The organism is Streptomyces sp. NPDC087422 (assembly GCF_044744145.1).
Taxonomy (GTDB): domain Bacteria; phylum Actinomycetota; class Actinomycetes; order Streptomycetales; family Streptomycetaceae; genus Actinacidiphila.
Genome location: NZ_JBIUXT010000014.1, coordinates 1 through 55,971, shown reverse-complemented (window position 1 = coordinate 55,971; position 55,971 = coordinate 1). Strand labels below are relative to the sequence as shown.

Sequence of the window (55,971 nt, the reverse complement as noted above, 5' to 3'; positions counted from 1 at the left end):
GGGTTACCGGCGGTTCGCGGATACGGGTTCACGCCGGGCCGATCAGGGAAGGTCCGTACCGACCGGTAGGGATCACAGCACGGGGGAGTACGACATGCGCGCCATCGTTTTCGAGCAGTACGGAGGTCCCGAGGTGCTGCGCCTCGCGGACGTGCCGCGGCCCTCGCCGGGCCCCGGCGAGGTCACCGTGGACGTCGCCTGGGCGGGCGTCAACTTCGCCGACGTCAAGGCCAGGGCCGAGGGCTACCGGGTGGAGGCGCTGCCCTTCCGGCCGGGCCTCGAGGTCTCGGGGCTGATCCGCGAGGTCGGCCCGGACGTCACCGACTTCACGCCCGGCCAGGAGGTCGCCGCCTTCCTCGACGGCGGCGGCTACGCCGAGACCGCCCTCGCGCCCGCCGCCACCGTCTTCGCCCTGCCCGCGGGACTCGACCTGCGCACCGGCGCCACCCTCCCCAGCGTGCTGCCCACCGCGTACGCGCTGCTGCACGAGGTCGGGCGGCTGCGCGAGGGCGACACCGTGCTCGTCCAGGGCGCGGCGGGCGGCGTCGGCACGGTCGCGGGACAGCTCGCCCGGCTGGGCGGCGCGGCGGCCGTCTACGGCGTCGTCTCCAGCCTCGACAAGGCCGACCACGCGCTCAAGTCCGGTTACGACGAGGTCTTCACGGCCGCGACCTTCGACACCGACGTCCGGGCGGCGACCGGCGGGCGGGGCGTCGACATCGCCCTCGACCCGGTCGGCGGGGAGACCTTCCGCCGCACCCTCGGCACGCTCGGCCGCTTCGGCCGCCTCGTCTCCTTCGGCAACGCCGGTTCGGAGGAGCCCTGGCGGATCGGGCCCGCCGACACGTATCCGCTGGGGCTGTCCGTCTCGGGCTTCTCCGTCCTCGGCATGGCCGCGCAGGAGCCGCAGCGGCTGCGGCGGATCGCCGACGCCGCCTTCCGTACCGTCACCGACGGCGATGTGGAGCTGCCGGTGAGCGCCGAGTTCCCGCTGGAGCGGGCGGCGGAGGCGCACCGGCTGCTGGAGTCGCGCAGGAGCACGGGGAAGCTGCTGCTGCGGGTGGGCGGCTGAGCGGACGGCCTCGGTCCTACGGCCGGGGGAGGCGGCGCGCGAAGGCCGCCGCCGCCTCCCTGACGTCCTGCTCGGTCCATTCGAGCGCCGGGGCCGCGACCGTCACCTCCGTCATGGACAGGCCGGGCACGCCCGGCTCCGCGAAGACGGCGCGGCCGAAGAGGGAGATCCTGGTCTCCTCCGCCTGACGCAGTGACGCCTCACCCAGGACGTCGGCCGGATACGGCAGCCAGAGCTGGAACTGGTGGGTCTGCGGCTCTTCCGGGTGCACCCGCAGCCACGGCACACCGCCCTCCGTCAGGCCCTCGCGCAGGGCCCGCGCGACCGGCTTGGCGTGCGCCACGAACGACGGGAGTCGCGGCAGTACGGTGTCGAGACCGGCCAGCGCCGCCAGCGCGGCGGGGAACTGCTGGAACAGCATGCCGCCGTACCGGTGCCGCCACGCCTTCGCCTCCGCGACGACGTCCGCGGAGGCGGCCAGGGCCGCGCCCGAGATGCCGTCCAGCGACTTGTAGAAGCTCACGTACACGCTGTCCGCGAGGGCCGCGATCTCCGGCAGCGGGCGGCCGAAGTGGGGTGTGCACTCCCACAGGCGGGCGCCGTCGAAGTGCACGACCGCGTCCCGGTCGCGGGCGGCGGCCACCGTCGCCGTCAGCTCGTCCCACGACGGCAGCACGAAACCGGCGTCCCGCAGCGGCAGTTCGAGCATCAGGGTGCCGAACGGCTCCTCGAAGTCGCGGATCTCTTCCGCGGTCGGCAGGCGGGGTTCCGTCGTCGGGTGGACGGTGCGCAGGCCGCTCACCGCGTGCAGCGCGCCGCGTTCGTGCACCTCCGGGTGCGCCATCGGGTGCAGCGCCACCGTCGCGTTGCCCGTGCGGCCCGCCCATGCCCGCAGGGCCACTTGCTGGGCCATCGTGCCCGTCGGGAAGAAGGCCGCGTCCTGCGTGCCGAGGATTTCCGCTACGCGGCGCTCCAGGGCGGCCACGACGCCGTCGCCGTAGATGTCCACCGGCTCCGTCACGTCGTACGCCGTCGCCGCCTCTTCGGCGAGCCGCGCCAGCCGTTCCCCAAGGGTCGCCTTGGGGCCGGACATCAGGACCCTTCCGTCGCACTTCGCGACTGCCGCCGCGACCTTCTCCCGCATCTCGCCGTCATCGCCCATCCCCCGATACTCCCTTCCAGGGCGGTCCCCCGCCACGCCTTATCGCCCCCCGTGCGGGTGCCCGCCCTCCCTCCTTTCCTCGCCCACCCGCCCACCCGTGCGGGTGCTTACTTCGTCTGCGGGTGCCGCTTGTGCCTGGGTCGGTGCCGGTCCGGGGCACCTCCTCGGGCGACGAACGTGCCCGCACTTCGATGACGTCCAGCCCCTTTCCGTTCGTCCCCCTGCGGGGGCACCCCGGCCCGTCCCCTCCCGGTACGTCGGCGTCCGCCCGCCGATGGGGGTGGCCGGGGAAGGGGGGTCCTCCCGGCGAACCGCCCTGCGCCGGTGCGCCCTTCCGACAGACCTTTCGCCCCCCGGCTGGACGTCGGGTGGCGCGGGACGGTTCGCCGAAGGGACCCCCGCCCTCCGCCACCACAGCGGACCGTCGGACGCCGACGAGCGAGGAGGGGACGGGCCGGGGTGCCCCCGCAGAAATGCGGTGACAAGAAGGGTGCCGGATACGCGGGGCCAGGTAGCCGCATTTCGAGGAGGTGCCCCGGCCCGGCACCGACCCACGAACAGGCGGCACCCGCAGACGAAGAAAGCACCCGCACGGGTGGGCGGGCGGGAAAGAAACAAGACAAAGAGACGCAGCGGTGTGCTGAAGCTCTCGCAGGGGGCACCCCGCACGGGCTGACCGCCCCGGAGGGGATTCGCGTAGGATTGACGAGAAGGCGTCCGGTACCCCGGTGAGGACTGGAACGGAAGGCTCGGAGCGCGCGTGGACGAGATGGGCAAGGCGGAGGGGCGGCCGGCGCGACTGGCCGTCGGGGTCGTGGGAGCAGGCAGAGTGGGCCCCGCACTGGCGGCGGCGCTGCGCATGGCGGGGCACCGCCCCGTGGCGGCGTCCGGCGTGTCCGAGGCGTCCAAGCGCCGCGCCGCGGCGCTGCTCCCCGGCGTCCCCCTGGTGGAACCGGCCGCGGTGTTCGAACGCGCCGACCTCGTACTGCTGACCGTCCCCGACGACGCCCTGCCCGACCTGGTCAAGGGCCTCGCGGAGACCGGCGCGGTGCGGCCGGGCCAGCTGCTGGTGCACACCTCGGGCCGGTACGGCACGTCCGTGCTCGACCCGGCGCTGCGCGCGGGCGCGCTGCCGCTCGCGCTGCACCCGGTGATGACCTTCTCCGGCACCCCGGTGGACGTGCAGCGCCTGGCGGGCTGCTCCTTCGGCGTGACCGCCCCCGGCGAGCTGCGGCTGGCCGCCGAGGCGCTCGTCATCGAGATGGGCGGCGAGCCCGAGTGGATCGAGGAGGCCGCCCGCCCGCTCTACCACGCGGCACTGGCCATCGGCGCGAACCACCTCGTCACCCTGGTGGCCCAGTCGATGGACCTGCTCAAGGCGTCGGGCGTCGCCGAGCCCGGCCGCATGCTCGGCCCGCTGCTGGGCGCCGCGCTCGACAACGCCCTGCGCTCCGGTGACGCCGCCCTGACCGGGCCGGTCGCCCGCGGCGACGCCGGCACCGTCACCGCGCACCTGGACGAACTGCGCGCGCACGCCCCCGAGACGGTGGCCTCGTACGTGGGAATGGCCCGCGCCACCGCGGACCGCGCTCTGGCCAACGGAATGCTGAAACCGGAGTTCGCGGAGGCGCTGCTCGGCGCCCTCGCCAATGGAGGGACCCCGTGACCGAGCTGGTGCACACCGCGGCGGAACTGCCCCCGGCCGCGGCCGTCGTCATGACGATGGGCGCGCTGCACGAGGGCCACGCCGCCCTGATCCGCGCGGCCCGCGCCTACGCGGGCGACGGCCTCGTCACCGTCACCGTCTTCGTCAACCCCCTCCAGTTCGGGCCGAACGAGGACCTCGACCGCTACCCCCGCACCCTCGAAGCCGACGTCGTGCTGGCGCAGAAGGCCGGCGCCGACCACGTCTTCGCGCCCGCCACCGACGAGGTCTACCCCGGCGGCCGACCGCAGGTCCGTATCACCGCGGGACCCATGGGCGAGCGGTACGAGGGCGCGTCCCGGCCCGGCCACTTCGACGGCATGCTGACCGTCGTCGCCAAGCTGCTGCACCTCACGCGGCCCGCCGCGGCCTTCTTCGGGCAGAAGGACGCCCAGCAGCTCGCCCTGATCCGCCGCATGGTCACCGACCTGAACTTCCCCGTCGAGATCGTCGCCGTACCGACCGTGCGCGAGCCGGACGGCCTGGCGCTGTCCAGCCGCAACCGCTACCTGTCGGAGCGGGACCGCGAGCACGCCCTGGCCCTGTCCCGCGCCCTGTTCGCGGGCCGGGACGCGGCCGGGGGCGGCCCGGACGCCGTACGACGGGCGGCAGGCCACGTCCTGGCCACGGCCGACGGCCTCGCCGTCGACTACCTGGCCCTCATCGACCCCGCCGACTTCACCGAAGCCGCGCCGGACCACGCGGGCCCCGCCGTCCTCGCCGTCGCCGCCAAGGCCGGCACCACCCGCCTGATCGACAACCTCCCGCTGGAGTTCGGAGCCGCCGAATGAACGGAACCAGAGCCACAAGCGCGAGTACCGGCATCCGCCTGTACGCCGCCGAGCCCGGCTGGACGCTGACCTCCGACGTGGTCGTGGTCGGCTCGGGCGTCGCGGGCCTCACCGTCGCCCTGCGCTGCGCCGCCGCGGGAGCGAAGGTCACCGTCGTGACCAAGGCGCACCTGGACGACGGCTCGACCCGCTGGGCGCAGGGCGGCATAGCCGCGGCCCTCGGCGAGGGCGACACCCCCGAGCAGCACCTGGCCGACACCCTCGTCGCGGGCGCGGGCGTCTGCGACGAGACGGCCGTCGCCACCCTGGTCACCGAGGGCCCCGCCGCGGTGCGCCGCCTCATCGCGACCGGCGCGCACTTCGACACCGACAAGACCAGCGGCGAGATCCTGCTGACCCGCGAGGGCGGCCACCACCGCCGCCGGATCGTCCACGCGGGCGGCGACGCGACCGGCGCCGAGGTCTCCCGCGCGCTGATCGAGGCGGTCCGCGAAGCCAATATCGACTTCGTCGAGAACGCGCTGGTCCTCGACCTGCTCACCGACGCCGAGGGCCGCACCGCGGGCGTCACCCTGCACGTGATGGGCGCCGGGCAGCGCGACGGCGTCGGAGCCGTACGCGCCCGCGCCGTCGTCCTGGCCACCGGCGGCATGGGCCAGGTGTTCTCGGCGACCACCAACCCGGCGGTGTCGACGGGCGACGGCGTGGCGCTGGCGCTGCGCGCGGGCGCCGAGGTCAGCGACCTGGAATTCGTCCAGTTCCACCCGACCGTGCTGTGGCTGGGCCCGGACGCCGAGGGCCAGCAGCCGCTGGTCTCGGAGGCGGTACGCGGCGAGGGCGCGCACCTGGTGGACGCCGACGGGGTCCGCTTCATGGTCGGCCAGCACGAACTGGCCGAACTGGCCCCGCGCGACATCGTCGCCAAGGGCATCACGCGGCGGATGCAGGAGACCGGCGCCGAGCACATGTACCTCGACGCCCGGCACTTCGGCGCCACCATGTGGGAGGAGCGTTTCCCCACCATCCTGGCCGCCTGCCGCGCCCACGGCATCGACCCCGTCACCGAGCCGATCCCGGTCGCGCCCGCCGCGCACCACGCGTCCGGCGGCGTCCGTACCGACCTCCTCGGCCGTACGACCGTCCCCGGCCTGTACGCGTGCGGCGAGGTCGCCTGTACGGGCGTGCACGGCGCGAACCGGCTCGCGTCGAACTCGCTCCTCGAAGGGCTGGTCTTCGCCGAGCGGATCGCCGCCGACATCGTCGCCGACCCGACCGTGCCGGGCGAGCCCGTCATCCCGGAGCCCGCGCACACCCCGCTGCTGGCCTCCGAGGCGCGCTACGAGGTGCAGCGGATCATGTCGGCGGGCGCGGGCGTCCTGCGCAGCGCCGACAGCCTGGCCACCGCGGCGGGCGCGCTGGAACGGCTGCACACCGCGGCCGTCGAGGAGTACGACAGGGACGGCAAGACCGCCGAGCCGTGCGTCGAGACCTGGGAGGCGACCAATCTGGGCCTGGTCGCCCGGGTGCTGGTCGCCGCCGCCCGCCGCCGCGAGGAGACCCGCGGCTGCCACTGGCGCGAGGACCGTCCCGACCGCGACGACCGGGCGTGGCGCCGGCATCTCGTCGTACGCCTCACCCCGCACCGCACGCTCGCGGTGCACACCACCGAAGGCACGGACTTCCCGCCGACCGGCGGCGGCACGGGGGACACCCGGGGCGGCGCCCCCGGGACCGCTCCGATCGTGGATGATGGGGCCGCCCCCAACGGCACCGCGCCGGACGCCGCGCCCAGTACCGCGAACCGTCCGCCGCACGCCGCTCGGAATCCGAAGGAGCCCTCGTGACCACCCCCGACCGTCCCCGGCCCGTCGCCCTCCCGCTGCCGCAGATCGGCCCGCCGAGCGAGGTGACCGGCGGCGGCTGCGGTGACGGCTGCGGCTGCGGCGCGGGCGAGGCGTACGACGACGCGTACGGCCTCGACCCGCTGGAGTGCGGCCTCGACCCCGACCTGGCGCAGCTCCTGATGGACGCGGGCCTTGACCCGGTGCAGGTCGAGGACATCGCGCACATGGCGATCGAGGAGGATCTGGACCAGGGCGTGGACGTCACGACCGTGGCGACCGTCCCCGAGGACGCCTTCTCCACCGGCGACTTCACCGCCCGCGAGGCGGGCACCGTGGCGGGCCTGCGGGTCACCGAGGCGGTGCTGTCGGTGGTGTGCACCGACGAGTTCGAGGTCGAGCGGCACGTGGAGGACGGCGACCGGGTCGCGGCCGGGCAGAAGGTGCTCACCGTGCGCACCCGCACCCGCGACCTGCTGACCGCCGAGCGCAGCGCGCTCAATCTGCTGTGCAGGCTCTCCGGGATCGCCACCGCCACCCGCGAGTGGGCCGACGTGCTGGAGGGCACCTCCGCGAAGGTCCGCGACACCCGCAAGACGACACCGGGCCTGCGGGCGCTGGAGAAGTACGCGGTCCGCTGCGGCGGCGGCGTCAACCACCGGATGTCGCTGTCGGACGCGGCGCTGGTCAAGGACAACCACGTGGTGGCGGCGGGCGGCGTGGCGCAGGCGTTCAAGCTGGTCCGCGAGGAGTTCCCCGATCTGGCGGTCGAGGTCGAGGTCGACACGATGCACCAGGTGCGCGAGGTGCTGGACGCGGGCGCCGACCTGATCCTGCTGGACAACTTCACCCCGGCCGAGACCGCGGAGGCCGTCGCGCTGGTCGCGGGCCGCGCGGTGCTGGAGTCCTCGGGCCGCCTCACCCTGGACACCGCCCGCGCCTACGCCGAGACCGGCGTGGACTACCTGGCGGTCGGCGGCCTCACCCACTCCTCCCCGATCCTGGACATCGGCCTCGACCTGCGCGCGGACGCCGCGGGCCGGCGAGCGGAAGCGTAGGGGCGCATGCTGCTCACCATCGACGTCGGCAACACCCACACCGTCCTCGGGCTGTTCGACGGGGAGGAGATCGTCGAGCACTGGCGGATCTCCACCGACCCGCGCCGTACCGCCGACGAACTGGCCGTACTGCTCCAGGGCCTGATGGGGATGCACCCGCTGCTCGGCGACCTCGGCGACGGCATCGACGGCATCGCGATCTGCTCGACGGTGCCGTCGGTGCTGCACGAGCTGCGCGAGGTGACCCGCCGCTACTACGGCGACGTCCCGTCGATCCTGGTCGAGCCGGGCGTCAAGACCGGTGTGCCGATCCTGGTCGACCACCCCAAGGAGGTCGGCTCCGACCGGATCATCAACTCGCTGGCCGCCGTGCACCTCTACGGCGGCCCGTGCATCGTCGTGGACTTCGGCACGGCGACCACCTTCGACGCGGTGTCGGCGCGCGGGGAGTACGTGGGCGGCGCCATCGCGCCCGGCATCGAGATCTCGGTGGACGCGCTCGGCATGCGCGGCGCGCAGCTGCGCAAGATCGAGCTGGCCAGGCCGCGCAGCGTCATCGGCAAGAACACGATCGAGGCCATGCAGTCCGGCATCCTCTACGGTTTCGCCGGGCAGGCCGACGGCATCGCCGAGCGGATGGCGCGCGAGCTGGCCGACGACCCGGACGACGTGACCGTGATCGCGACGGGCGGCCTGGCGCCGCTGGTCCTGGGCGAGGCGTCGATCATCGACGAGCACGAGCCCTGGCTGACGCTGATCGGACTACGGCTGGTGTACGAGCGGAACGTCCAGACGTCGTAGCGCCCGGGGTGTACGCCGTGTCGCCCGGCGTGTCTCGCCGTGTCGCCCGGCGGTACGGGGCGGCTCCGGGCCGTACGGGGGGCTTGCGGCGGTACGGGGCGGGCGACGCACCCGAGTGCGCGAGGATGCGTGTGATTTGTCCGGTTAAAGACTAATCTTTCGCTATGCCCACGCCACACGGAAACCGAGGCGGGATGGCGTTCAGCGCGGACGAACTGCGCGTGCTGCGCCGAGCCCTGGCGGAAGTCCTGTCCCCTTACGCGGGCCGGACCGACACCGCCGCCGCCGACGCCGTGCTCGCGCCGCGCCCGGCCGAGCACGTACGCCCGGCGGAACAGCTCCGCGGACCCGTACGCCCCGCCGCACAGGCGCGCGTACCGGCGCGGCCCGCCGAGCACGTACAGGAATACCTCCGGCTCGTGCACGCCGTGGACGACGCGGTGGCCGAGGCGGGACGGCTGCGGTCGTTCCTGCTGGACGAGCTGAGCCGGTACCGGCAGGCGCTGCCCGGAAGCGCGGGCGGGTATCTGGAACGGCTCACCGCCGCGCTCGCCGGCGGCTACGTACCCGGCGCGGACGACCTCGCCGCACTGCGCCGCCTGCGGGCCGCACCGAGCGGAACCCCGGAGTACCGGCGGCGCACCGCACTGCTGCGCCGCTGCGAAACCCTCGCAGAGAACGACGTACGACTCCGTCTGGAGGCCCATATGACCACGTCGCGCCGCCTGCTCGCCCTTCCGGGCGCCCGTTCCGCCACCGCCGCGGACCCGGCGGAGAAGAAGCCGTCCCCGGCTCCTTCGCCCCGCCCGAAGTCCCCGGCGCCGTCCCCCTCGCCGGGACCCGGCGAGGGCGCGCCCAAGCGCCCGCCGACGCCCGCCGAGATCTGGCCGCCCGGCCGCAAGCCCGCCGCGCCCAAGCGGGACGACGAGGCCCGCTCAGCCTGACGGGCCCCGCCGCACCCACCCGCCGTCGGCGGCGCGGGAGGCGTGGCTACGCTGGTCGGTATGGACTACGTATCCGCGATCGTGCCGCCGCTGGTGATGGCGATCCTCTTCATCGCCGTCATCGTGACGATCATCAAGAATCAGGGCGGGGCCAACAAGGCCAAGGAGGACGCGGCGGTGGACGCCGCCTTCGCCCGCGCCGAGGCCGCGCGCCAGCCCTCCGCCGAGGACCGCTGACGCCCGCCGCGGCATTTGACGGCCAAGGAAATCAATATCATCTGATACTTGGCCGAAGATCCATGCCCGATCCACGGACCGGTGCGCGGCGCCCGACAAGGCGCCGTGCGCCGGTCCGACCCGTTTGGTCCCGATAAGCGGAACGTCTGCGGCTAGTATCCGGAATGTGCCCCGGCCATTGGGAGACCTCGAAGACGCCGTCATGACGCGAGTGTGGGAGTGGAACCGACCGGTCACGGTTCGTGAGGTCCTGGAGGATCTCTCACGGGATCGATCCATCGCGTACACAACTGTCATGACCGTAATGGACAACCTGCGCCAGAAGGGCTGGCTCCGCCGCGAGGAGGAAGGCCGCGCTTATCGTTATGAGGCCGTTTCGACGCGTGCCGCATACTCTGCCGCACTGATGAACGAAGCGTGGTCCGCGAGCGACAACCCGGCCGCCGCGCTCGTCCACTTCTTCGGCATGATGTCTCCGGAACAGCGTGAAGCGGTCCGTGACGCATTGCGCATCATCCAGTCCGTCGACCCCTCCGGTCCTGCGGATCCCGAAGGGCGATAGCGTCCGCACATGCCCCTCATGTCGAATGACGTCACCATCCGCCGGGCGCGCACCGGCGATGTCGCCGCGGTACGGACGCTGCTCGACTCCTATGTGCGTGACGGCATCCTGCTCGACAAGCCGACAGTGACCCTTTATGAGGACATCCAGGAGTTCTGGGTCGCGGAACGGGACGAGGACGCGAACGTGGTCGCGTGCGGCGCCCTGCACGTGATGTGGGAGGACCTGGCCGAGGTCAGGACGTTGGCGGTGGACCCGACGCAGCGCGGCAAGGGTGTCGGCCACCAGTTGCTGGCAAAGTTGCTGCACACCGCACGCTGGCTGGGAGTCCGCCGAATTTTCTGCCTCACCTTCGAAGTGGACTTCTTCGCGAAGCACGGCTTCGTGGAGATCGGGGAGACGCCGGTCGACGGCGATGTCTTCGGCGAGCTCCTCCGTTCCAATGACGAGGGTGTCGCGGAGTTCCTGGACCTGGAGCGAGTGAAACCGAACACCTTGGGCAACAGCCGCATGCTGCTGCAACTCTGACCGTTCCGGTTTGTCCGGATCGCGCTACCTCGCGGGCGCCCGTTCGTGCAAGGGGTTTGTGTTTTTCCCGCAAAGGCGCTTTGCTTTTACCGTTAATCCGTTTTCGATGAAAGGGAAGCCGGTGGCTCAGAAGGTCCAGGTTCTTCTTGTTGACGACCTCGACGGCGGCGAGGCGGACGAGACCGTCACGTTCGCTCTCGACGGTGTGACCTACGAGATCGACCTCACCACCGCGAATGCTGACAAGCTCCGCGGGCTGCTCAACCCGTACACGGACAGTGGCCGTCGTACCGGCGGACGGGCCGGTCGTGGCCGCACCAAGGCGGTCCGCGGAGGCGGCGCTTCCGGTCCCGACACCGCGAAGATCCGTGCGTGGGCCAAGGAGAAGGGTTACGAGGTCAACGACCGCGGTCGTGTTCCGGCCACCATTCGTGAGGCGTACGAGAAGGCCCACGGCTGATCCTGGCTACGCGTCCGCAGCGTGATCCGGTGGCAGGCCGTCGCAAGGGCGGCCACCAGTGCCGTGAGCCCGATGGGTACCCCCGTTCCATCGGCTCCATCCGTGACACGCAGCGCGGGCACCGTGGACTCGACTTCGCACCCCGGTCGGGGAGGCCGCAGCCACACCGGCGCGGACCGGTCGTACGCGGCCTCCCGGCGGCCCCACTCGGGGTGCGCCGGCGCTCGCATCGGAGCGCCGGACCCCAGCGCCGTCAGATCCAGCCGGATACCGCCCCACTCCAGCCACTCCAGCAGCCCCGGCAGCTCCTCGGCGGATCCGGCGGCCACCAGCAGCCGGATCCGGTGGCCGTCCAGCGCCACCGGGCCGAGCTGGCCCGGCCGCGGGAAACGGTTCAGCATCGCCAGACCCGCCTCCGCGGGCACGTCCACCGCGTCGAACCGCACCCCGGTGACCAGACCCGGCGGCAGCGCCCCGGTGGTCGGCCACCCCAGTTCGTGCTCGTACCAGCCCATGCCGAGTGCAACTGCCCGCCGGGGCAGGGGTTACGGCGGCGACCACGTACCGTCGATGGGTGAACACGTTCGGTGTCGGCCGGAAGTGTCCGTAACGGCGCAAGGTTGTTCGCCCTTAGCGCACTCCCCAGCCGCTTTCGGCATGGAGTGTCCTGGGCAGAGGGTAAGAAGTACCTAGTGGGAAGGGCTGGTGTTCGAGCAGGCGAGGGCGTGCGTTCGCCACGGGCGTACTTGATAAAGGGGTATTCGCCTGGCCTGCGGGAACATCGTCTCGCACCATCGAGGTTGTGTGAGTGACGTCAGCCGGTAGCGCAGCTTTCCTCGCGCGAGCGGGGGTGGATACGTGAGCGGCGCCGCTGTGCGGGACTAGCATGCGGAAGGACAGGGAGGGGACCGACCCCTCACTGCCCGACCGCTCTGAGGAGCGATTAACGATGTTCGAGAGGTTCACCGACCGCGCGCGGCGGGTTGTCGTCCTGGCTCAGGAAGAAGCCCGGATGCTCAACCACAACTACATCGGCACCGAGCACATCCTCCTGGGCCTGATCCACGAGGGTGAGGGTGTCGCCGCTAAGGCCCTGGAGAGCCTCGGGATTTCGCTCGAGGCGGTCCGCCAGCAGGTGGAGGAGATCATCGGCCAGGGCCAGCAGGCCCCGTCCGGCCACATCCCCTTCACCCCCCGGGCGAAGAAGGTCCTGGAGCTGTCGCTCCGCGAGGCCCTCCAGCTCGGCCACAACTACATCGGCACCGAGCACATCCTGCTCGGCCTGATCCGCGAGGGCGAGGGCGTCGCAGCCCAGGTCCTGGTGAAGCTGGGCGCCGATCTCAACCGGGTCAGGCAGCAGGTCATCCAGCTCCTGTCCGGCTACTCCGGCGGGAAGGAGTCGGCCACGGCAGGCGGCCCGGCCGAGGGCACCCCCTCGACCTCGCTCGTCCTCGACCAGTTCGGCCGCAACCTGACCCAGGCCGCTCGTGAGACCAAGCTCGACCCGGTGATCGGGCGCGAGAAGGAGATCGAGCGGGTCATGCAGGTGCTGTCCCGCCGCACCAAGAACAACCCCGTGCTCATCGGCGAGCCCGGCGTCGGCAAGACCGCCGTCGTCGAGGGCCTGGCCCAGGCGATCGTCAAGGGCGAGGTGCCCGAGACGCTGAAGGACAAGCAGCTCTACACGCTTGACCTCGGCGCCCTGGTCGCCGGCTCCCGCTACCGCGGTGACTTCGAGGAGCGCCTGAAGAAGGTCCTCAAGGAGATCCGCACCCGTGGCGACATCATCCTGTTCATCGACGAGCTGCACACCCTGGTCGGCGCCGGTGCCGCCGAGGGCGCGATCGATGCCGCCTCCATCCTCAAGCCCATGCTGGCCCGCGGTGAGCTCCAGACCATCGGCGCCACCACGCTGGACGAGTACCGCAAGTACCTGGAGAAGGACGCGGCCCTCGAGCGCCGCTTCCAGCCCATCCAGGTCGCGGAGCCGTCGCTCCAGCACACCATCGAGATCCTCAAGGGCCTGCGCGACCGGTACGAGGCGCACCACCGGGTGTCCATCACGGACTCCGCCCTGGTGGCCGCCGCGACCCTGGCCGACCGGTACATCTCGGACCGCTTCCTGCCGGACAAGGCGATCGACCTGATCGACGAGGCCGGTTCCCGGATGCGCATCCGCCGGATGACCGCGCCGCCGGACCTGCGCGAGTTCGACGAGAAGATCGCCGACGTGCGCCGCGAGAAGGAGTCCGCGATCGACTCGCAGGACTTCGAGAAGGCGGCCTCGCTCCGGGACAACGAGAAGCAGCTCCTCGCCGCGAAGACCAAGCGCGAGAAGGAGTGGAAGGCCGGCGACATGGACGTCGTCGCCGAGGTCGACGACGACCTGATCGCCGAGGTCCTGGCGACCGCCACCGGCATCCCGGTCTTCAAGCTGACCGAGGAGGAGTCCTCCCGCCTGCTGCGCATGGAGGACGAGCTGCACAAGCGCGTCATCGGCCAGCGGGACGCCGTCAAGGCGCTCTCCAAGGCCATCCGACGCACGCGTGCCGGTCTGAAGGACCCCAAGCGTCCCGGCGGCTCGTTCATCTTCGCCGGCCCGTCCGGCGTCGGTAAGACCGAGCTGTCCAAGGCGCTCGCCGAGTTCCTCTTCGGCGACGAGGACGCGCTGATCGCCCTCGACATGTCGGAGTTCAGCGAGAAGCACACCGTCTCGCGGCTCTTCGGCTCGCCTCCCGGCTACGTCGGGTACGAGGAGGGCGGCCAGCTCACCGAGAAGGTGCGCCGCAAGCCGTTCTCCGTCGTCCTCTTCGACGAGGTCGAGAAGGCCCACCCCGACATCTTCAACTCGCTGTTGCAGATCCTGGAGGACGGTCGCCTGACCGACTCCCAGGGCCGGGTCGTGGACTTCAAGAACACGGTGATCATCATGACCACCAACCTCGGCACCCGGGACATCTCCAAGGGCTTCAACCTGGGCTTCGCCGCCCAGGGCGACACGAAGTCCAACTACGAGCGGATGAAGAACAAGGTCAGCGACGAGCTGAAGCAGCACTTCCGCCCGGAGTTCCTGAACCGCGTCGACGATGTCATCGTCTTCCCGCAGCTCACCGAGGAGGACATCCTCCAGATCGTCGACCTCATGATCAGCCGGGTCGACGAGCGGCTGCGCGACCGCGACATGGGCATCGAGCTCAGCCCCGACGCCAAGGTGCTGCTCTCCAAGCGCGGCTACGACCCCGTCCTGGGCGCCCGGCCGCTGCGCCGGACCATCCAGCGCGAGATCGAGGACTCGCTCTCCGAGAAGATCCTCTTCGGCGAGCTGCGCCCCGGTCACATCGTCGTGGTCGACGTCGAGGGCGAGGGCGAGACGGCCAAGTTCACGTTCCGTGGCGAGGAAAAGGTCACGGTCGCGGACGCCCCGCCGGTGGAGACGGCGAGCGGGCCGAATCTGACCAAGGACGCGTAGCGCCTCCGGCGCGGTAGCGTCCGCCGCGACAGCGGCGCAGTGAGGGGCGGGCCCCGGACCAGCGGTAACGCTCCGGGGCCCGCCCCTTTTGTCACCTCGGGGCGTGGACGGTGACCTTCACGCGCGGGATGCGGTCGGCGTCGAGGACGGGGCCGGGGCCGGTGACCGTGACCTTGGTCAGAGCGGGAAGGGCCGCGAGCGGCGCCAGGTCGACCGGGCCGGGGTCCCTGGGGCAACGCGCTTCCGTGATGGCGGTCGTGAGCTGCGAACCGAGCCAAAAGAACGACCGCGGCGTCTCCACCGATGGACCACGCCACCTGGACGACGGCCGAGGCCTCGTCGCGGCTCAGCCTTTCCGGGCCCGGAAGCAGTTCCAGGACCAGCGGGCCGACGCTCACCAGTCCTTGGACGTCCTCGGCCGTCCGTGGCGGGATGAGCCTCTCCGCACGATGCACCACCTCCGCGCGGACCCGCGGGTCCAGCTCTGTGGCGTGTTCCAGGCACGCCGTCGCCAGCAGGTGCAGCCGGGCTGAGTGGTCCGGCTCCGCGTCGCCGCGCTCGATCAGCTTCCGCAGCAGCCTGGCCCGCTCGGCCGGGCGGCCGTGGGCGACGGCCATGCGGATGACGTCGGCCCACTGGTCGTGGTGGGCGTTGGCGGCCAGCAGGTCGAAGTCGAGGTCTTCGACGGCTGCGCGGGCGGCCAGGAAGTCCTGGAAGGTGCGGTGGATGAAGTCGACCGTGTCCGGCGTGGGCTCGCGCAGCAGCCCGCTGCGGTCGCGCAGGTGGCAGTAGACGGAGGCGCTGTCGCCGAGCGCGGCGGCGGACGGCATCGCGGGCAGGGCGGCTGAGATCAGGCTCATGGCGTCGGAGATGTCCATCTCGGCCTGGCCGTTCTTCACCAGCCAGTACGCCAGCTTCTGGAGGAGCTGGATCTGCGGTTCCTCGGTGAGCGGGGTCGCCAGATCGCGTTCGCGGTCACGGCGGATCAGCAGCATGCCGAGGGCGGCGTCGTACAGCTCCTTGCGGCCGGTGGGGAGGTAGCCGCTGCGGTCGCGGTGCAGGGCGCAGATGAGGCCGCACATGAGCGGGTTCGTGGCGAGCCGGGCCAGGTCCTGCTTGGTGTGGAGGGCGTCGAGGAGGGTGCGCTGGTACGTGTCGAGGCGCGCCCGCTCCTCGGGCTCGTCGTCGGGGACGCTGGCGCGGGCGGCGTCGTGCCAGCGCTCGGTGAAGGCGCGGATGTCGCCCCGGCTCATGGGGGAGAGGGTCAGGTCGGTGAAGCCCTCGTCGGCGAGCCAGGAGTCGGAGACGGCCGTCGGGCGGGACGTGACCAGCCAGCGGTTGCCGGGATACGCGGCGAGCAGGCCGCGCAGCCAGTCGCCGACGCGCTCACGGGACCGTTCGTCGATCTCGTCCAGGCCGTCGATGAGGACCAGCCCGCGCCGTTCGGCCAGGACGTCGCTGCCAGCCGGTCGGGTCGGTGGTCACGACGCCGATCAGGACGTCACCCGCGAAGACGGCGGCGCCGGACATGCCCGCCCAGGGGGAGAGGCCGTCGGGGCGCGGCGCGGGCGGGGTGCCGTCGACGGCGAGTACGTCCCGGCCGCCGAGCAGGCCCGAGCCGGGCTTGTACGTACCGGTGAGCTGTTCGGTGTCGAGGCCGCCGCTCGCGTCGCGCTGGGCGTAGGGGAAGCCGATCGCCTGGCAGTCGGGGACGGGGGCGAGGGAGGACAGCATGGCCCACAGGTTGGGGCGACCGCGGGCGAAGGCGCTCTCGTCGGCCAGTGGTCGGGACGCGACGAGGACGGCCACGTCGGTGCCCGACGTGTTCTCGTACCAGCGGCCCGCGACGCGGCAGCTGGCCTCGCCCGCGCCGCCGAGCACGGTGACCCTGGCCTCGTCCGTGCCCGCCACGAGATGCGCGGCCGTCAGGACCAGCGTGGGCGTCAGCAGGTAGCCGCTGCCCTGGACGCCTCGGCTGCGGACGACCGTCAGCCGCTCCCGTAAGGGCCCGCTCACCGGGGGGGCCGGGGCGCGTCACCCGGCAGGGTGCCCTCGTCCGGGGCGGCGATCTCCACCGGCCGGCCCGTCGCCGCGTCCTTCGGGCGGAGCGTGAAGGAGACCGTGTGGGTGCGGCCCGTGGTGCGGGCGGTGTCGGCGCCCGCTTCGACGACCACGGCCTTGATCCCGCCGTGGCCGGTGCGGACGCGTTCGAGGGTGACGGCGAATTCCATGTGGATCTCGCCGACCTCGAAGCGGACGGCTTGGCCCGCGCCGCGGGCGGCGCCCGTGACGAGGCCGTGGCGGACGGCTTCGACGGCGTCGGCCAGGTCGATGGCGTCGAGCGGTGTGTGCGGCAGATCCGGCATGGAGCCCCCCTTGTGTCCGGGCCTCACGATAGGGGCGGGAATGTGACCCGCGCCACGAATTCGCTGAAGGGGGCGGGTTCTAAGGGGCGGGGAAGGGGCGCGGAAGTGGCGGCGGTCACAGGTCCTTGGTCCCGGTGGAATTCGCCGGATCGCGTGGCGAGGTGATGTGCCCCATGTGAGCCAGGCCACTTACTAAGCGAAATAGTGGCGGGTTCGCGGGGTGTGCGGAGCCTGTGGATCACGCACAGGCGGGGGACAGGGAAGTGAAGGAGCGGGGCCCTTGATGCCCGTTTTGGTGCGCCTTGAGTGCGGGGGCGTACCGGGCATTCGACGTAAAAAGGGTGAAGGGAAGGGCGGAATCCGAGAGGTCGGCACTACGACCGCGCTTAGTAATAGGGGTCCTTGTGGTCCGGCGGAATGCCGCGTTACCAAGGATGGGCAACGAGCCGCAGTCGGATGTTTCGGATCTCCGGACCTGTTGCTCCCCCCTTTCAGTGAGGTTGTTTCTTCATGCGCAAGAACTCGACGATGAACCGTGCCCCGAAGTCCGTCACCCGTGGCCGTGTCGCGGTAGTGACGGGCGGACTGGTCGCGGCGCTCGCCCTGGGCTCGACGGCGGCGATCGCCGCCGACACGCAGCACGAGGGATTCCTCGCCGCCGGGACGGCGAGCAGCATCTCCGACGTGGTGCAGAAGCAGGCCAGCGGCCAGCAGGCCACCGCGGCCAAGGTGAAGGCCGACGCCGCGAAGACCAAGGCCGCCAACGAGGCCAAGGCCAAGGCCGCGGCCGACGCCAAGAAGCGCGCGGACGCCAAGGCCGCCGCCGACCGCAAGGCCCGCAGCGCGTCCTGGGTGACCCCGACCAGCGGTTACGTGATCGGCGCGGGGTACGCGCAGGCCGGTCCGCACTGGGCGCACACCCACTCCGGCCAGGACTTCGTCGTGCCGAGCGGCACGAGCGTGCGGGCCGCGCACACCGGCACCGTCGTGACGGCGGGCTGGGGCGGCGCGTACGGCAACAACATCGTGATCAAGCACGCGGACAACACGTACTCGCAGTACGGCCACCTGTCGCACATCGGCGTGCACGTCGGCCAGAAGGTGGACACCGGCCAGGAGATCGGCAAGTCCGGCTCCACTGGCAACTCGACCGGTCCGCACCTGCACTTCGAGATCCGCAAGACCCCGTACTACGGCTCCTCCGTCGAGCCGCTGCACTTCCTGCGCGCGCACGGCGTGCACGTCTGACGTACATCTGACGTACGTCCGACGCACGTCCGACGCACGTCTGATCCCACCAGTCGTACAAGAGATCCAGTCGTACAAGAGAGACGGCGGCCGTCAACATCCGGCCGCCGTCTCTACCCGTGCGAGGCCCCTCGGAAGAGCCCCTCAGCACCTCGCAAGCTCAGCACCTCGCAAGCTCAGCCCCCTCAGACCCCCGCCTCGGCCTCCGCCTGCGCGACCAGGTCGAGCGCGACGTCGAGGATGGCGGCGCGCTTGGCGGCCGGATCGCCCTCGATGTCGCGCATCGCGAACATCCCGGCGTGCATGGCGAAGAGCGCGGTCATGCAGCGCACCTGCGCGGGCATCGGCCACTCCGGCTCCCTCAGCAGCCCGCTCAGCGAGCCGATCTTGCCCTTGAAGGACTCGCCGATGCTCAGCTCGCGCACCGTGGCCTGGTTCTCCTGGAAGAACCGGAACAGCGCCTCCGCGCCCCACAGCGCCTCGCTGTAGCGGCGCAGCACCTCCTGCTTGGTGGCCAGCGTGCGCGGCTGCTCGTTGCCCCAGGCGATCAGCGCGTCGACCGGTTTCGACAGGTCCTGCGCGATGCTGATGAGGATGTCTTCCTTGGTTTTGAAGTGGTAGTAGAGCGCCGCTTTGGTGACGTCCAGATGCTCGGCGATCTCGCGCAGTGAGGTCTTCTCGTAGCCCTGCTCCGCGAAGAGTTCGAGGGCGACGTCCTGGATGCGGCGGCGGGTGTCGCCGCGGCGGGTCTGCGCTGTGACCATGGCTGTGCACTCCTGCTGCGCTCGCGTCGGGCAGACGGAGCCCGACCGGCTCGACTGGCTGTACGGGGCATGACGGTACGGCCTTGGTCAAACCCTACGCACTTACTTGACGCCCGGCTAGTTACGCCCGTACCTTCATTCCGTACCTAGCTAGCCGGGCGGCAAGTAAGCGGACGGCGAAGTGAGTGTCGCCGGACCCGGAGAACCGCCCTCACCGGGGGAGGACCCACCGCCATGTCCCAGACCGACACCGCCGCCGCCGTCAAGGCGGAGCCGCGACAGCGCAGTGTGCGCGTCGTCATGGCGGGCCTGCTGATCGCGATGATGCTCGCGATGCTCGACAACATGATCATCGGTACCGCGATGCCGACGATCGTCGGCGAACTCGGCGGGCTCAACCACCTGTCGTGGGTCGTCACCGCCTACACGCTGGCCACCGCCGCCTCCACCCCCATCTGGGGCAAGCTCGGCGACATGTACGGCCGCAAGGGCATCTTCCTCACGTCCATCGTGCTGTTCCTGCTCGGCTCCGCGCTCTCCGGCATGTCGCAGACCATGGACCAGCTCATCAGCTTCCGCGCCGTCCAGGGCCTGGGCGCCGGCGGTCTGATGGTCGGCGTGATGGCGATCATCGGCGAGATGATCCCGCCCCGCGAGCGCGGCAAGTACCAGGGCATGATCGCCGGTGTCATGGCCATCGCCATGATCGGCGGCCCGCTCGTCGGCGGCAGCATCACCGACAACTGGGGCTGGCGCTGGAGCTTCTACATCAACCTGCCGATCGGCGTCGTCGCCCTCGCGATGGTCACCATCGTGCTGCACCTGCCGAAGAAGCGGCGCTCGGGCCGTATCGACTACTGGGGCGCGTCGCTGCTCACCGTCGCGATCACCTCGCTGGTCCTGCTCACCACCTGGGGCGGCACGCAGTACGCCTGGGGCTCCGCGCAGATCATCGGCCTGCTCGTGCTCGGCCTCGTCTCGCTCGCGGCCTTCCTCTACGCCGAGACCCGCGCCGCCGAGCCGGTGCTGCCGCTGCGGATCTTCCGCAACAGCAACTTCTCGCTGATCTCGCTGGTCGGCTTCATCGTCGGCTTCACGATGTTCGGCGCGATGACCTTCCTGCCGCTGTACCAGCAGACCGTCCAGGGCGCCTCCGCGACCAACTCGGGACTCCTGCTGCTGCCGCTGCTCAGCGCCATGCTCGTCGTCTCCATGGTCGCCGGACGCATCACCACCTCCACCGGCAAGTACAAGATCTTCCCGCTGGTCGGCGGCGCCTTCATGACCTTCGGCCTGTTCCTGCTCTCCACCATGGACGTCAACACCAGCCGCTTCACCTCCGGCCTCTACATGGCCGTACTGGGCGTCGGCATGGGCTTCGTCATGCAGATCACGATGCTGATCGCGCAGAACAGCGTCGAGATGAAGGACATCGGCGTCGGCTCCTCGTCCTCCACCCTCTTCCGCACGATCGGCGGCTCCTTCGGCGTCTCGCTCTTCGGCGCCCTGTTCACGCACACCGTCTCCCACGGCATGGCCTCCAGCGCCGCCGGAGCCGGTTCCGGGGCCGCTGGAGCCGGTGCCCAGCTCGACCGGGCCACCATCGCCAAGTTCCCGCCGGCCGTGAAGGACGCGTACTTCCACGCGGTCGCCGACGGCACCCACACCGTCTTCCTGTGGGGCGCCGTCATCAGCGTCGTCGGCTTCGCCGCGGCCTGGTTCATCACCGAGACCCCGCTGCGCGCCGCGGCCCCCAAGGCCGCCAGCTCCGAGGACGAACAGCCCCCGGTCCTGGCCGACGCCATCTGATCATCCGACCGTTACCCCGTACGAGCCCCGCGCCCGCCCCGGCCGACGCGGGGCTCGGTCGCGCCGCGGCTACGACGCGGCCTCGACCGCCTCGAAGATGTCCGCGTCCGTTTCCCGCTGCCAGGGCGGCAGTTCAGCCCAGTCCGCGACATACCCGGGCTTCGGGTCCTCGAAGTGCCGGTAGATCTGCGCGATCCAGCACGTCGCCACGAACCGCCCCTTCTGCTCCCGGCCGAGCCTGCCCGCGTGCCCGCCGCTCACCGCCAGGAACTCCCGCACCTGCCCCTCCACGGCCGCTGCCGACGCCCGCTCCCACTCCGGCGTCGCCTCCCACGGCGTCACGTACCCGGCCTTCGGCTCCCCCGGGAAGTGCCGGTGCACTCCGGTGATCCACGCCTCACGAAACAGGCGTCCAGGTTCTTGTGTCACGTTCGGACTCCCAACGCTGTCATGCGGTCCGACAACTCCCGGACCCGCCTGTCGGACACGTACGGCGTGAGATGACTCCTCAAGCCGTGCAGTTTTTGGATCATGTAACCCGACCTGGTCCGGTATGCCACGTCCACCGCGCCCGTCCCATGGCTCACCAGCCGGTCGATGTCCTTGCGGCGGGCACCGATCACGGCGAGGTCGGTGAGCACCGAGCCCTGGCGGCGCGGGGAGAGCGGTTCACGAAGCGCTCTCGTGAGAGCCTGCTCGGCCAGGTCCAGCCGACCCAGGGAGATATAGGCGGCCCCCCGTTCCTCCGCCAGTCGGTCGCCGGTGAAGCGCAGCCAGCCGCCGGGGGCGGGGCCGGTGAGATCCTGCACGCCGGCCGCCTCGTCCAGCGCGCGGTTGCAGCCGTCCGCGTCACCCAGCCCGGCGAGGACCTGCGCCCGCACGGATGCGACCCAGTGGCGGGTGGGCAGCTCACCGTCTCCGTTCCGCGCGAGGGCCGCGGCTGCCTCAAGCAGCGGAAGCGCCTCGTCGTACTGGCGCGCGTAGAGACTGACGAACGAGTGCCGGACCAGTGCACAGGCCCACAGATCCCGGTTCCCGGCTTCCTTGCTCGCGTCACCGGCCAGCAGGTAGCACTGAGCGGCTTCGGTGTACCGGTTCGCGTCGAACCAGACCTCGCCGGCGAGTTGGGCGATGTCGCCGACCATGCCGCACAGTTCGCGGTGCTCCGAGGCCCGCTGCCCTCCCCTCAGGGCAGAGGTGAGAGAGGCGAGTTGTTCCCGCACCAGCGGATACACCGACTGCTTGGTCGATGTCAGACCGTAGACGCTCCATAGATCGGCATTGAGCGTGCTGCGCTCACGCATGTCCTCGGTGGGAGCCGCACCGGTCTCGGGCGGCGCCAGGGGCTGCGGGAGCGCGACTATCGCCCCCGTGACGCTGACGAGTCGTAGGAACTCACGACGGATCATGTCCTCAAGAGTGCCTGAGTCGGGCTCCTGAACGAACGCGTTGTCGATATGGATTGGCCCGCCGTGTCCGGTCGCGGTCCTGGCCCTGGTCCGTCCGTACGTCGCCCGCCGGACGGTCACCGCGACTGTGCTGGTCGTGGCCCGCCGTGGGCTGAATCCCAGGTCGGTCAGGGAGCGACCGGTGAGTTTGTGCGGCACGCGCTCGTAGACAGGCCGGGGGCTGGCGACCTCTCCGCGCTCCCACGCCGCGATGAGGCGCGGAGTGCAGCCGGTGTTCTCGCCCAGAGTTGACGCCGTGGCGTTGACGTGTCGGGCGAACTCGGTCCGGCTCATGCGGAACTGAGCTTCCCGCACATCGCGGATGACGTTGTTGGGCTTGGCGTCTGCGGTCATCTCGGCTCCGGCACTTCAGCACGTTGACGGTCAGAACGTAGCTTCTGAAGCGGCACGTTGGAGGCTGGATGCCCGGTCGGGGCGACTCCGATGTGCGAATTGCATGCTTCTTACACGCCGGTGGCCACGCGATCGCCGGACGCTATCGGTTTTCCTCGATGAGCAACTACGAGCAACTACCAGAGACGCTGCTCATTCTGGAACGGAGATCGCCCATGCCGACCAAAACCGTTGCGCCTCGCGGCCGGCCCCGCATGATTGCGCGGCATCGCATCGCACTCGGGCTGAGGCCCGAACTCGCCGAGGTGGGCCGTGCGCGCCACGAGTTGCGTGACCGCCTGGCCGAGTGGCGACTGAGCGAGGCAGCGGACGTGGCGCTGATCGTGCTCAGCGAACTGGTCGGCAACGCGTTACAGCACGCGCCGTGCCCGAGCATCGCGTTGACCGTGACCGCAGCCGACGGTCACGTGCTGATCGAAGTACGCGACAGCTCGCGCCGTCCGCCGGTCATCGACCGCGGCCCCGATCGCTACGGCGAGACCGGTCGTGGGCTGCCGTTGGTGGCCGCGCTCTCGCGGGACTGGGGCTGGACACCGCACGAGAACGGCACGAAGACGACGTGGGCCGTCGTAGCCGCTTTGGTGCGCGAGCCCGCGTGACCGTCACCCCCCCCGTATTTCCGTGGAAGAGACCCGGCCCCCCGGTCGGGCAAGCCCCGGTTCGATTCCGGGCGACGCGACTTCGAGAACAACCATGGAGGGTCCGCCGTGAACGACTTCGTGCCCGCACCCTTACCCGTGTGCGGTGCCCGCCGCCTCTTACCCGACCAACTCGTGCCCGCGGCGCGGGCGTTCGCCCCGCCCGACACCACGGAGCCCGAGCACGTGGACCGCGACCTGCGATGCGTGCTCCAGGCCCACGCCGCAGGCGACCACCACGCGTACGTGATGCACATCGACGGCCGCGACACCGGTTCGGTCTGGGCCCGGTGGGACCGCAGCGAGAGGCCACTCGCCCTCACGGTGCTGCCCGACTGCCGGGTACGCGCGCCCGAACCGCTGGACGAGGGGTGCTGCCAGTACGCGGACCATCCCGGCGGCCACTGCTACGAACTCACCGACCCCTGGCAGCCAACGGCTGTCCCCGCGGCGTCCACCGCCCACCCGCGGGAGATGTAGACGCGTGCCATTCGACTGCGACCGACATTCGCGTGGCGGGAGGTCACTGGATTGTGCAAGCCCCGCGAAGTGCCGGACCCACGGCTACTCGCGGGGCAGCATCAGTTGCGCGACCGCGCCGCCGCCGTCCTCGGCGGGGACGTTGCGGAAGGTGAGGCGGGCGCCGAGGACGCGGGCCTGGCCGGTGGCGATCGTCAGGCCCAGGCCGTGGCCGCCGCCCGAGCGGGCGGCGGAGCCCGTACGGAAGCGGTTGGGGCCGTCGCGCAGGAGGTCCGGGGGGAAGCCGGGCCCGTGGTCGCGGACGCGCAGATAGGGGCCGTCGACCACCACCTCGACGGGGGCGCCGCCGTGCCGGGCGGCGTTGGCGAGCAGATTGCCGAGGATGCGCTCCAGGCGGCGCGGGTCGGTGGGCACGACGGCCTCCTCGGCCACCGTGACCGAGGCGTCCGGCGCCAGTGCCACGACGCGGCGGCGGACGAACTCGCCGAGCGCCAGCTCCTGGAGGTCGGCCTGTTCCGCGGCGCCGTCCAGCCGCGCCACCTCCAGGACGTCCTCGACCAGCGTCCGCAGCGCGTGCACGCGGTCGCGCACCAGCTCCGAGGGGCGGCCGGGCGGCAGCAGCTCGGCGGCGGTGACCAGACCGGTGACCGGCGTCCGCAGCTCGTGCGCGATATCGGCCGTCACCCGCCGCTCGGCCTCCAGCCGCAGTTGCAGCGCGTCGGCCATCGCGTCCACGGCCCGCGCCAGCTCGTCCGTCTCGTCCCGTACGCGCCGGCCGCCGATCGCCTCGCGCACCCGTACCTCGGTGTCGCCGTCCGCGACCTTGCGGGCCGCGACCGCCGCCTTCCGCAGCCGCCGCGACATCCGGCCGCCGATCAGCACGCCGATCGCCGTACCGCCGACGACGACCGCGAGCGACCCGGCCACCAGCGCCTGGTCGAGGTCGTCCAGCACGGAGTAGCGGTCGGTGAAACCGGTCTTCAGCGACAGCACCCGGCCGTCCGCGGCGGGCGTCTCCGCCCACACCATCGGGTGACCGCCGGTGTCCTGCACATACGTGGCGCGCTGCCCCTTGGCCGCGAACTCCTTCAGCTCGCGCGGCAGCTCCGGGTCGTCGATCTTGGCGTAGAAGACCAGCCGCCCGGTCGTCTCGTAGATCCGCAGCGCCGACTGGACGCGCTCGTCCTGGACGTCACGAGTGCTGTTGATCATGCTGACCCGCGCCGCGTTGTGCACGACCAGGCTCAGCGCGAGCGCGACCAGCGCCGACACCACGGCGATAGCCGCGGCGATCTTCCAGCGCAGACCGGCACGGAACCAGCGCGGGCCGGTACCGAAGCGGCGGGGGCCGGTACGCAAACGGCGCGGGGCTCCGGGGTACGAGGAGGCGGACGGCGAGTCCGCCGGACGGGACGGCACGCGACCTCAGGCCCGCAGCTTGTAGCCGAAACCGCGGACGGTCTCCAGCCGGTCCTGGCCGATCTTGGCGCGCAGCCGCTGCACATGAACGTCCACGACCCGCGTGTCGCCGCCCCACTCGTAGTCCCAGACCCGCTGGAGCAGCCGGTCGCGGGAGAGCACGGTGCCGGGCGCGCCCGCGAACTCAAGCAGCAGCCGCATCTCGGTCGGGGTCAGCGCCAGCCGCTCCCCGGCCCGCGTGACCACCATGCCCTCGGGATCGATCTCGATGTCCCCGAAGGAGAGCTGCGGCGCGTCGTCCAGCCCGTCGTCACCGCCCGCCGCCCGGAAGCGGCGCAGTACGGCGCGGATGCGCGCCACCAGCACCGCGCCGTCGAACGGCTTGGTCACGTAGTCGTCGGCCCCGGCCTCCAGGCCGAGCACGATGTCGATGGCGTCGGCCCGCGCCGACACCATGATCACCGGCACCGTCGACTCGTCCCTGATCCGGCGGCACAGCGACACGCCGTCCAGGCCCGGCACCATCACGTCGAGCAGCGCGAGGTCCGGCCTGCGGGCGCGGAAGGCCGTGAGCCCTTCGAGCCCGTCGGGCGCGGCCGTGACCTCGAAGCCGTCGCGTTCCAGCGCGAGAGTCGTCGCCTCGCGGATGACGTCGTCGTCCTCGACGAACAGGACATGAGTGGCGGCCACCGGGCTATTGTCCCTGGCCGTGCTGGACGGCGTCGCCGTCGGCCGACATCTGCGGGGCCGTCGAACCGGCAGCGGCGGGACTGCTCGGCCTGCCGGACACGCCGGAGGAGGGGGATTTGGCCGGCGCCGGGGTCGTGGTCTCCGCCGCCGGCACGCCGGGGTCGACCGGGTCCGACTTGGGCAGCGGCGCCGGGTCGGTCGAGGTCGGCTCGGGCGAGACGGTCGGGGTCCGCGCGCCGAAGTCCGAGAAGTCCCGCGCGACCTCGACGAAGCGCTGCCCGCGCCAGGCGTACGTGATCGACTCCTGCCCGGTCGGGTACGTCGCCGGGTCGTCGGTCCTGTACACCTCGTGGATGATCTGGAGCCGCCCGTCCTCGACGCTGCCGTAGACCGGCGGCTGCTCGTCCGCGAACACGTTCTGGTACTTGCCGTTGACCATCCGGTACACGTACGCGGCGATGCCGAGGCCGTCGCCGCACGTCGTCACGTTGATCACCAGGTCGGGGCCGTCGCCCGCCGTGAGGTCGCCCGAGTCGGTGTCCATCGGATAACCGGCCCCCACGCACGGCGTCAGATCCTCGCGTACGTCCGCGCTGACGCTGTTGTCCTTGCGCACCATCGTGGCCAGCGCCACCTGGTCGGCGACGATCGCCGGGGCGACGGTGGACGGCGTCTTCACCCGGGTGGCGGCCGGCGCCGGGCCCTCGCGGCGGGCGCCGGTGGCGGCCGTACCGCAGCCTGCGACCACGACGCACGCGCACGCCAGCGCGCCCGTCGCGAGAGTCGAGGCTACGCGGCCCACACGCCCTCCATGCGTTCCATCGGTTCCCGGCCGAGCGCGGCCGGGTCCAGCGGGTCGGTCGATCCGGCCGACCCGGTCGAGCCGGCCGTGCCGAGCGGAGCGGCCGCGCCGAGCGGTCCGGTCGCGTCCGTCGAATGAGCCGGGTGCGTCGAGTATGCCGATTCCGGTTGGGACGCGTCACGCCCGGCAGAGTCCCGGTCCACCGCGTCCAGCCGGGAGTAGCCGTAGCGGCCATGCTCCAGTTCGTACCGCAGCCGGGCCAGCGCCCGGTGCAGGGTGCTCTTCACCGTACCGGTCGACATGCCCAGCGCGCGGGCCGTCTCCTGGGTGGAGAGCTGGCCGTAGTGCCGCAGCATCACGACCTGCCGCTGCTTGGGCGCCAGCACCGTCATCACGTCGAGCAGCATCTCGCGGTCCGCGCGCTGCTCCGAGCCGTCGTCCACGCTCGCGTCCGGCAGCTCGCCGGTGGGCACCTCTTCCAGCTTCCGGTTCCGCCACCACTCGGTACGGGTGTTGATCATGACCCGGCGCATGTACGCGTCGGCCAGCGTCTTGTCGGCGATGCCCTCCCAGCGCGGATACGTCCGCACCAGCGCGGTCTGTACGAGGTCCTGCGCGTCGACCGGATTGGGCACCAGGCGGCGGGCGCTGCGCAGCAGGGCGTCCTGCCGAGTCCGCACGTACTCCTCGAACTCCAGTACCTCGCCGTTCCCCGCCATGGTGTGACTCCGTCCCGTGCCTGCCTGCCGCTGTCGTCGTTCCCTGCCGACATCGAGGACGCTACGGAGCGGATGTTGGGCTTTCGCCACCGCGAGCGCACAGCGGCCTCACAGCAACCCATCGGTTCTGTAACGGGTGGAATGCAAGCCGTGAATGGCTATGAATAGGAGCATTTCATGATGAAACGGGCATTTACGGACCCGAGAAGTCAGGCGTCACAGGGGGCGCGGCCCGCGAAAGCCGAGGTGGGAGTGGGGACGGGGGCGGGCACGCGGCACCGCCGGGGGAGGGCGCGCGGCACCGCCGGGCCCGGATCATCCGGAGACCGTGCCCGGCGGAGAGCTGTGACGGTTACGGCGCCGTGACGGATACGGCGCGGTGGCGGATACCGCGCGGTGGCGGATGCGGCGCTGAAGCGGATGCGGCGCGGTGGCGGATACGGCGGTGGCGGGTACGCCCTAGACCGGCAGCCGGTACACGCCGTCCGCCAGCGGCTCGACCAGGCCGTCCTCGACCAGGCCGTCCAGCGCCCGGGCCCGCTGCACCGGCTCGTGCCACACGGCGTCGAGCGCGGCCTGCGGTACGGGAGCGGTGGAGGCGCGCAGGACGGCCAGCAGCCGGCCGCGTACCTGCCGGTCGGTCCCGGCGTACGTCTGGCCCCGGCGCGGCGGCCCGTCGTGCGCGGGCGAACCGGCCAGCCGCCAGACGCAGCGCGCGGCGATCGGGCAGCGCCCGCACTCGGGGGAGCGGGCGGTGCACACCAGCGCGCCCAGCTCCATGGTGGCCGCCGCCCACCGCGCCGCGACCGGCTCCTCGGCCGGGAGGAGCGTCTGGGCGGTCCGCCGCTCGGCGGCCGTCGTCGCGTTCGGCGGATACGCGGTGCCGGTCACCGCGCGGGCGAAGACCCGCCGCACATTGGTGTCGAGCACGATGTGCCGCCGCCCGTACGCGAAAGACGCCACGGCCGCCGCCGTGTACTCCCCGACACCGGGCAGGGCCAGCAACTGGCCGTGGTCCTCGGGGACTTCGCCGTTGTGCTGGGCCGCTATGGCGGTGGCCGCCGCGTGCAGCCGCAGCGCGCGGCGCGGATAGCCGAGCCGCCCCCAGGCGCGTACCGCCTCGCCGGGCGACTCCGCCGCGAGGTCGGCCGGGCGGGGCCAGCGGGCCAGCCACTCCTGGTGCACCGGCAGCACCCGGACGACCGGCGTCTGCTGGAGCATGAACTCACTGACCATCACCGACCACGCGCCCGCGTCCGACCGCCGCCAGGGCAGATCGCGGGCGTGCTCGCCGAACCAGTCGATCACCAGGTCGTGCAGTTCGGTGACGGCGGCCGGGGGAGCCGGGGGGACCGCCGAACCCGCGGGGGCGGCCGGGGACGTGCGGGCTGAGGTGCTGACGGAAGCGTCGCGGATGTCGGTGCTCATGTCCTCCCGATCCTCGCACAGGCCACTGACAGCGACCGGCCGTCCCCTTAAACGTGATGATCGGCAAAGACCGGCCGCCGAGCGGCGGGTGTTGCGGCGAGGCGCGGGTGATCTCCCCTAGAGTTCGGGTGTGGGCTCAATGCGCAATCCCGTCGGACCTCTGCCGTCGACCATCTACTGGCGGCGGCGGGCCGTTGCGCTGTGTGTGCTCGCGCTCGTCGCCCTGCTGATCTTCTGGCTGGTCAACTCGACCGGCGGGGGCGGCGGTAGCGGCAACAACGGCTCCTCGGGCACCCACACGCCGGTCGGCACGATCACGCCGGGCCCCGAGCCGACCGGTACGCACATCACCGGGCGCCCCGGTGGCCGCGACACCTCGGGCGGCGACAGCGGCGGCTCCTCCGGTTCCTCCGCGGGCTCCTCCGGCTCCGACGGCGGCTCCAATGGCGGCTCCAACGGCGGTGCCACGGACGGAAGTTCGGCCGGTGCCGGTTCCTCGGGCGGCAACGACGGCGGTACGTCGGGTACGGCGGGCACCTCGTCGTCCGGCGGCGCGGCCTCCGGCGGTGTCGCCACCGGCGGCGGCTCGGGCAACGGCGGCTCGGGCGGTCAACTGCCCGCCGGCTCCACGCTCCCCGACTGCTCGCCCGGCAGCGTCCAGCTCTCGCTGCGCAGCGTCCAGAACTCCTACTCGCCGGACGAGACCCCCGTCTTCGAGCTGCGCGCCGCGAATTCCGGATCCGTCTCCTGCAAGGTCGACTTCGGCCCCGCCAAGGCCGTCTTCACGATCACCTCGACCGCGGGCAACGCCCACACCTGGGCCTCCGACGACTGCCCCACCGCGGGCAGCGGCTCCTACCTCCTCCAGGTGCCCGCCCACGGCTCCACGACGTACACGCTCCGGTGGAACGCCAAGACCAGCTCCCCGAAGTGCGCGACCCCCAAGGGGAGCGCTGCGGCACCCGGCACCTACCTGATCCAGGCCCGGCTCTCCGGCTACGGCGCCAAGCAGGTCTCCTTCGTCCTCTCCCAGGACTAGCCCCGGGGGGCCCGGCCCCCCGGCCGTCCCGGTCCGCCGCTTCGTGTGGGCGGCGGACGAGGTCGGGGCGCTTCCGGTCCCCGAGGCAGCTGACTCCAGCGGTACGCCTAGACGTACCGCTCCAGGATGGACGACTCGGCGAGGCGGGAGAGGCCCTCGCGGACGGAGCGGGCGCGGGCCTCGCCGACGCCGTCGACCGTCTGGAGGTCGTCGACGCTCGCGGCGAGCAGCTTCTGGAGGCCGCCGAAGTGCTCGACCAGGCGCTCGATGACGGTGTTGGGCAGCCGGGGCACCTTGGCGAGGAGCCGGTAACCGCGCGGCGAGACGGCGGAGTCGAGGGATTCGGGGGAGCCGGTGTAACCCAGGGCCCGTGCCACGGTGGTGAGTTCGATGAGTTCGCTCTGCGGCAGCGAGTCGAGTTCGGCCATCGCCTCGTTGACCGTACGGCTGCGCTTGGCGGTCGGCTCCGGCACGTAGTCGCGGGCGACCAGTTCGCGCTCGGGCTCGACGCCCGCGATCAACTCGTCCAGTTGCAGGGCGAGAAGCCGTCCGTCGGTACCCAACTCGATGACGTACTCGGCGATTTCGGTGGCGATCCGGCGGACCATCTCCAGGCGCTGGGCGACGGCGGTGACATCGCGCACCGTCACCAGGTCCTCGATCTCCAGCGCGGACAGCGTGCCCGCGACCTCGTCGAGGCGCAGCTTGTACCGTTCGAGCGTGGCCAGCGCCTGGTTGGCGCGGGAGAGGATCGCGGCGGAGTCCTCCAGGACGCGGCGCTGCCCGTCCACGTAGAGCGCGATCAGCCGCATCGACTGGCTGACCGAGACGACGGGGAAGCCGACCTGCTTGCTGACCCGGTCGGCGGTGCGGTGCCGGGTGCCGGTCTCCTCGGTGGGGATGGTCGGATCGGGGACGAGCTGCACGCCCGCGCGCAGGATCTTCGTCATGTCCTTGTCGAGGACCAGCGCGCCGTCCAGCTTGCACAGCTCGCGCAGCCGGGTCGCGGTGAACTCCACGTCCATCACGAAGCCGCCGGAGCACAGTGACTCCACGGTCTTGTCCATGCCCAGCACGATGAGGCCGCCGGTGTTGCCGCGCAGGATGCGCTCCAGGCCGTCACGGAGCGAGGTGCCGGGTGCGACGGCGCTCAAAGAGGCGCGCATCAGCCCGGCGTCGGCGCCGAAAACCCCGCCGGACCTGCCGGGGGAGTCGCCCGATGCCCTTCGGGCCGGGGGAGGGCCCCCTGCCCGGTCATTGGCTGCCACTCTGCAATCCTCCGGTCGCTACGGATGCCCAATGGGCGAGACCAGGGCAAAGTTTACGGCTTCCGGGGGGCGCGGCGCGGGCCGGACGGCTCCTACCGGGGTCCCGCGACGGTCCTACGGGGGTCCCGCGACGGCGCGCGGGCTCTCCCGGGAGCGCGCGCGAGGCCCCGCACGACCGTGTGCCGGGCCTTCCGTGACTGTACGCCGCGCGCAACCCGAACGGGTGCCGGGTGTTCCCCGGAACCGCGAGCCGGGCGTTCTCCGGGAAGGGGCGCGGGGCGTTCCCCCGTGCCCGCGAGCCGGGCGCCCGCGGCCGTACAGCCGTGCAGCCGTGCAGCCGTGCAACCGTACGGCCGTACGGCCGTACGAACGCGGACGTCTGCACGGCCGTAGGGGCACCGGCGTCCGCGGCCGTACCGGCGTACGCCGTGGCGCTACGACCGTGCGGTCCGCTTCGGCAGGGCCCGCAGCGCGTCCCCTATGTCCGCGACCTCCACCACCTTCATGCCCGCCGGGATCTTGCCGGGGTCCGGCGGTACGAGGGCGTGGGTGAAGCCGAGCCGGGCCGCCTCCGACAGGCGGCGCTGCACGCCGGTGACGCGCCTGACCTCACCGGCCAGGCCCACCTCGCCGATCGCCACCAGGTTCTTCGGCAGCGGGGTGTCGATGGCGGCGCTGGCCAGCGCGAGCGCCACCGCGAGGTCGGCGGCGGGCTCGGTGAGTTTCACGCCGCCCACGGTCGCGGTGTAGATGTCCTGCTTGCCGATGGCCTTGATCCGGCCGCGCTGTTCGAGCACCGCGAGCATCATCGACACGCGCGAGTTCTCCAGACCGGAGGTGGTGCGGCGCGGCGAGGGGATCTGGGTGTCGACGGTCAGCGCCTGCACCTCGGCGACCAGCGGGCGGCGGCCCTCCAGCGTCACGGTCAGGCAGGTGCCGGGCACCGGCTCGTCGCGCCGGGTGAGGAAGAGGCCGGACGGATCGGCCAGGCCGGTGATGCCCTCGTCGTGCAGTTCGAAGCAGCCGACCTCGTCCGTGGCGCCGTAACGGTTCTTGATGCCGCGGATCAGCCGCAGCCGCGCGTGCCGGTCGCCCTCGAAGCTGAGCACCACGTCGACCAGGTGCTCCAGCAGTCGCGGGCCCGCGATCGAGCCGTCCTTGGTGACGTGGCCGACCAGGATGGTCGACATCCCGCGGTCCTTCGACGCGCGGATCAGCGCGCCCGCGACCTCGCGGATCTGCGCGGTGCCGCCGGGCGCGCCGTCCAGTTCGGCCGACGCGACGGTCTGCACGGAGTCCAGCACCAGCAGCGCCGGCTTCACGTCGTCCAGGTGACCGAGAACGGCCGAAAGATCCGTCTCCGCGGCCAGATACAGATGGTCGGCGAGCGCGCCGATCCGGTCCGCGCGCAGCCGTACCTGCGAGGCGGACTCCTCACCGGTCACGTACAGGGTCGCGCCCTGCGCGCTGGACGCCTTCGCCGCCACGTCGAGCAGCAGCGTGGACTTGCCGACGCCGGGCTCGCCCGCGAGCAGGACGACGGCGCCGGGCACCAGGCCGCCGCCGAGCACGCGGTCCAGCTCCGGCACGCCCGTGGAGCGCGCGGTCGCCTGCCGCCCGTCGACCTGGCCGATCGGCCGCGCCGCCGTCGTCACCCGGCCGGGAGCGGTGGTCCGTACGGCGGGCGCGGCGCCGAACTCCTCCACCGTCCCCCACGCCTGGCACTCGCCGCAGCGGCCCAGCCACTTCAGCGCCGTCCAGCCGCACTCGGTGCAGCGGTAGGAGGGACGGTCCTTCGAGACGGTCTTACGGGCAGCCATGCCGCCCACCGTAGCGGGAGGGTCCGACAAGGCGGCCGGACCGGCTCCTGCGGCTGCCGGGGGCGCTCAAGGGGGCGTGCGGCGGGGACATCGAGCGCGCGCACGTGCGTTCACTCGTAAGAATGACGGAGCTGTCCCCTTTTGGGCAGCATCACTACCCATAAGGATTAATGCACGCCAGGAGAGCTGAACCGGGGGCCGTACCGGGCCTACCGTCGCCCGGTGATGAGCAGGCAGGAGACCCCCACCCAGAACCAGACGACCGGCGCACACCGCAAGCATCGCGCGCCGGCCGGCCGGGCCGCCCGCAAGGACACGCCGGGCGGCGAGGCGCCGCGCACCGAGGCGCCGCGTCCGGAGGGACCGCGCGTGGAGGGAGCGCGCGTGTCCCGCAAGGAGGCCCGCGGCGACGCGCGCAAGGAGCCGTCGCGCAAGGACACCCGTAAGGACGCCCGTAAGGACGCCCGTAAGGACGCCCGTAAGGACGCCCGCAAGGACGTCCGCCGGGAAGCGACGCACAAGGCGCACGACCGTCAACGCCCGCACGGCACGCTCCCCATGCAGCCGCCCGCGCACTACGAGCCGTATCTGGACGGCCTGTTCACGTACTGCCTGTCGATCCTGTGCGAGCACGACGCGGCGGCCGGGGCGCTCGGCGAGGTGCTGGCGCTCGCCGAACGGCAGCGCGGCCACCTGCGCGACCCGAAGCTGCTCCGCCCCTGGCTGTACGCGCTCGCCCGCTGGACCTGCCTGCGCCGGCTCGCCGCCGGGCCGCCGGAGCCGCCGAGCACGTCGGTCGCCGTCGCCGGGCAGCGGCACGCCCAACTCGCCGCGCTCGCCTGGCCCGAGGCCGCGGGCACCACGCCCGAGCAGCGCGAGGCCCTGGAGTTGGCGGTCCGCCACCAACTCCCGCCGCACGAAGTCGCCGCCGTCCTCGGCATCGACGCCGACACCGCGCGCGGCCTGCTCGCCCGCGCCGCCTGCGAGGTGGAGCGGACCCGCACCGCGCTGTCCGTCGTGGACACCGGCAACTGCGCCGCCCTCGCCCAGATCGCGGGCGAGACCAAGGTATTGCTCGGTACGGCGCTGCGCACCGAACTCGTCAGGCACGTCGACGACTGCCCGGTGTGCAGGCGTACGGCGGAACGCGTCGTCGCCGCGGGGCCCTGGCCGGGGGCCTCGGGCGTACCGGGCGCTCCGGGGGCCGGGTCCACCGCCGTCCTCGCCCTCATCGAGGCGCCGCGCTCGGCCGCGTACGCCGCCCTGCTGCACGCCATGGACGCCGGGGCCGGGCGCTCCCGCGACGCCACCCCGCGCTTCGACCGGCGCGGCTTCCCCATGGACCTCAAGGACCGCGCCGCCCGCCGCGCGCAGCTCAGGCACCGGGCCGTCACCAGTACGGTCGTCGCGGCCGTCGTCGCCGCGCCCGTACTCGCCCTGTGGGCCGCCTATCACGCGGCGCCGCTCGGCGCCGACGCGCCCGGCACGGACCGCGCCGCCAGCGAGCCCGACGGTCTCAACGGCGACCCGTACCAGGAGGCGGGCAGCTCCCGGCAGGCCCCCGACCCCCAGCGCTCCGGCGGTACGGACACCCCGGCGCCGGTCCTCACCACGACCGTCTCGACCGACCCCACGGCCGCCGGCTCGGCGTCCCCCGGCGGCAGTACGCTCACCGTCACCGCCAGCGGCACCACCGTCACCCTGACCGCGCGCGGCGCGGCCCCCGTGCACTGGACGGCCGACACCGCCGCGTTCTGGATCCGGCTCTCCGCGACCTCGGGCGACCTGCGGCCCGGAGAATCGGTCACTCTCACCCTGAGCGTCGACCACGCCCTGGAGCCCTCCGGCTCCTGGACCGCCCGCATCGCCTTCTCCCCGGCGCACGCGACCGTGATCCTGCGCGGCTCCTCCACCCGCAATGTGCCGCCGCCCGCCTCCGACTCCCCGACCACCCCGCCGCCGTCCTCGTCCTCCCCGACGACGCCCCCGCCGACCACGCCTCCGCCGACGACCCCGCCGCCCACCACCCCGCCCCCGACGACACCTCCGCCGACGACCGCGCCGCCCACGACCGACGCCCCCAGCACCGCGCCGGAGTCGCCGAGCCCGGCCGGATAGCCGTACGGCGAAAGGGTGTTACTCCTGAGTAGCCGTACTCATGCCGGGCCGCCCGCGCGGCGGGACGATGAGCGGCATGGGGAAATTCACCGGCACGGTCGTGGTCACCCTCGTCACCGTCGGAACACTCGCCGTCGTCCACGCCGTCGGCGCACCGCTGTCCACCGTCCTCGGCACCGCCGCGGGCCTGCTCGGCCTGCTCTGGCTGCTCCTTCTGCTGACCGTGCCGTGGAACCTCTACTTCCGCGCCCACGCCGTCCTCGCCGAGATCCGGACCAGCCGCGAAAAGGGCCTGACCGTCTCCCCGGAACGCGACACCGAGGCCGGGCGGATCGCCCGCCTGATGCTGCGCGTCGCCCTCGCGGGACACCTCGTCACGGCCGCCCTCGCGGTCGCCGTCGCCGCGGCGACCGGCCGCGCCGCCGGCTACTGGCTCGCCGGATTCTTCCTGCTGAGCACCGTCTTCCGGCCCGCCGGCGCCTGGTTCGCGGCGCTGCGGCGCCGCCTCGGCACCCTCCTGAAGGACGTCACCTACCCGCGCGACGACGTCCTCGCCCTGCGCGCCACCGTCACCCGCGTCGAGAGCGGCGCCAAGGTCCTGGAGGGCAAGGCCGAGGAGCAGTACCACGCGCTCGGCGAACTCCGGTCCGCGGTCGACGCGTTGGGCCTGTCGGTCTACGCGCGGGCCGACGGGACCGACCGCCGGATCGCCGCGCTGGCGCGGGAGTTCGAGGCGACGGTGAACCGGCTGACCGACAACACCGAGATCATCGCCGGTCTGAAGGCGTTTCTGCGGCTGCTGCGGACGGAGGACGGGGTGCTGCCGTAACGGCCTTGGTCGGTACGGCCTTTGACGCGGGGCGTCATGCCCGCCTCAGGCGGCCGTCTCCAGCTCCAGCAGCAGGTGCTTGGCGTCGGCGCCGCCCGCGTACTGCCCGGCCGAACCGTCCGAGCGCACCACCCGGTGGCACGGCACCACCAGCGGCAGCGGGTTGAGCGCGCACGCCGTGCCCACCGCGCGGACCGCCCGCGGACTGCCCGCCGCCGCCGCCACCTGCGCGTAACTCGCCGTCCTGCCGTACGCGATGTCCGGCAGGTGCGTCAGCACCTCGCGCCTGAAGCCCTTCGACAGCCGCCAGTCCAGGGGGACTTCGAAGCCGCGGCGCTGCCCGGTGAAGTACTCGTCGAGCTGGCGGCTCACCGCGTCCAGCCGCCGCGGGGCGCGCAGCACCCGCGGGCTGATGGTGTCCGCGAGCTGCTGGAGCACCGCCGCGTGGTCCTGCACGGCGAACGCCACGCGGACCAGGCCCTTCTCGGTCGCCGCCAGCAGCAGCGGGCCCACCGGGCTGTCCAGCGTCCGGTACGCGACGTCCAGCAGCCCGGCTTGCCCGGCTTCCGCCGCCAGGCGCTCGTGGAGCCGGTCCATCGTCGCGTCGTCCTGCGCGGTGAGGGCTTCCAGGAGCTGGGCGGTCGAGTCGTTCGTGTCCTGCACGTCCTGCACGTCCTGCACGTCCCGCACGTCCTGCGTGTCGTTCGTGTCCTTCATGAGGGGTCTCCTCCTCCCGCGGTGTCCCGCGGATAGCTGCGGCGCAGGGCCTTCACCCCGTCGGCGGCGGCCCTGCGCGCCGCGTCCGGGCTGCCGCCCGTCACGGCGGCGATGTCCTTGTACGGCAGGCCCGCCAGGTAGTGGTACGCGACCGTCTGCCGCTGCCGCTCCGGCAGCGCCTTCAGCGCCGTCCACAGATCCGGGTCCCAGTCCTCGGGCCGCCCGGTGCGGCTCGCCCGCTCGGGCAGCTCCGCCAGCGGTGTCGCGCGGCGCGCGTTGCCCCGCGTGATGTCGACGGCCTTGCGGTGCGCGATGGTCACCAGCCACGCCTCGACGTTCGCGTCCGCGGGCAGCTCCGGGTACGCCCGCAGCGCGGCCAGGAAGGTCTCCGACCACGCGTCCTGCGCGTCGTGCGGGCCCACGACGGCCCGGACCACCCGGAGCACCATCGGCCCGTGGTCGGTCACGATCTGTTCGAACAGTGGCTTGCTCACATGGGGTAAACGCGTGGGGGCGCCGAAACGTGAGGTGGCTTTCGCGGGGGGCTTTTGGACCTGCGGTCCGCTTCGGAGGTGCGGTTCGCTTCGGAAGTGCGGTCCGCTTCGGAGGTGCGGTTCGCCGCGGAACCGCGGTTCGCTTCAGAAGAGGCGGTCCGCCGAGGCGGCGTCGGGCTCCTCCAGTTCCAGCAGGTACCGCTTGCGGGCGAGGCCGCCCGCGTAGCCGCGCAGGTTTCCGTCGGCCGCCACCACGCGGTGGCACGGGACGATCACCGACAAGGGGTTCAGGCCGTTCGCGGCGCCGACGGCCTGGGAGAGGGAGATGTCGCCGAGCTGGCGGGCGAGGTCGCCGTAGGAGCGGGTTTCTCCGTACGGGATGCGGGTCAGCAGGGTCCAGACGCGGCGCTGGAACGCGTTGCCCTCCGGGGTCAGTTCGAGGTCGAAGGTGTGCCGGGTTCCGGCGAAGTATTCCTTGAGCTGGTGGCGTACGTCGTCGAAGGATTCGTCGGCGCGTTCGCCGAAGGTGGTTTCGTTGGGCCTTCGTTTGTGGCCCTCGAAGTAGAGCCCTACGAGGGCGGGGCCCTCGCGGACCACTGTCAGGTCGCCTACGGGGGAGGCGATCACCGCGTGTGTCCTCATCTTGCTTATTTTTCCCGCCCGCCCACCCCTGCGGGTGCTTTTTCGTCTGCGGGTGCCGCTTGTGCCTGGTCGGTGCCGGTCCGGGGCACCTCCTCGGGCGACGAACGTGCACCCACTTCGAAAACGTCCAGCCCCTTTCCGTTCGTCCCCCTGCGGGGGCACCCCGGCCCGTCCCCTCCCGGTCCGTCGGCGTCCGCCCGCCGGTGGGGGTGGCCGGGGAAGGGGGGTGGGTGGGCATGGGTACGTCGGCGTCCGACGGTCCGCTGTGGCTGAGGGGGGGGAGGGGGTGGGTGGGCTTGGGTACGTCGGCGTCCGACGGTCCGGTGGGGGCGGAGGGGGGTGGGTGGGCTTGGGTGGGGCGGGGGCTAGCATCCGGGGGCATGGGGACGCGGGGGTGGCGGCTTGGGGCCGTGGTGGGGGTGGCGGTGCTGGCGGGGGTGGGTGCCTCGGGGCCGGAGCGGGCGGAGGCGGTCCGTGCGACGGTGGGGCTTGGGCCGCTTCCGGCGGATCGTTACGACTACACGCCCGAGGACTATCAACGGGAGAAGCGGGCAACGGCGTTGCTGGTCCGGCAGTGCATGGCGAAACGCGGGCACGCGGACTTTCCGCTCGATCCGCGCTACCCCGTCGACCCCACCATGCTCACCGCGGTCAGCACTGGCTACGGCGCACTCGACATGACCAACGCGAGCCGCTGGGGCTACGGATGGGACCCGGCGAAGTCCACTCCCACGCGGCCGCAGGGCCGTCGTATGACCCAGGCCGAGTACGCGGACTTTCCGGCCTGCAACGTGGAGGCGAACCGGCGGCTGATGCGCGGGATCGACGTCAAGCGGGACTGGCTCTACGCGAGCACGCGCTCGGTCGAGATCGACAAGGCCGTCAAACGCGACCCCCGCTTGCTCGCGGCCTGGGACGCGTGGTCCCGCTGCGTGGCCGGCCAGGGGTTCGCCCGCTACTCCGACCCGCTCGCGGCCTTCGGGGACAAGGCGTGGCATCGCGGCAGCGACGGCAACACCACGCACACCCCGACCGAGCGGCGCACCGCCGTCGCCGACGTCACCTGCCAGCGCCGCCACCACACCGCCCAACTCCTGCACGCCGTACGCGCCCAGCAGCAGACCGCCGACATCGCCGCCCACCAGGACCGCTACACCGCCGGCCTCCACGCCCTCCAGACCTTCCGGTCCACCATCTCCGACACCCTCCGCCACCTCGGCTGAGGACACCCCGCAAAGCGCCTCCCCCCCCGAACATCGAACACGCCCCCTTTGATCACAGCGTGGGGCGTCAACACCCCCGCAGCCCCCGTGCCCGGCCCCATCCACCCCCACGAACCGTCGGGCGCCGACGTACCGGAGGGGACGGTGCGGGGTGCCCCCGCAGATTTGCGTGCCGACAGGGCGTTGACGGATGCGCGGGAGCAGGCAGCACGCAGCTCGAGGAGGTACCCCGTACCGGGACCGACCCCACGCACAAGAGGGCGCCCGGACGGTACCGGGACCGAACCCCACCGCCGGCCCCCACGCACAAGAGGGCCCTAGGAAGCGGGGGCAGCGGGGTCGGCGGGGTGGGGGGCCAGAAGAGGAAGGTGGGGGGTGGACAGGCGGGACTCGCACAGCGCAGCGAGCACGGCGTAGGCGTCGGGACCCATGAGTTCGGTCAGCTCCGGGCGGTACGACACGTAGACCGGGTCACCGGCACCGTGCGCGGACGTCGCCGACGTGCACCACCAGTGCAGGTCGTGGCCCCCCGGCCCCCACCCCCGCCGGTCGTACTCCCCGATCGACACGACCAGCACCCGCGAATCGTCCGGCCGGTCCACCCAGTCGAAAGTCCGCCGGATCGGCAACTGCCAGCACACATCCGGCTTCGTCTCCAGCGGCTCGCGCCCTTCCCGCAGGGCCAGCGCGTGCAGCGCGCACCCCTGGCCGCCCGCGAACCCGGCCCGGTTGGAGAAGACACACGCCCCGTCCACGACACGCGTCTGCCGCTCGCCCTCCTCGTTCTCCATCGCCCACGCGCCGTCGGCGCCCTCGGCGTGGAACTGCCACGTCTCCGGCGTGAGCCTGGCCACATGCCCGGCCACCCGCTTCTCGTCGTCGTCGTCCGAGAAGTGCGCGCCCAGCGAACAGCACCCGTCGTCCGCGCGCCCTGCCACGATCCCCTGGCAGCCGCTGCCGAAGACGCACGTCCAGCGCGAGGTGAGCCACGTGAGGTCGCAGCGGAAGACCTGCTCCTCGTCGGCCGGATCGGCGAATTCGACCCAGGCGCGGGCGAAGTCCAGCCCCACCTCGTCGCGGACCGTGCCTGCACTCTTCTTCTTGGCCTTGAGGGCCTTCACCTTCGCCACGCGCCCAAGAGTAAGACCGGAATGCGCCGAATGGTCGCCAACGGGTCGCGGATCGCCCACGCGCCACCGCCCCGCGGCCCCGCGCGGCCCGCGGAACGGACACCCACGTCGGCGCGCTAGCGTCTTGCCCATGCGACTCGGAGTGCTCGACGTGGGTTCCAACACCGTCCACCTGTTGGTGGTGGACGCGCACCCGGGCGCGCGCCCGCTCCCCGCGTACTCGCACAAGGCGGAGCTGCGCCTGGCCGAACTCCTCGACGAGCACGGCGCGATCAGCGACGCCGGCGTCGACCGCCTGGTCGCCACGATCGCGGACGCGCTGCGCGTGGCGGAGGACAAGGGCGCCGAGGACGTGCTGTCCTTCGCGACCTCCGCGGTGCGGGAGGCGGCGAACGGCGAGGCCGTCCTGGCCCGGGTGGACGCGGAGACGGGCGTACGCCTCACCGTCCTGTCCGGCGAGGACGAGTCGCGGCTGACGTTCCTCGCCGTACGCCGCTGGTTCGGCTGGTCGGCCGGGCGGCTGCTGGTGCTGGACATCGGCGGCGGGTCGCTTGAGGTCGGCTACGGCATGGACGAGTACCCGGACGCGGCCGTGTCCCTGCCGCTCGGCGCGGGACGCCTGACCGGTACGTGGCTGCCGGGCGACCCGCCGACCGCCCACGACGTACGGTCGCTGCGTAGGCACGTACGCGCCGAGATCGCCCGTACGGTCCCGGACTTCGCCCGCTTCGGCCGGCCCGACCACGCGGTGGGCACGTCCAAGACGTTCAAGCAGCTCGCCAGGCTCGCGGGCGCGGCCCGCTCCGCCGACGGCCTGTACGCCCAGCGCCGGCTGCGGCGCGGCGCGCTGGAGGAGTGGGTGCCGCGGCTCGCGGAGATGACGGCGGCCCAGCGCAGCACCCTGCCGGGCGTCTCGGTCGGCCGGGCCGGGCAGCTCCTGGCGGGCGCCCTGGTCGCGGACGCCGCGATGGACCTCTTCGGCGTCGAGGAGCTGGAGATCTGCCCCTGGGCCCTGCGCGAGGGCGTCATCCTGCGCAAGCTCGACCTGATGGTGAACGACGCCGGACCGGGGGCGGCCCTGGCCCGCTGGGGCGACTGAGCCGGTCCGCCGCGCCCGCCGCGCCCCGCCGTGAGATCGGCGACAGTCCCCCCGCACCCCCCGGCACCTGCCCCTTCCGCCCCGGCCGCCGCCGTACGCTGTTTCCCGTGGCTGAACCAGCGGGCCGGAAGACGGACGGCCGGACGACGGACGCCGCCCTGAGACGGCAATGGCGTACGGGGCAGCGCGCGCAGCACGCGCGGGAACGTCTCGCCCCGACCGCGGGGTCCGCCGCGGGGCCCCGCGGCGGCACGTCGAAGATCGTCCTGTCCACCGCCTCCGTCTACCCGGCCTCCACCGCCACCGCCTTCGAGATCGCCGCCCGCCTCGGCTACGACGGCGTCGAGGTGATGGTGTGGACCGACCCGATCAGCCAGGACGTGGACGCGCTGCGCCGCCTGTCGGACTTCCACCGGATGCCGATCCTGGCCGTTCATGCGCCGTGCCTGCTGATCGCGCAGCGCGTCTGGTCCGCCGACCCGTGGGTCAAGCTCCAGCGGGCCCGCGCGGCGGCCGAGACGCTGGGCGCCTCGACCGTCGTGGTGCACCCGCCGTTCCGCTGGCAGCGCGGCTACGCCAGGGACTTCGTCGCCGGGATCTGGCGGATGGCGGACGAGACGGACGTACGGTTCGCGGTCGAGAACATGTACCCGTGGCGCTACCGGGACCGCGAGATGCAGGCGTACGCGCCCGACTGGGACGTCACCAACGACGACTACCGCCACCTGACCGTGGACTTCTCGCACGCGGCGACCTCCCGTACCGAGCCGTTCGCGCTGATGGCGAGGATGGCCGAGCGGATGGTGCACGTCCACCTCGGCGACAGCACGGGCTCCGCCAAGGACGAGCACCTGGTGCCGGGGCGCGGGAATCTGCCGTGCGCGGAGCTGCTGGCGGCGCTGGCGGCGAGCGACTACGACGGCCATGTGGTGGTCGAGGTGACCACCCGGCGGGCGATGTCGAGGGCCGAGCGCGAGGCGGACCTGGCGGAGGCGCTGGCCTTCACCCGGCTGCACTACGCGACACCGGCGCCGGTCGGCGGTGGTCCGGCGTGAGTACGGCGAAGGCGTCCCCCGGCTCCCCGGAACCCGACGAGCCCCAGGAATCCGAGGGCCCCCAGGAGTCCGGCAAGCCGGCCGGCCGCCGCCGCGGCCGTCCCGCGGGCACCAAGGCCGGGACCGCCGAGACCCGTGACCGTATCCTCGCCGCCGCCCGCGAGGAGTTCTCCGCCCGCGGCTACGACAAGACCTCCGTCCGCTCGATCGGCAAGGCGGCGGGCGTCGACTCCGCCCTCGTCCACCACTACTTCGGCACGAAGGAACAGATCTTCGGCGCCGCCATCGAGCTGTCCTTCGCGCCCGCCATGAACATCCCCGACCTCGTCGTGGCGGGCGGCGTCGACGGCATGGGCGAGCGGGTGGCCCGGCTGATGCTGCGGATCTGGGAGAACCCGGTCTCGCGCGAGCCGCTGCTGGCCATCGTCCGGTCCGCGGTCACCAACGAGACGGCCGCCGCGGTCTTCCGCGGCCTGGTCAGCCGCCGCGTCCTGGCCCGCCTCGCGGGCGGCCTCGACGTGCCCGACGCCGAGTTCCGCGTGCAGCTCGCCGCCGCCCAGCTCGTCGGGATCATCATGCTGCGGTACATCGTGCGGGTGGAGCCGATGGCCTCCGCCGACCCCGAGGACATCGTCGCCATGGTCGGCCCGGTCCTCCAGCGCTACCTCACCGCCGCCGACGTCCACCCGTAGGACCCCGCCCCCGTACAGCCCCATGGGACCGCACGTCCCGCATACCGGACCGAACGTCCGGATCCTGGGCGACGGGCGTACCCTCGATGCTCTAGTACGGAGCAGTACGAGCCAAGTGAACCCAAGGGAGTGGACACCGTGCCCGAGCTGAGGTCACGTACGGTCACCCACGGCCGCAACATGGCGGGCGCCCGCGCGCTGATGCGCGCCTCCGGCGTCGCCAGCAGCGACATCGGGAAGCCGATCATCGCGGTCGCCAACAGTTTCACCGAGTTCGTACCGGGTCACACGCACCTTCAGCCCGTCGGCCGGATCGTCTCCGAGGCGATCCTCGCGGCGGGCGCGGTGCCGCGCGAGTTCAACACGATCGCCGTGGACGACGGCATCGCGATGGGCCACGGCGGCATGCTCTACAGCCTGCCGTCCCGCGACCTGATCGCCGACTCCGTCGAGTACATGGTCGAGGCGCACTGCGCGGACGCGCTGATCTGCATCTCCAACTGCGACAAGATCACCCCGGGCATGCTGATGGCCGCGCTGCGCCTCAACATCCCGACCGTCTTCGTCTCCGGCGGCCCCATGGAGGCCGGCAAGGCGACGCTGGTCGACGGCACCGTCCGCAAGCTGGACCTGATCAACGCCATCGCGGACGCCGTCAACGAGAACATCTCGGACGAGGACATCCTCCGTATCGAGGAGAACGCCTGCCCGACCTGCGGCTCCTGTTCCGGCATGTTCACCGCCAACTCGATGAACTGCCTCACCGAGGCCATGGGCCTGGCCCTGCCCGGCAACGGCTCGGTCCTGGCCACGCACACCGCCCGCAAGGCGCTGTACGAGAACGCCGGCCGCACCGTCGTGGAGCTGACCAAGCGGCACTACGAGCAGGACGACGCGTCCGTGCTGCCGCGCGCCATCGCCACCCGCGCCGCCTTCGACAACGCCATGGCGCTCGACATCGCCATGGGCGGCTCCACCAACACGATCCTGCACCTGCTGGCCGCCGCCCAGGAAGCCGAGCTCGACTACGGCCTGGACGACATCAACGCCGTCTCGCGCCGCGTCCCCTGCCTGGCCAAGGTCGCGCCGAACGTGGCGCCCGGCGGCACGTACTACATGGAGGACATCCACCGGGCCGGCGGCATCCCCGCCATCCTCGGCGAGCTGTACCGCGGCGGGCTGCTCAACGAGGACGTGCACACCGTCCACTCGCCCTCCATCAAGGAGTGGCTCGACGCCTGGGACGTGCGCGGCGGCTCCGCCTCCGACGAGGCCGTCGAGCTGTGGCACGCGGCGCCCGGCTGCAAGCGCTCCGCCGAGGCGTTCTCGCAGTCCGAGCGGTGGGACACCCTGGACACCGACGCCGCGGGCGGCTGCATCCGCGACGTCGCGCACGCCTACTCCGCCGACGGCGGCCTGGCCGTGCTGCGCGGCAACCTCGCCCTGGACGGCGCGGTCGTGAAGACCGCGGGCGTGGACGAGTCGATCTGGACCTTCGAGGGCCCGGCCGTCGTCTGCGAGTCGCAGGAAGAGGCCGTCGACAAGATCCTCGCCAAGCAGGTCAACCCCGGCGATGTCGTCGTGATCCGCTACGAGGGCCCGCGCGGCGGCCCCGGCATGCAGGAGATGCTCTACCCCACGTCCTTCCTCAAGGGCCGCGGCCTCGGCAAGGTCTGCGCCCTGGTCACCGACGGCCGCTTCTCCGGCGGCACGTCGGGCCTGTCCATCGGCCACGCCTCACCCGAGGCGGCCTCGGGCGGCACCATCGCCCTGGTCGAGGACGGCGACCGCATCCGGATCGACATCCCCAACCGCTCCATGGAACTCCTGGTGTCCGAGGAGGAGCTGGCCGCCCGCCGCGAAGCCCTCGGCGGCGTCTACGCCCCCCGCGACCGCACCCGCAAGGTCTCCACGGCCCTGCGCGCCTACGCGGCCATGGCCACCAGCGCCGACCGCGGCGCCGTCCGCGACATCACCAAGCTGGAGCGCTGACACCGGCAGCGCACGCACGACGCCCCCGTACCGTGACCCGGTGCGGGGGCGTCGTGCGTACGGCCGCGCTGTGCCTGGACGTACGCGTATCCGTGCGGGGACGGGCACAGGTTCGTGCACGTTTACGTGCACGCGTACGGGGTCGACGGTCAGAGGTGGTCGATGCCCGTGAGGTCGACGTTGATGCGATACGGGACCTGGACGGTCAGCTCCTCGCGGTGCACGCCGGTGAGGGCGTACGAGTGCGAGGCCGGATCCCACTCGTGCACGTAGACCATCGGGCGCTCGGTCTCGGTGTCCTCCTCCACGCGCCACAGGTGCGTGACCCCCGCTTCCTCGTACGGGTGAGGCTCGCTCTCGTCGGCGTCGGCGGGCAGGACTTCCACGGCGAGGACGACAACGTTCTCCGCCTCCGCGCCGACCACGACGATGTCCGGTTCGGCCACCGTGCGCTCGTCCACGACCACCGCCACGTCCCTGCGCACCCGCAGGTGCGCGGGGAGTGTACGGCGGAGGCTGTGCGTCATCAGATACCGCGCCAGCGTGCGGAATCGCTCCTGCCGCGCGGGGTTCTCAGCGGCGTGCGCCGTTAATTTTCCTTCCATGGACAGTAAGTATGACCCCTGGGCAGAGAGTGACGCTGGCATATGCCAAATCAGAGGTGCCGGCCGCGCCTCGCCCGGGCGGTCCTGAACACGAGGAAGCCGCCGAGGAGCAGCGATCCGCCGGCGAGTCCCGCCGCCCATCCGACCTCGGCGCCGGTGTGCGGGAGGGTGTCGCCGCCGGGGGTGGTCCAGGTCCCGGTGGGCGTCGGCGGGGGAGTGGTGCCGGCCGTCCCCGACGGGTCCGGGGAGGTGGTGGGCGGGGTGGTCGGTGATGTCGTGGGCGGGGTGGTGGGCGAGGTGGTCGGTGGCGTCGTGGGCGGGGTGGTCGGCGAGGTGGTGGGCGGTGGGGTCGTGCCGCCGGTTTCCGGGCCGGTCGGGGTGGGCGTCGTGGGCGTCGTCGTCCCGGTGGTCGGCGGTGTCGTCGTCGGTGGCACCGGCGTCGTCGAGTCGACCGAGTTCGTCGGGGTCGGGGTGGTGGTCTCGCAGGTGACGGCGACGTGGCCGAGGCGGAGGTCGACCAGCGGTCCCGCGTACGCCGGGGCGCCGCTCGTGTCGGTGAACGTGCCGCTGACGGTGATGTCGACGCCCGCGTCCGCGCTGGTGGCGGCGGTCGGGGCGCCGCCGGGCGGGTGCTGATACGGCTCGTACGTCACGGTGAGCGTGCCGCCGCCGATGCCGGAGGCGCCGATCTCCGCGCCGGTCACGTCGAAGGTGGTCGTCCCGACCGGCACGGTGTGGCCGAGTACGTCGATCACCCCGCCGTCCGTCCGCGCGTACGCGAGCGCGTACGGGCCCACCGGCGGCGGTACGCACTCCGCGTACGCGTCCAGCGACCCGACGCTGACGAAGTCCTTGGAGTTCAGGCCGAGCGTGAAGCCGCCCGCCTGGGCCTGCGCGGAGGTCTTGCCGGGACCCGCGTCCGTACGGGCCGTGACCGCGCCGATCACCTTCAGGTGCGACAGCACGCCGGACGGGTCGGAGAAGTCACCGCCGTCCGGGCCGCCGTCCGGGGTGGAGGAGGCGTGGCCGTACCGGCCGTGGAAGGCGCTCAGGCCGAGCGGCGGGGCGGGTGCGAGGGTGAGGTCGACCAGGGAACTGGTCGCCGCCTCGGCCGCGCGGGGGCCCGCGGCCGTCGCCGCGCCGGACCCGGCGGCCAGGGTGCAGGCGGCGGCGGTGAGGGCGGCGGCGCCCAGGCCGAGGAGGAGGTGGGGGGCGGGGGGACGGCGTCGGAGCCCGGGCGAGGCCGGGGGGACGTCTGACCGGATGTCTGACATATCGTCAGGAAAACGCATCGCGTCGTGCGATTCGTCGACCGTCGGCCGAACGGGTGTGTCAGGGAACGTCCCGTTCTGGGTCATAATCGATGGCGTGGACGAGGTGAGCGAAGTGAAGCGGCGGGTTGGCGGGGGCGGTGGCGGAAGCGGCGGGGCGGTTGAGGGGGTGCCGCGGCCGGAGCCGATCCGTTTCTTCGGGACGACGTGGGTCGCGCACGACGGCGGATACGCCTGGCGGCGGGCCGGGCTCGCGGTCGGGTCCCTCGTCGCCATCGCGGTGGGGGCGGCGGTGCTGCGGTTCGGCTTTCAGGGGCTGGCCGACGCCGACGTCGGTCCCTTTGTGACGTTTCTGGCGGTGGCCGGGTTCGCCGTGTGCAGCGCTCTCGCTTTCCAGCGGACGTGGCGGGGGTTTTCGCGGCGGCGGGAGGCGGGGGCCGAGCAGGGGCTTCTGGCAATCGGCTTTCTCGGCGTGCTCCTCGCCTATTTCCTTCGGGCCTTCACCGAAGCGCCGGGGGAGGCGCTGCACCGGGCCGAGCACGCGACCGCCTCGGCACGCCGCCGGTCCTAGGGCCTGTCCGGCCGGGCGGTGGGCGCATATCCCGGTCGTCGCTATGACGTCTCCCTGGCCACCCGGGTGAGTACCGCTTGGCGCAGGCCGGCGGGTTCCACTTCCAGGGCCGCCAGTACCTTGAGGCCGCGGCCTTCTCCCGCCGCCAGCAAGCCGAGCAGGATGTGTTCGGTGCCGATGAAGTCGTGTCCGAGGGCGATGGCCTCGTCCTGGGACAGCGCCACGGCGCGCCTCGCGCGGTCGGTGAAAAACTCGAACACCTCTACTCCTCCTTGCGGGTGCCGCTTGTGCCTGGTCGGTGCCGGGCCGGGGCACCTCCTCGGGCGACGAACCTGCGGGCACCTGCGCCTGCTTCTGGCCTTGTCCGTTCGTCCCCCTGCGGGGGCACCCCGGCCCGTCCCCTCCTCGCCCGTCGGCGTCCGCGCGTCCGTTGTGGCTGATGGGGGGGGAGGGGGTTACTTGCGCGGGGTCACCCTCGGCGCGTCCACAGGCCGAACCACTGCTCGGCGCCGTACTCCTCGAAGCGTTCGACCTCGGTGAATCCAAGCTTTTCCGCGACGCGCAGCGATGCCGTATTGGCGGTCTGGGTGCAGAGCACCACCGGCTCGCCGGGGAGCGCTTCGGCGGCCCAGTTGAGCGCTGCCGCGCAGGCTTCGGTGGCGTATCCGTGGCCCCACGCGTCGGGCAGGAACATGTAGCCGAGTTCGGGTTCCTCGCCCTCCGGACGGACGTGCCCTTTGCTCCCGGCGCCGTGCCGGTCGATCGTGACGATGCCGATCATCGTCCCGTCGAGGTCGACCACGAAGAGCCCGTGCCGCCGCCTTGGCGTCTCGGGCACCGCCCGCTCCATCTCGTCCCGCTCCCGGGGCCCTCCCACATAGGTCCCCACCTCCGCCGAACAGAACAGCTCAATCACCGCCCCCCGATCCCCCGCCTCCGGCTCCCTCAACCAGAGCCGCCCCGTCCGAATCCCCCCACCCGGCCACCCCTCCACCCACCCCAACTCCCCCATCCCCCCAACCTATCCCTGCCCCACCCAACCCCCCCGATCCCAATTGCCTCTCCCCCCGCCCGACCCATGAGCCTCCCGCCCGAAGTGAACGAGGGGATTGCCGAGATCGACGCCGCAGAGGACGAGCGAATCCTGCAGGGCCGACTGACGTCGATCGGCTTCAGCTACCGCTCCGAGGCCGAGGAACTGGCACCGTTGCCGCTCGAGGACTTCGAGTGCGGGCTGACCCTGACGCCTAATAGGGCGTGTGTCGGAAGTGTTTTAGGTTGGCTGATGTGAGCGTGCGGGGGCGGAGTTACCGATATGTGGGACCGGTGGAGCTGAAGGCTGCGGTCCGGTCTGGCAGCGGCGGGTGCCGGATCAGCTCGGCGGCTGACTTCGACGGCTGGGTCGCTGAGCGATCGGTGGCAGAGTTGGCCGACCCGTTCACCTTCGTGGTCGGGACAGATGGTGTGCTTCGGCTGGCGCCGCGGCGAAGCGAGCACGTGGCCTGCGCTGGCGGGGACATGGTTCTGGGTGCTGGCGAGATCAGCTTCGTGCGCGAGGCAGACCGGTGGATGGTGGGCGAGGTCAGCAACCAGTCCACCGGATACTGCCCGGACGTCACCTCCTGGTCGGCAGTCGCTCATGCTCTGGACGACGTAGAACTTGGGCGGCCCTCCGGCTTCACCCACGAGATCGTGTTCCGACGATGCCCTGACTGCCAGGAGCACAACATCGTGCGCGAGGGCGACTTCGTCTGCGTCTTCTGCGGCGGCGATCTGCCGGAGACGTGGAACGTGGATACAGCCGTATGACGGCTGGGGGTCACAGCCACTCGTTGATGGCAGCGACCAGGACAGTCGCTTCGTAGCGGACCGCGAGCTTGTCGTACCGCGTGGCGACGGCGCGGTGCCTCTTGTGCCGGTTGATCCCGCACTCGACAGCGTGACGTTCGCGGTAGTCGACAGGGTCGAAACGCGGCGGTCGGCCGCCGCGAGAGCCGAGCACGGGTTCGAACTGTGGCGAGTCCCCGCACTGTCCTGCCGTGATCACGATCGCCATGGGCTTCTGACCCTGCTCAACCGCCGGGTGGAGCTTGGTGGTGAACCCACCGCGTGAGCGGCCCAGCCCGTGATCATCAGGCTCGGCAAACATGCCGCCCGGCGCCTCCTTCTGCCGGTAGCCCTGTTTGCGGGCCCCGGCCGCATGCTGGTGGGCGCGGCACACCGTGGAGTCGACATTCAGGTCCCAGGCGATCGCGCCCTTCGCATCGGCCAGGGACTGGAGTCGGCTGAGGATCCGTTGGCAGGTGCCGTTTCGCTGCCACCGGCGGAACAGGTCGTAGACCCGTCCCCACGGCCCGTACTCGGCGGCCACGTCCCGCCACGGGATACCGGTCCGGACCCGGAACCGTATGCCGTCGATCAACTGCCGCCGGGGCCAGGCAGCTGGCCGACCCGCCGTCATGCCCTTCGGCAGCAGCGGCTCCAGCACCGCCCACTGCTCGTCCGTGAGATCTCACCGACCCATGAACCGTGATCATTCACAGCCCAAGATCCACTTTCGACACACGGCCTATGACGACCTGGATTCAAGGGCAGCTTCTCGGCCGATCCGCTGCCTGTCACCCCCTACACAGGGAGCGTCGAGGCATCCCTGGAGGCCCTGCACGCGCAGATCTTCCAGCAGAAGTACGGCAGCTCCGACACCTACCGGAGCCTCACAGAACTGCACGCTGACGAGGACTTCATGGGCGAGGAGGGCACCCACTCGATCCTCGACATCCAACGCGTCGTCCACACGACTGGCACCCCGGACCCTGCCAAGGGCGAGGACTACAACACCCTGCGCCCGCTGGCCCCTGACCGCCTTGCTCACTACTTCGGGACCGACCGTCCGACAGTCCAGCAGTATGAGGAGCGAATCACCGCAGCCCATCGAGCCCACCTCTCCGAGGAGTCTCTGCTCGAAGAGTGCCGCATGCGGTGGACCGCCATCTACGTCATCCTGCACACCGACGACCAGCCGACTCACGTGGGCATTTTCGGGTATTCAGGCGACTGATCCTGATCAGTCGCAGTCGCAGCCCAGGGGCTCCGGCCACAACTCGTTTCCGCGCGGCCGACCGGTCCGACTGACGCCGCACACCTGTCGGGGGCGTGCTCACGGCGACAATCGCTCCGGAACTACAGCCCCCCACCGACCCCACCGCCAGTGGATTCCCCCGATCGTGGTGGGACCAAATCACCTTGTTACAGGGGCGCGAACGACACCTCCGCCCGCCCGGAACCCTCAGTCGTTGGAGCCAAAACGACTTCTCCGACTGGTCCCCAAACACGTGCTGACAACCCCCCTCCGCCCACCCGACAGCGAACCGCCCCCTTCCCAGCCCCCACCCACGGGGGACCGTCAGGCGGCGACGGGCCGGAGGGGACGGGGCGGGGTGCCCCCGCAGATTTGCGTGCCGACAGGGCGTGGACGAATGGGAAGGGAGCAGGCAGCACGCAGCTCGAGGAGGTGCCCCGGCCCGGGACCGACACCAGGGACAGGGCGGTGGGCAAAGGAAAGGTGCCCGGAGGGAAAGACCCCCCCCAGGCACCGAGGTGCGCCGACAATGCGACACGGGTGACGTCAGGCGCTCAAGGAACGTCAAGCGCTCAAAAGACCTGGAGCGCTCAGGACGTCAAAGGCTCAGGCACGCCGCGCAGCCGAAACGGTCCCGACGGCTCCCACGACAGCCGCCACGACAGCCCCGTGCCACACCCCGGTCCAGAGCGACCCGAAGAACCCCTGACTGGTCAGGACCTCCCGAATAACGAAGTCGCTGACAAGCATGAGCGCCCCGGGCACAGCCGCCACCCGCCACGGATGCTCCCGCGCCCACCTCCGTATCCGGTGATCCCGCCCCCGCGCGCCCCCGGAGTACCCGAGCACCGCCCCGGCCCCGCCCACGCAGTAGAAAAGCAGGGCGCCCACGGACAGCGCCCCGGCCAGAATGCCGAGCCCGAAGTGCCCGTGCACGAGGTGCAGGGCAAGTGACACCCCACCCCCGATCGCACCGACGGCAGCAGCCGGCCGCCAAGGTCCAAGCGTCGCCGAGGCCACGGCCAACTGCCGCTTCTCAACGCGCGATGCAGCAACTTCTCGGGATGAACGCCTCATACCGCAACGATCCTTCGCCCCCACCGCGTACGCCATAGGGGATGACCCTGACCGACCCCGGACCCCCGACCAGGACACCGACCCCCCGGCCCAGGAACCCCGGACCCCCGACCAGGACCCCGGCCATCCGGATGAGGACACCGACCCCCCGGCCCAGGAACACCGGCCCCCGACCCGACCCCCCGGCCCAGGAACCCCGGCCCCCCACCGAGCCGCCGCCAGGCCCCCCGAAAACCCACCCCCTCCGGAGGAGCACGGCTTGACGCGCACCCCGTCACGGGTGTTTATTCATCACATGATGAATAAAGCCCCCGGACCCGCCATCGAGGCCGCCGGCCTCCGCGTCGTACGCGGTGGCCGCACCGTGCTCGACAACCTCTCCTTTACCCTCCCGCCCGGCCGAATCACCGGCCTCCTCGGACCGAGCGGCTGCGGAAAATCCACGCTGATGCGAGCGATCGTCGGCTCGCAGGCCCACGTCACCGGCACCCTCAACGTGCTGGACCACCCGGCGGGCCACCGCAGCCTGCGCCCGCGCCTCGGATACGTGACGCAGGCGCCGTCGGTCTACTCCGACCTCACCGCCCGGCAGAATCTCGACTACTACGCCGCCGTCCTCGGCATCGCGCACCGCGACCGCGCCGCCCAGGTCGAACGCGCCCTGACGGACGTCAACCTGATGTCGCACGCCGACAGCCTCGCCGCCAACCTCTCCGGCGGTCAGCGCGGCCGGGTCTCCCTCGCGGTGGCCCTCCTCGGCGAGCCGGAACTGCTCGTGCTGGACGAGCCGACGGTCGGCCTCGACCCGGTGCTCCGCAGGGACCTGTGGGAACTGTTCCACCGGCTGGCCGACGAGCGCGGCGCGACCGTACTCATCTCGTCGCACGTCATGGACGAGGCGGAACGCTGCCACCGCCTGCTGCTGATGCGCGAGGGCCGCATCCTCGCCGACGACACCCCCGACGCACTGCGCGAGCGCACCGGCTCCGACACCGTCGAAGAGGCGTTCCTGCGCCTGGTCGACGCGGCCAACGACGAAGCCAGCGGCGCGAGCGACGCCAAGAGCGGCGACGCCAAGGGCGGCCAGGGCGAGGGCGCAAGCGGCGCCTCTCAGCAGAAGCCCCCCGCACAAGCCAGTGCCAGTGCCAACGAATCCGCCGAGTCCACCCCCACAGAATCGACCGCGCGATGAACCTCGACCGCACCTTCGCCACGGCCCGCCGCGTCCTGCGCCAGCTCAGCCACGACCCGCGCACGATCGCCCTGATGCTCGTCGTCCCGTGCGTGCTGCTGACACTGCTGAAGTACGTCTTCGACGCCAGCCCGCAGACGTACAACTCGGCCGGCGCCTCGCTCCTCGGCATCTTCCCGCTGATCACGATGTTCCTGGTCACGTCGATCGCCACGCTGCGCGAACGCACCTCGGGCACCCTGGAGCGGCTGCTGTCCATGCCGCTGGGCAAGGCCGACCTGCTCGCCGGGTACGCGCTCGCGTTCGGCGCCGTCGCCGTCGTCCAGGCCGCGCTCGCCACCGGCCTGTCCGTGCTCGCGCTCGGCCTCGACGTCACCGGCTCGGCGTGGCTGCTGCTGGTCGCCGCGCTCGCCGACGCCTTCCTCGGCACCGCGCTCGGCCTGTTCGTCAGCGCCTTCGCGTCCAGCGAGTTCCAGGCCGTGCAGTTCCTGCCCGCCGTGCTGCTCCCGCAGATCCTGCTCTGCGGCCTGTTCGTCCCGCGCGGCGACATGCAGCCGGTCCTCAGCGGCCTGTCGAACGTGCTCCCCATGTCGTACGCCGCCGACGCCACCACCCAGATCGTCCACCACACGGGTGTCACCGGCGACTTCGTACGCGATCTGATCATCGTCGCCTGCTGCGCCCTCCTGGCCCTCGGCCTGGGCTCGGCCACCCTGCGCCGCCGCACCACCTGAGCCGCACCACCTGAGCAGAGCCACCCCGGGTTGCCCGGACGTACGACCGAAGGGCGGACGCGGCCCGCTTGCCCCGTCCGCCCCTGCGAAGATGACCCCATGACCGCCCAGAAGCAGAAAGTCGCCGTTCTCGGCACCGGCAAAATCGGCGAAGCCCTCCTCTCCGGCATGATCCGCGCCGGATGGGCCCCGGAGGACCTGCTGGTCACCGCCCGCCGCCCCGAACGCGCCGAGGAACTGCGCGCCCGTTACGGCGTCGAGGCCGTCACGAACGCCGAGGCCGCCAAGGCCGCCGACACCCTCATCCTGGCGGCCAAGCCCCAGGACATGGGCGCCCTGCTGGACGAGCTGGCCGCGCACGTACCGGCCGACCGCCTCGTCATCAGCGCCGCCGCCGGCATCCCGACCGCCTTCTTCGAGGAGCGGCTCGCGGACGGCATCGCGGTCGTACGCGTCATGCCGAACACCCCCGTGCTCGTGGACGAGGGCATGTCCGTGATCTCGGCGGGCCGCCACGCCGCCGAGGCCCACCTCGCCCGTACCGAGGCCATCTTCAAGCCGGTCGGCAAGACCCTCCGCGTCCCGGAGAAGCAGCAGGACGCCGCGACCGCCCTGTCCGGTTCCGGACCCGCGTACTTCTACTACCTGGTCGAGGCCATGACCGACGCGGGCATCCTGCTCGGCCTCCCGCGCGCCCAGGCCCACGACCTCATCGTCCAGTCCGCGATCGGCGCCGCCGTGATGCTCCGCGACAGCGGCGAGCACCCGGTCAAGCTCCGCGAAGCCGTCACCTCCCCGGCGGGCACCACCATCAACGCCATCCGCGAGCTGGAGAACCACGGCGTACGCGCCGCCCTCCTCGCCGCCCTCGAAGCCGCCCGCGACCGCAGCCGCGAGCTGGCCTCCGGCAACGGATGACCCGGCTCGACGGTTACGGCCGCGGGTAGCGAGGCGGCACGGGAGCAGGACGGATACGGCCGCGGCTACGTGAGCGGCAGCAGCCCCACCGCCCGGTAGGCCGCGTCAACGGTCGGCCGGGCCAGCGCCCGCGCCGCCGCCGCGCCGTCCCGCAGCACCCCGTCCACGTACGACGGATCGGCGCTGAACTCGGCGTGCCGCGCCCGCAACGGCCGCAGCAGCTCCACCACCGCCTCCGCCGTGTCCCGCTTCAGGGCCCCGTACGCCGTGTACTCCCCGGCCAGCGTCTCCGGCTCCTTGCCCGTACAAGCCGCCAGGATGTCCAGCAGATTCGCGACGCCCGGCCGCGCCTCGCGGTCGTACTCCACCTCGCCGGCCCCGCTGTCCGTCACCGCCCGCATCACCTTCTTGGTGATCGCCTCGGGCTCGTCGAGCAGGTAGATGATCCCGGCGGTGGCGTCGTGCGACTTGCCCATCTTGCCAGTGGGGTCCTGGAGGTCCATGACCCGCGCGGCCACGGCGGGCCGTACGGCGCGGGGTACGACGAACGTCCGCCCGTACCGCTGGTTGAACCGCTCCGCCAGCACCCGCGTCAGCTCCACATGCTGCGTCTGGTCCTCGCCGACCGGCACCTCGTCGGCGCCGTACGCCAGGATGTCCGCCGCCATCAGCGCCGGGTACGTGAGCAGCGACAGCCGTACGCTCTGCCCGGCCGCCTGCGCCCGCGCGGACTTCTCCTTGTACTGGATCATGCGCCGCATCTCACCGTCGGTGGCCATGCACTCCATGACGTACGACAGCCGCGCGTGCTCGTCGACGTGGCTCTGCACGAACACCGTGCACACCTGCGGATCGAGCCCGGCCGCGAGCAGCAGGCTCGCCGCCTGCCGGGTGAGCCGTCGCACCCGCGCCGGATCGTGGTCGACGGTGAGCGCGTGCAGGTCGACCACGCAGAACAGCGACTCCGCCCGGTGCTGGTCCTCGTCCGCCCACCGCCGGATCGCGCCGAGGTAGTTCCCCAAGGTGAGGTGCCCGGTCGGCTTGACCCCACTGAAAATCCGCGTCATGACTGCTGTCTCCTGGTCCTGGTCGGGTTCGCGGGACCACCGCCCACCGCGGCCGGGACAACAGAAAACGGCCGCCGAGGCGGCGGCCGTTGGATGCATACGTGACTCCTGGCCGCCCTAGGCGGCCCACCACTGAGAGGTGCACGCATGCGATGTCATACGACCCACAGTAGCCCTCCGGCCACCGCCAGGGCACCGAGTTGACACTCTCCGGACCCGTGCGTAACGTTCTCCGGGTTGTCCGAGCGTGAGCGCCGACTCCGGTCGGTCCCCGGACAGCCATTCCGCAGCAAACAAACGAGCGACTACGGCATGCCGTGGCGTTCACTTGTGCGCATTCGGAATGGGGCGGGAACGGAAAGCGGCCGATTTGGTTCGACCGCCGAAGTTCAGCTAATGTCTCACTCGTCGGAACGGCCGAACAGCCGGAAAGACAAGCCCCGCTGACTGGGGGTCAGGCACTGGAAAGCGTCTGATAGAGTCG

At 72.0% G+C, this 55,971-nt stretch carries 54 protein-coding genes and 2 pseudogenes; 31 read left to right on the top strand and 25 right to left on the bottom strand.

Annotation, left to right across the window (positions count from 1 at the left end; genetic code table 11):
* The first annotated feature begins 94 nt into the window (after positions 1–94).
* Entirely contained in the window at positions 95–1,072 is a 978-nt protein-coding gene (locus ACIO6U_RS31815; protein WP_355342235.1) for a zinc-binding dehydrogenase, read from the top strand.
* Positions 1,073–1,088: 16 nt separating this feature from the next.
* On the opposite strand, the gene ACIO6U_RS31810 is transcribed toward ACIO6U_RS31815, so the two are convergent.
* A complete protein-coding gene (locus ACIO6U_RS31810) occupies positions 1,089–2,234 on the bottom strand; it encodes a beta-eliminating lyase-related protein (RefSeq protein WP_391049644.1) in 1,146 nt (381 codons plus the stop codon).
* Positions 2,235–3,003: 769 nt separating this feature from the next.
* Between ACIO6U_RS31810 and ACIO6U_RS31805 the strand changes: the two genes are divergently transcribed.
* The 10 genes from ACIO6U_RS31805 (at position 3,004) to ACIO6U_RS31760 (ending at position 11,161) form a co-directional block, all read left to right on the top strand.
* Entirely contained in the window at positions 3,004–3,900 is an 897-nt protein-coding gene (locus tag ACIO6U_RS31805) for a DUF2520 domain-containing protein (protein WP_355342364.1), read from the top strand.
* A gap of 50 nt (positions 3,901–3,950) precedes the next feature.
* A complete protein-coding gene (panC, locus tag ACIO6U_RS31800) occupies positions 3,951–4,730 on the top strand; it encodes a pantoate--beta-alanine ligase (protein ID WP_391049788.1) in 780 nt (259 codons plus the stop codon).
* Complete coding sequence (locus tag ACIO6U_RS31795) at positions 4,727–6,574, top strand: L-aspartate oxidase (protein ID WP_401724368.1); 1,848 nt, start codon at positions 4,727–4,729, stop codon at positions 6,572–6,574. The genes panC and ACIO6U_RS31795 overlap by 4 nt, the downstream gene beginning before the upstream one ends.
* Positions 6,571–7,629: a carboxylating nicotinate-nucleotide diphosphorylase gene (gene nadC, locus ACIO6U_RS31790; RefSeq protein WP_401724365.1), complete on the top strand. Its 1,059-nt coding sequence runs from the start codon at positions 6,571–6,573 to the stop codon at positions 7,627–7,629. Before ACIO6U_RS31795 ends, nadC begins: the two co-directional genes overlap by 4 nt.
* 6 nt (positions 7,630–7,635) lie before the next feature.
* Positions 7,636–8,430, top strand: coding sequence for a type III pantothenate kinase (locus tag ACIO6U_RS31785; protein ID WP_355342247.1), 795 nt, complete (start codon positions 7,636–7,638; stop codon positions 8,428–8,430).
* A 164-nt stretch (positions 8,431–8,594) separates the two neighbouring features.
* Positions 8,595–9,374, top strand: coding sequence for a hypothetical protein (locus tag ACIO6U_RS31780; RefSeq protein ID WP_355342249.1), 780 nt, complete (start codon positions 8,595–8,597; stop codon positions 9,372–9,374).
* A 60-nt stretch (positions 9,375–9,434) separates the two neighbouring features.
* Positions 9,435–9,611 carry a hypothetical protein gene (locus ACIO6U_RS31775; protein ID WP_355342252.1) on the top strand — a complete coding sequence of 59 codons (177 nt, stop codon included), beginning with the start codon at positions 9,435–9,437 and terminating at the stop codon, positions 9,609–9,611.
* A gap of 166 nt (positions 9,612–9,777) precedes the next feature.
* The gene (locus tag ACIO6U_RS31770; RefSeq protein ID WP_355342255.1) at positions 9,778–10,173 is read left to right on the top strand and encodes a BlaI/MecI/CopY family transcriptional regulator; all 396 of its coding nucleotides are present in this window, start codon (positions 9,778–9,780) and stop codon (positions 10,171–10,173) included.
* 9 nt (positions 10,174–10,182) lie between these two features.
* Positions 10,183–10,701: an amino-acid N-acetyltransferase gene (locus ACIO6U_RS31765; RefSeq protein WP_355342258.1), complete on the top strand. Its 519-nt coding sequence runs from the start codon at positions 10,183–10,185 to the stop codon at positions 10,699–10,701.
* Positions 10,702–10,822: 121 nt separating this feature from the next.
* Positions 10,823–11,161 carry an Lsr2 family protein gene (locus tag ACIO6U_RS31760; RefSeq protein ID WP_355342261.1) on the top strand — a complete coding sequence of 113 codons (339 nt, stop codon included), beginning with the start codon at positions 10,823–10,825 and terminating at the stop codon, positions 11,159–11,161.
* On the opposite strand, the gene ACIO6U_RS31755 is transcribed toward ACIO6U_RS31760, so the two are convergent.
* Complete coding sequence (locus ACIO6U_RS31755; RefSeq protein WP_355342264.1) at positions 11,092–11,676, bottom strand: SCO3374 family protein; 585 nt, start codon at positions 11,674–11,676, stop codon at positions 11,092–11,094. The two genes, ACIO6U_RS31760 and ACIO6U_RS31755, sit on opposite strands and share 70 nt — an antisense overlap.
* Positions 11,677–12,110: 434 nt before the next feature.
* Here ACIO6U_RS31755 and ACIO6U_RS31750 point away from each other — a divergent pair, with 434 nt between their 5' ends.
* The gene (locus tag ACIO6U_RS31750) at positions 12,111–14,630 is read left to right on the top strand and encodes an ATP-dependent Clp protease ATP-binding subunit (RefSeq protein ID WP_355342267.1); all 2,520 of its coding nucleotides are present in this window, start codon (positions 12,111–12,113) and stop codon (positions 14,628–14,630) included.
* A gap of 1,265 nt (positions 14,631–15,895) precedes the next feature.
* On the opposite strand, the pseudogene ACIO6U_RS31745 reads toward ACIO6U_RS31750, so the two are convergent.
* The 3 genes and pseudogenes from ACIO6U_RS31745 to ACIO6U_RS31735 form a co-directional block, all read right to left on the bottom strand.
* A pseudogene (locus tag ACIO6U_RS31745) lies at positions 15,896–16,036 on the bottom strand (hypothetical protein); the annotation flags it as partial.
* The gene (locus ACIO6U_RS31740; RefSeq protein WP_401724359.1) at positions 16,017–16,646 is read right to left on the bottom strand and encodes a hypothetical protein; all 630 of its coding nucleotides are present in this window, start codon (positions 16,644–16,646) and stop codon (positions 16,017–16,019) included. The pseudogene ACIO6U_RS31745 and the gene ACIO6U_RS31740, both read right to left, overlap by 20 nt.
* Complete coding sequence (locus tag ACIO6U_RS31735) at positions 16,643–16,996, bottom strand: trypco2 family protein (RefSeq protein WP_391049637.1); 354 nt, start codon at positions 16,994–16,996, stop codon at positions 16,643–16,645. Before ACIO6U_RS31735 ends, ACIO6U_RS31740 begins: the two co-directional genes overlap by 4 nt.
* A 510-nt stretch (positions 16,997–17,506) precedes the next feature.
* Here ACIO6U_RS31735 and ACIO6U_RS31730 point away from each other — a divergent pair.
* The gene (locus ACIO6U_RS31730) at positions 17,507–18,244 is read left to right on the top strand and encodes a M23 family metallopeptidase (RefSeq protein ID WP_401724356.1); all 738 of its coding nucleotides are present in this window, start codon (positions 17,507–17,509) and stop codon (positions 18,242–18,244) included.
* 185 nt (positions 18,245–18,429) lie between these two features.
* Here the strand turns inward: ACIO6U_RS31730 and ACIO6U_RS31725 are convergent, their stop codons facing one another.
* Positions 18,430–19,008: a helix-turn-helix domain-containing protein gene (locus ACIO6U_RS31725; RefSeq protein WP_355342276.1), complete on the bottom strand. Its 579-nt coding sequence runs from the start codon at positions 19,006–19,008 to the stop codon at positions 18,430–18,432.
* A 234-nt stretch (positions 19,009–19,242) separates the two neighbouring features.
* On the opposite strand from ACIO6U_RS31725, the gene ACIO6U_RS31720 reads away from it, so the two are divergent.
* A complete protein-coding gene (locus ACIO6U_RS31720; protein ID WP_391049634.1) occupies positions 19,243–20,817 on the top strand; it encodes a DHA2 family efflux MFS transporter permease subunit in 1,575 nt (524 codons plus the stop codon).
* A gap of 69 nt (positions 20,818–20,886) precedes the next feature.
* On the opposite strand, the gene ACIO6U_RS31715 is transcribed toward ACIO6U_RS31720, so the two are convergent.
* Together ACIO6U_RS31715 and ACIO6U_RS31710 are read right to left on the bottom strand one after the other, a co-directional pair.
* Entirely contained in the window at positions 20,887–21,246 is a 360-nt protein-coding gene (locus ACIO6U_RS31715; RefSeq protein WP_355342282.1) for a hypothetical protein, read from the bottom strand.
* The gene (locus ACIO6U_RS31710) at positions 21,243–22,619 is read right to left on the bottom strand and encodes a transcriptional regulator (RefSeq protein ID WP_401724352.1); all 1,377 of its coding nucleotides are present in this window, start codon (positions 22,617–22,619) and stop codon (positions 21,243–21,245) included. Before ACIO6U_RS31710 ends, ACIO6U_RS31715 begins: the two co-directional genes overlap by 4 nt.
* 158 nt (positions 22,620–22,777) lie before the next feature.
* On the opposite strand from ACIO6U_RS31710, the gene ACIO6U_RS31705 reads away from it, so the two are divergent.
* Complete coding sequence (locus tag ACIO6U_RS31705; RefSeq protein ID WP_401724350.1) at positions 22,778–23,278, top strand: ATP-binding protein; 501 nt, start codon at positions 22,778–22,780, stop codon at positions 23,276–23,278.
* Between the two features lie 108 nt (positions 23,279–23,386).
* Positions 23,387–23,797 carry a hypothetical protein gene (locus tag ACIO6U_RS31700; protein WP_401724347.1) on the top strand — a complete coding sequence of 137 codons (411 nt, stop codon included), beginning with the start codon at positions 23,387–23,389 and terminating at the stop codon, positions 23,795–23,797.
* An 84-nt stretch (positions 23,798–23,881) separates the two neighbouring features.
* On the opposite strand, the gene ACIO6U_RS31695 is transcribed toward ACIO6U_RS31700, so the two are convergent.
* The 5 genes from ACIO6U_RS31695 to ACIO6U_RS31675 all read right to left on the bottom strand — a co-directional run bounded on the left by ACIO6U_RS31695 (position 23,882) and on the right by ACIO6U_RS31675 (position 28,855).
* Positions 23,882–25,156, bottom strand: coding sequence for an ATP-binding protein (locus tag ACIO6U_RS31695; protein ID WP_391049787.1), 1,275 nt, complete (start codon positions 25,154–25,156; stop codon positions 23,882–23,884).
* Between the two features lie 66 nt (positions 25,157–25,222).
* Positions 25,223–25,906 carry a two-component system response regulator CseB gene (gene cseB, locus ACIO6U_RS31690; protein ID WP_355342294.1) on the bottom strand — a complete coding sequence of 228 codons (684 nt, stop codon included), beginning with the start codon at positions 25,904–25,906 and terminating at the stop codon, positions 25,223–25,225.
* A 4-nt stretch (positions 25,907–25,910) separates the two neighbouring features.
* Positions 25,911–26,708 carry a hypothetical protein gene (locus tag ACIO6U_RS31685; RefSeq protein WP_355342297.1) on the bottom strand — a complete coding sequence of 266 codons (798 nt, stop codon included), beginning with the start codon at positions 26,706–26,708 and terminating at the stop codon, positions 25,911–25,913.
* Positions 26,696–27,427, bottom strand: coding sequence for a SigE family RNA polymerase sigma factor (locus ACIO6U_RS31680; RefSeq protein ID WP_391049628.1), 732 nt, complete (start codon positions 27,425–27,427; stop codon positions 26,696–26,698). Before ACIO6U_RS31680 ends, ACIO6U_RS31685 begins: the two co-directional genes overlap by 13 nt.
* Before the next feature lie 459 nt (positions 27,428–27,886).
* Positions 27,887–28,855: an A/G-specific adenine glycosylase gene (locus ACIO6U_RS31675; protein ID WP_401724343.1), complete on the bottom strand. Its 969-nt coding sequence runs from the start codon at positions 28,853–28,855 to the stop codon at positions 27,887–27,889.
* A gap of 139 nt (positions 28,856–28,994) precedes the next feature.
* On the opposite strand from ACIO6U_RS31675, the gene ACIO6U_RS31670 reads away from it, so the two are divergent.
* Positions 28,995–29,894 (top strand): hypothetical protein, encoded by a 900-nt coding sequence (locus ACIO6U_RS31670; RefSeq protein ID WP_401724341.1) that lies wholly within the window; start codon positions 28,995–28,997, stop codon positions 29,892–29,894.
* Between the two features lie 107 nt (positions 29,895–30,001).
* Here the strand turns inward: ACIO6U_RS31670 and disA are convergent, their stop codons facing one another.
* Together disA and radA are read right to left on the bottom strand one after the other, a co-directional pair.
* The gene (disA, locus tag ACIO6U_RS31665; protein ID WP_391049623.1) at positions 30,002–31,162 is read right to left on the bottom strand and encodes a DNA integrity scanning diadenylate cyclase DisA; all 1,161 of its coding nucleotides are present in this window, start codon (positions 31,160–31,162) and stop codon (positions 30,002–30,004) included.
* 434 nt (positions 31,163–31,596) lie between these two features.
* The gene (gene radA, locus ACIO6U_RS31660) at positions 31,597–32,982 is read right to left on the bottom strand and encodes a DNA repair protein RadA (RefSeq protein ID WP_355342306.1); all 1,386 of its coding nucleotides are present in this window, start codon (positions 32,980–32,982) and stop codon (positions 31,597–31,599) included.
* Positions 32,983–33,207: 225 nt separating this feature from the next.
* Between radA and ACIO6U_RS31655 the strand changes: the two genes are divergently transcribed.
* Entirely contained in the window at positions 33,208–35,100 is a 1,893-nt protein-coding gene (locus ACIO6U_RS31655; RefSeq protein ID WP_401724338.1) for a hypothetical protein, read from the top strand.
* A 76-nt stretch (positions 35,101–35,176) separates the two neighbouring features.
* Positions 35,177–35,929 carry a hypothetical protein gene (locus tag ACIO6U_RS31650; RefSeq protein WP_355342312.1) on the top strand — a complete coding sequence of 251 codons (753 nt, stop codon included), beginning with the start codon at positions 35,177–35,179 and terminating at the stop codon, positions 35,927–35,929.
* A 45-nt stretch (positions 35,930–35,974) separates the two neighbouring features.
* Here the strand turns inward: ACIO6U_RS31650 and ACIO6U_RS31645 are convergent, their stop codons facing one another.
* From ACIO6U_RS31645 to ACIO6U_RS31635, 3 genes are all read right to left on the bottom strand, one after another.
* Complete coding sequence (locus tag ACIO6U_RS31645) at positions 35,975–36,646, bottom strand: methylated-DNA--[protein]-cysteine S-methyltransferase (RefSeq protein WP_401724335.1); 672 nt, start codon at positions 36,644–36,646, stop codon at positions 35,975–35,977.
* Positions 36,643–37,140 (bottom strand): sigma-70 family RNA polymerase sigma factor, encoded by a 498-nt coding sequence (locus ACIO6U_RS31640; RefSeq protein WP_355342318.1) that lies wholly within the window; start codon positions 37,138–37,140, stop codon positions 36,643–36,645. The genes ACIO6U_RS31645 and ACIO6U_RS31640 overlap by 4 nt, the downstream gene beginning before the upstream one ends.
* A 144-nt stretch (positions 37,141–37,284) precedes the next feature.
* Complete coding sequence (locus ACIO6U_RS31635; protein ID WP_401724332.1) at positions 37,285–37,782, bottom strand: methylated-DNA--[protein]-cysteine S-methyltransferase; 498 nt, start codon at positions 37,780–37,782, stop codon at positions 37,285–37,287.
* A gap of 380 nt (positions 37,783–38,162) precedes the next feature.
* Here ACIO6U_RS31635 and ACIO6U_RS31630 point away from each other — a divergent pair, with 380 nt between their 5' ends.
* A complete protein-coding gene (locus ACIO6U_RS31630) occupies positions 38,163–39,005 on the top strand; it encodes a hypothetical protein (RefSeq protein ID WP_401724329.1) in 843 nt (280 codons plus the stop codon).
* Between the two features lie 317 nt (positions 39,006–39,322).
* On the opposite strand, the gene ACIO6U_RS31625 is transcribed toward ACIO6U_RS31630, so the two are convergent.
* Entirely contained in the window at positions 39,323–40,135 is an 813-nt protein-coding gene (locus ACIO6U_RS31625; RefSeq protein WP_391164077.1) for a hypothetical protein, read from the bottom strand.
* A 130-nt stretch (positions 40,136–40,265) separates the two neighbouring features.
* Between ACIO6U_RS31625 and ACIO6U_RS31620 the strand changes: the two genes are divergently transcribed.
* The 4 genes from ACIO6U_RS31620 to ilvD all read left to right on the top strand — a co-directional run bounded on the left by ACIO6U_RS31620 (position 40,266) and on the right by ilvD (position 44,973).
* Entirely contained in the window at positions 40,266–41,234 is a 969-nt protein-coding gene (locus tag ACIO6U_RS31620) for a Ppx/GppA family phosphatase (protein WP_401724326.1), read from the top strand.
* A gap of 260 nt (positions 41,235–41,494) precedes the next feature.
* A complete protein-coding gene (locus ACIO6U_RS31615; protein ID WP_355350235.1) occupies positions 41,495–42,289 on the top strand; it encodes a sugar phosphate isomerase/epimerase in 795 nt (264 codons plus the stop codon).
* Positions 42,286–42,981 carry a TetR family transcriptional regulator gene (locus tag ACIO6U_RS31610; protein WP_401313848.1) on the top strand — a complete coding sequence of 232 codons (696 nt, stop codon included), beginning with the start codon at positions 42,286–42,288 and terminating at the stop codon, positions 42,979–42,981. Before ACIO6U_RS31615 ends, ACIO6U_RS31610 begins: the two co-directional genes overlap by 4 nt.
* 138 nt (positions 42,982–43,119) lie before the next feature.
* Positions 43,120–44,973 (top strand): dihydroxy-acid dehydratase, encoded by a 1,854-nt coding sequence (gene ilvD / locus ACIO6U_RS31605; RefSeq protein ID WP_355350202.1) that lies wholly within the window; start codon positions 43,120–43,122, stop codon positions 44,971–44,973.
* A 149-nt stretch (positions 44,974–45,122) separates the two neighbouring features.
* Here the strand turns inward: ilvD and ACIO6U_RS31600 are convergent, their stop codons facing one another.
* The gene (locus ACIO6U_RS31600) at positions 45,123–45,578 is read right to left on the bottom strand and encodes a Uma2 family endonuclease (RefSeq protein ID WP_355350205.1); all 456 of its coding nucleotides are present in this window, start codon (positions 45,576–45,578) and stop codon (positions 45,123–45,125) included.
* 50 nt (positions 45,579–45,628) lie between these two features.
* The gene (locus ACIO6U_RS31595; protein ID WP_401724322.1) at positions 45,629–46,852 is read right to left on the bottom strand and encodes an LPXTG cell wall anchor domain-containing protein; all 1,224 of its coding nucleotides are present in this window, start codon (positions 46,850–46,852) and stop codon (positions 45,629–45,631) included.
* Between the two features lie 94 nt (positions 46,853–46,946).
* On the opposite strand from ACIO6U_RS31595, the gene ACIO6U_RS31590 reads away from it, so the two are divergent.
* Positions 46,947–47,420: an EamA/RhaT family transporter gene (locus ACIO6U_RS31590; protein ID WP_401724319.1), complete on the top strand. Its 474-nt coding sequence runs from the start codon at positions 46,947–46,949 to the stop codon at positions 47,418–47,420.
* A 41-nt stretch (positions 47,421–47,461) separates the two neighbouring features.
* On the opposite strand, the gene ACIO6U_RS31585 is transcribed toward ACIO6U_RS31590, so the two are convergent.
* Positions 47,462–47,680 carry a Clp protease N-terminal domain-containing protein gene (locus ACIO6U_RS31585; protein WP_401724316.1) on the bottom strand — a complete coding sequence of 73 codons (219 nt, stop codon included), beginning with the start codon at positions 47,678–47,680 and terminating at the stop codon, positions 47,462–47,464.
* A gap of 209 nt (positions 47,681–47,889) precedes the next feature.
* Positions 47,890–48,432 carry a GNAT family N-acetyltransferase gene (locus ACIO6U_RS31580; RefSeq protein WP_401724313.1) on the bottom strand — a complete coding sequence of 181 codons (543 nt, stop codon included), beginning with the start codon at positions 48,430–48,432 and terminating at the stop codon, positions 47,890–47,892.
* 84 nt (positions 48,433–48,516) lie between these two features.
* Here ACIO6U_RS31580 and ACIO6U_RS31575 point away from each other — a divergent pair, with 84 nt between their 5' ends.
* Positions 48,517–48,711 (top strand): hypothetical protein, encoded by a 195-nt coding sequence (locus ACIO6U_RS31575; RefSeq protein WP_355350217.1) that lies wholly within the window; start codon positions 48,517–48,519, stop codon positions 48,709–48,711.
* A gap of 41 nt (positions 48,712–48,752) precedes the next feature.
* A complete protein-coding gene (locus ACIO6U_RS31570) occupies positions 48,753–49,229 on the top strand; it encodes a hypothetical protein (protein WP_391164094.1) in 477 nt (158 codons plus the stop codon).
* 10 nt (positions 49,230–49,239) lie between these two features.
* Here the strand turns inward: ACIO6U_RS31570 and ACIO6U_RS31565 are convergent.
* Positions 49,240–49,932, bottom strand: a pseudogene (locus ACIO6U_RS31565) (IS5 family transposase); the annotation flags it as partial.
* A gap of 231 nt (positions 49,933–50,163) precedes the next feature.
* Between ACIO6U_RS31565 and ACIO6U_RS31560 the strand changes: the two are divergent.
* The 4 genes from ACIO6U_RS31560 (at position 50,164) to proC (ending at position 54,420) form a co-directional block, all read left to right on the top strand.
* Positions 50,164–50,478, top strand: a complete 315-nt coding sequence (locus ACIO6U_RS31560) for a hypothetical protein (protein ID WP_401724310.1) — start codon at positions 50,164–50,166, stop codon at positions 50,476–50,478.
* A gap of 1,393 nt (positions 50,479–51,871) precedes the next feature.
* Positions 51,872–52,768 carry an ABC transporter ATP-binding protein gene (locus ACIO6U_RS31555; protein ID WP_401724308.1) on the top strand — a complete coding sequence of 299 codons (897 nt, stop codon included), beginning with the start codon at positions 51,872–51,874 and terminating at the stop codon, positions 52,766–52,768.
* Positions 52,765–53,502, top strand: a complete 738-nt coding sequence (locus tag ACIO6U_RS31550) for an ABC transporter permease (RefSeq protein ID WP_355350226.1) — start codon at positions 52,765–52,767, stop codon at positions 53,500–53,502. Before ACIO6U_RS31555 ends, ACIO6U_RS31550 begins: the two co-directional genes overlap by 4 nt.
* A 99-nt stretch (positions 53,503–53,601) precedes the next feature.
* A complete protein-coding gene (proC, locus tag ACIO6U_RS31545) occupies positions 53,602–54,420 on the top strand; it encodes a pyrroline-5-carboxylate reductase (protein WP_401724302.1) in 819 nt (272 codons plus the stop codon).
* Positions 54,421–54,485: 65 nt separating this feature from the next.
* Here the strand turns inward: proC and trpS are convergent, their stop codons facing one another.
* The gene (trpS, locus tag ACIO6U_RS31540) at positions 54,486–55,487 is read right to left on the bottom strand and encodes a tryptophan--tRNA ligase (protein ID WP_401724300.1); all 1,002 of its coding nucleotides are present in this window, start codon (positions 55,485–55,487) and stop codon (positions 54,486–54,488) included.
* Between the last annotated feature and the right edge of the window lie 484 nt (positions 55,488–55,971).

Coding starts and splice junctions, on each gene's coding strand:
- ACIO6U_RS31580 (WP_401724313.1), bottom strand. CDS start 48,432: ATGGGGGAGTTGGGGTGGGTGGAGGGGTGGCCGGGTGGGGGGATTCGG.
- ACIO6U_RS31775 (WP_355342252.1), top strand. CDS start 9,435: ATGGACTACGTATCCGCGATCGTGCCGCCGCTGGTGATGGCGATCCTC.
- ACIO6U_RS31735 (WP_391049637.1), bottom strand. CDS start 16,996: ATGCCGGATCTGCCGCACACACCGCTCGACGCCATCGACCTGGCCGAC.
- ACIO6U_RS31755 (WP_355342264.1), bottom strand. CDS start 11,676: ATGGGCTGGTACGAGCACGAACTGGGGTGGCCGACCACCGGGGCGCTG.
- ACIO6U_RS31630 (WP_401724329.1), top strand. CDS start 38,163: ATGGGGACGCGGGGGTGGCGGCTTGGGGCCGTGGTGGGGGTGGCGGTG.
- proC (WP_401724302.1), top strand. CDS start 53,602: ATGACCGCCCAGAAGCAGAAAGTCGCCGTTCTCGGCACCGGCAAAATC.
- panC (WP_391049788.1), top strand. CDS start 3,951: ATGACGATGGGCGCGCTGCACGAGGGCCACGCCGCCCTGATCCGCGCG.
- ACIO6U_RS31680 (WP_391049628.1), bottom strand. CDS start 27,427: ATGGCGGGGAACGGCGAGGTACTGGAGTTCGAGGAGTACGTGCGGACT.
- ACIO6U_RS31550 (WP_355350226.1), top strand. CDS start 52,765: ATGAACCTCGACCGCACCTTCGCCACGGCCCGCCGCGTCCTGCGCCAG.
- ACIO6U_RS31560 (WP_401724310.1), top strand. CDS start 50,164: ATGGGCGAGGAGGGCACCCACTCGATCCTCGACATCCAACGCGTCGTC.
- ACIO6U_RS31675 (WP_401724343.1), bottom strand. CDS start 28,855: ATGAGCACCGACATCCGCGACGCTTCCGTCAGCACCTCAGCCCGCACG.
- ACIO6U_RS31795 (WP_401724368.1), top strand. CDS start 4,727: ATGAACGGAACCAGAGCCACAAGCGCGAGTACCGGCATCCGCCTGTAC.
- ACIO6U_RS31600 (WP_355350205.1), bottom strand. CDS start 45,578: ATGGAAGGAAAATTAACGGCGCACGCCGCTGAGAACCCCGCGCGGCAG.
- radA (WP_355342306.1), bottom strand. CDS start 32,982: ATGGCTGCCCGTAAGACCGTCTCGAAGGACCGTCCCTCCTACCGCTGC.
- ACIO6U_RS31725 (WP_355342276.1), bottom strand. CDS start 19,008: ATGGTCACAGCGCAGACCCGCCGCGGCGACACCCGCCGCCGCATCCAG.
- trpS (WP_401724300.1), bottom strand. CDS start 55,487: ATGACGCGGATTTTCAGTGGGGTCAAGCCGACCGGGCACCTCACCTTG.
- ACIO6U_RS31555 (WP_401724308.1), top strand. CDS start 51,872: ATGATGAATAAAGCCCCCGGACCCGCCATCGAGGCCGCCGGCCTCCGC.
- ACIO6U_RS31650 (WP_355342312.1), top strand. CDS start 35,177: ATGGGGAAATTCACCGGCACGGTCGTGGTCACCCTCGTCACCGTCGGA.
- ACIO6U_RS31750 (WP_355342267.1), top strand. CDS start 12,111: ATGTTCGAGAGGTTCACCGACCGCGCGCGGCGGGTTGTCGTCCTGGCT.
- ACIO6U_RS31655 (WP_401724338.1), top strand. CDS start 33,208: ATGAGCAGGCAGGAGACCCCCACCCAGAACCAGACGACCGGCGCACAC.
- ACIO6U_RS31765 (WP_355342258.1), top strand. CDS start 10,183: ATGCCCCTCATGTCGAATGACGTCACCATCCGCCGGGCGCGCACCGGC.
- ACIO6U_RS31705 (WP_401724350.1), top strand. CDS start 22,778: ATGAGCAACTACGAGCAACTACCAGAGACGCTGCTCATTCTGGAACGG.
- ACIO6U_RS31720 (WP_391049634.1), top strand. CDS start 19,243: ATGTCCCAGACCGACACCGCCGCCGCCGTCAAGGCGGAGCCGCGACAG.
- ACIO6U_RS31780 (WP_355342249.1), top strand. CDS start 8,595: ATGCCCACGCCACACGGAAACCGAGGCGGGATGGCGTTCAGCGCGGAC.
- ACIO6U_RS31810 (WP_391049644.1), bottom strand. CDS start 2,234: ATGGGCGATGACGGCGAGATGCGGGAGAAGGTCGCGGCGGCAGTCGCG.
- ACIO6U_RS31805 (WP_355342364.1), top strand. CDS start 3,004: ATGGGCAAGGCGGAGGGGCGGCCGGCGCGACTGGCCGTCGGGGTCGTG.
- ACIO6U_RS31620 (WP_401724326.1), top strand. CDS start 40,266: ATGCGACTCGGAGTGCTCGACGTGGGTTCCAACACCGTCCACCTGTTG.
- ACIO6U_RS31645 (WP_401724335.1), bottom strand. CDS start 36,646: ATGAAGGACACGAACGACACGCAGGACGTGCGGGACGTGCAGGACGTG.
- ACIO6U_RS31670 (WP_401724341.1), top strand. CDS start 28,995: ATGCGCAATCCCGTCGGACCTCTGCCGTCGACCATCTACTGGCGGCGG.
- ACIO6U_RS31710 (WP_401724352.1), bottom strand. CDS start 22,619: ATGACCGCAGACGCCAAGCCCAACAACGTCATCCGCGATGTGCGGGAA.
- ACIO6U_RS31815 (WP_355342235.1), top strand. CDS start 95: ATGCGCGCCATCGTTTTCGAGCAGTACGGAGGTCCCGAGGTGCTGCGC.
- ACIO6U_RS31730 (WP_401724356.1), top strand. CDS start 17,507: ATGCGCAAGAACTCGACGATGAACCGTGCCCCGAAGTCCGTCACCCGT.
- ACIO6U_RS31635 (WP_401724332.1), bottom strand. CDS start 37,782: ATGAGGACACACGCGGTGATCGCCTCCCCCGTAGGCGACCTGACAGTG.
- ACIO6U_RS31595 (WP_401724322.1), bottom strand. CDS start 46,852: ATGTCAGACATCCGGTCAGACGTCCCCCCGGCCTCGCCCGGGCTCCGA.
- ACIO6U_RS31785 (WP_355342247.1), top strand. CDS start 7,636: ATGCTGCTCACCATCGACGTCGGCAACACCCACACCGTCCTCGGGCTG.